Annotated in this window: 40 protein-coding genes and 2 pseudogenes; 8 read left to right on the top strand and 34 right to left on the bottom strand. The window is 50.3% G+C overall.

All coding sequences use genetic code 11. The annotated features are described in order from the left end of the window. Positions 1-191: pseudogene (locus HMPREF9412_RS28105) on the bottom strand (AraC family transcriptional regulator); the annotation flags it as partial. Between the two features lie 135 nt (positions 192-326). On the opposite strand from HMPREF9412_RS28105, the gene HMPREF9412_RS28110 reads away from it, so the two are divergent. Then, positions 327-2,312, top strand: coding sequence for an alpha-amylase family protein (locus tag HMPREF9412_RS28110; RefSeq protein WP_009595274.1), 1,986 nt, complete (start codon positions 327-329; stop codon positions 2,310-2,312). A gap of 120 nt (positions 2,313-2,432) precedes the next feature. On the opposite strand, the gene HMPREF9412_RS28115 is transcribed toward HMPREF9412_RS28110, so the two are convergent. The 5 genes from HMPREF9412_RS28115 to HMPREF9412_RS28135 all read right to left on the bottom strand — a co-directional run bounded on the left by HMPREF9412_RS28115 (position 2,433) and on the right by HMPREF9412_RS28135 (position 6,472). Continuing rightward, the gene (locus HMPREF9412_RS28115; protein ID WP_009595305.1) at positions 2,433-2,900 is read right to left on the bottom strand and encodes an SMI1/KNR4 family protein; all 468 of its coding nucleotides are present in this window, start codon (positions 2,898-2,900) and stop codon (positions 2,433-2,435) included. Between the two features lie 86 nt (positions 2,901-2,986). Next, positions 2,987-3,403 (bottom strand): SMI1/KNR4 family protein, encoded by a 417-nt coding sequence (locus HMPREF9412_RS28120; protein ID WP_036673855.1) that lies wholly within the window; start codon positions 3,401-3,403, stop codon positions 2,987-2,989. A gap of 301 nt (positions 3,404-3,704) precedes the next feature. Then, positions 3,705-4,727 carry a serine hydrolase domain-containing protein gene (locus HMPREF9412_RS28125; protein WP_009595304.1) on the bottom strand — a complete coding sequence of 341 codons (1,023 nt, stop codon included), beginning with the start codon at positions 4,725-4,727 and terminating at the stop codon, positions 3,705-3,707. After that, a complete protein-coding gene (locus HMPREF9412_RS28130) occupies positions 4,727-5,575 on the bottom strand; it encodes a MerR family transcriptional regulator (protein WP_009595298.1) in 849 nt (282 codons plus the stop codon). Before HMPREF9412_RS28130 ends, HMPREF9412_RS28125 begins: the two co-directional genes overlap by 1 nt. A gap of 117 nt (positions 5,576-5,692) precedes the next feature. Next, a complete protein-coding gene (locus tag HMPREF9412_RS28135) occupies positions 5,693-6,472 on the bottom strand; it encodes an alpha/beta fold hydrolase (RefSeq protein WP_009595301.1) in 780 nt (259 codons plus the stop codon). A gap of 279 nt (positions 6,473-6,751) precedes the next feature. Between HMPREF9412_RS28135 and HMPREF9412_RS28140 the strand changes: the two genes are divergently transcribed. After that, the gene (locus HMPREF9412_RS28140) at positions 6,752-8,797 is read left to right on the top strand and encodes a serine hydrolase (RefSeq protein ID WP_009595293.1); all 2,046 of its coding nucleotides are present in this window, start codon (positions 6,752-6,754) and stop codon (positions 8,795-8,797) included. 130 nt (positions 8,798-8,927) lie between these two features. On the opposite strand, the gene HMPREF9412_RS28145 is transcribed toward HMPREF9412_RS28140, so the two are convergent. The 4 genes from HMPREF9412_RS28145 to HMPREF9412_RS28155 all read right to left on the bottom strand — a co-directional run bounded on the left by HMPREF9412_RS28145 (position 8,928) and on the right by HMPREF9412_RS28155 (position 11,972). Beyond that, positions 8,928-9,476 carry a phosphotransferase family protein gene (locus HMPREF9412_RS28145; protein WP_009595283.1) on the bottom strand — a complete coding sequence of 183 codons (549 nt, stop codon included), beginning with the start codon at positions 9,474-9,476 and terminating at the stop codon, positions 8,928-8,930. After that, positions 9,466-9,720, bottom strand: coding sequence for a hypothetical protein (locus tag HMPREF9412_RS33495; RefSeq protein ID WP_009595309.1), 255 nt, complete (start codon positions 9,718-9,720; stop codon positions 9,466-9,468). Before HMPREF9412_RS33495 ends, HMPREF9412_RS28145 begins: the two co-directional genes overlap by 11 nt. A 175-nt stretch (positions 9,721-9,895) precedes the next feature. Then, positions 9,896-10,861, bottom strand: a complete 966-nt coding sequence (locus tag HMPREF9412_RS28150; protein WP_009595271.1) for a DUF4097 family beta strand repeat-containing protein — start codon at positions 10,859-10,861, stop codon at positions 9,896-9,898. A gap of 295 nt (positions 10,862-11,156) precedes the next feature. Continuing rightward, the gene (locus HMPREF9412_RS28155; protein WP_009595288.1) at positions 11,157-11,972 is read right to left on the bottom strand and encodes a ZIP family metal transporter; all 816 of its coding nucleotides are present in this window, start codon (positions 11,970-11,972) and stop codon (positions 11,157-11,159) included. A gap of 331 nt (positions 11,973-12,303) precedes the next feature. On the opposite strand from HMPREF9412_RS28155, the gene HMPREF9412_RS28160 reads away from it, so the two are divergent. Next, on the top strand, positions 12,304-12,867 hold the full coding sequence (locus HMPREF9412_RS28160; protein WP_009595281.1) for an NAD(P)H-dependent oxidoreductase: 564 nt from the start codon (positions 12,304-12,306) through the stop codon (positions 12,865-12,867). Positions 12,868-12,943: 76 nt separating this feature from the next. Here the strand turns inward: HMPREF9412_RS28160 and HMPREF9412_RS28165 are convergent, their stop codons facing one another. The 4 genes from HMPREF9412_RS28165 to HMPREF9412_RS28180 all read right to left on the bottom strand — a co-directional run bounded on the left by HMPREF9412_RS28165 (position 12,944) and on the right by HMPREF9412_RS28180 (position 18,200). Beyond that, positions 12,944-13,315, bottom strand: coding sequence for a winged helix-turn-helix transcriptional regulator (locus HMPREF9412_RS28165; RefSeq protein ID WP_009595294.1), 372 nt, complete (start codon positions 13,313-13,315; stop codon positions 12,944-12,946). Between the two features lie 104 nt (positions 13,316-13,419). Then, positions 13,420-16,605, bottom strand: a complete 3,186-nt coding sequence (locus HMPREF9412_RS28170) for a bifunctional cytochrome P450/NADPH--P450 reductase (protein ID WP_009595290.1) — start codon at positions 16,603-16,605, stop codon at positions 13,420-13,422. Positions 16,606-16,995: 390 nt separating this feature from the next. Next, positions 16,996-17,589, bottom strand: coding sequence for a GNAT family N-acetyltransferase (locus HMPREF9412_RS28175; protein WP_009595280.1), 594 nt, complete (start codon positions 17,587-17,589; stop codon positions 16,996-16,998). A gap of 2 nt (positions 17,590-17,591) precedes the next feature. Further along, the gene (locus HMPREF9412_RS28180; RefSeq protein WP_009595273.1) at positions 17,592-18,200 is read right to left on the bottom strand and encodes a TetR/AcrR family transcriptional regulator; all 609 of its coding nucleotides are present in this window, start codon (positions 18,198-18,200) and stop codon (positions 17,592-17,594) included. Positions 18,201-18,486: 286 nt separating this feature from the next. On the opposite strand from HMPREF9412_RS28180, the gene HMPREF9412_RS28185 reads away from it, so the two are divergent. Then, the gene (locus HMPREF9412_RS28185) at positions 18,487-18,978 is read left to right on the top strand and encodes a hypothetical protein (protein ID WP_036673873.1); all 492 of its coding nucleotides are present in this window, start codon (positions 18,487-18,489) and stop codon (positions 18,976-18,978) included. Between the two features lie 127 nt (positions 18,979-19,105). Here HMPREF9412_RS28185 and HMPREF9412_RS28190 read toward each other — a convergent pair whose 3' ends face one another. From HMPREF9412_RS28190 to HMPREF9412_RS28200, 3 genes are all read right to left on the bottom strand, one after another. After that, positions 19,106-20,239, bottom strand: a complete 1,134-nt coding sequence (locus tag HMPREF9412_RS28190) for an NAD(P)/FAD-dependent oxidoreductase (RefSeq protein WP_036673862.1) — start codon at positions 20,237-20,239, stop codon at positions 19,106-19,108. Between the two features lie 197 nt (positions 20,240-20,436). Continuing rightward, the gene (locus HMPREF9412_RS28195; protein ID WP_009595297.1) at positions 20,437-20,811 is read right to left on the bottom strand and encodes a VOC family protein; all 375 of its coding nucleotides are present in this window, start codon (positions 20,809-20,811) and stop codon (positions 20,437-20,439) included. A 240-nt stretch (positions 20,812-21,051) separates the two neighbouring features. Then, the gene (locus HMPREF9412_RS28200; protein WP_009595267.1) at positions 21,052-22,548 is read right to left on the bottom strand and encodes an Lsa family ABC-F type ribosomal protection protein; all 1,497 of its coding nucleotides are present in this window, start codon (positions 22,546-22,548) and stop codon (positions 21,052-21,054) included. A gap of 490 nt (positions 22,549-23,038) precedes the next feature. Between HMPREF9412_RS28200 and mscL the strand changes: the two genes are divergently transcribed. Both mscL and HMPREF9412_RS28210 read left to right on the top strand, forming a co-directional pair. Continuing rightward, a complete protein-coding gene (gene mscL, locus HMPREF9412_RS28205) occupies positions 23,039-23,437 on the top strand; it encodes a large conductance mechanosensitive channel protein MscL (protein WP_009595292.1) in 399 nt (132 codons plus the stop codon). 210 nt (positions 23,438-23,647) lie between these two features. After that, positions 23,648-24,094, top strand: coding sequence for an OsmC family protein (locus tag HMPREF9412_RS28210; protein ID WP_009595285.1), 447 nt, complete (start codon positions 23,648-23,650; stop codon positions 24,092-24,094). A gap of 105 nt (positions 24,095-24,199) precedes the next feature. On the opposite strand, the gene HMPREF9412_RS28215 is transcribed toward HMPREF9412_RS28210, so the two are convergent. From HMPREF9412_RS28215 to HMPREF9412_RS28275, 13 genes are all read right to left on the bottom strand, one after another. Beyond that, a complete protein-coding gene (locus tag HMPREF9412_RS28215; protein WP_009595308.1) occupies positions 24,200-24,997 on the bottom strand; it encodes a polysaccharide deacetylase family protein in 798 nt (265 codons plus the stop codon). An 85-nt stretch (positions 24,998-25,082) separates the two neighbouring features. Next, positions 25,083-25,628, bottom strand: a complete 546-nt coding sequence (locus HMPREF9412_RS28220) for a DinB family protein (RefSeq protein ID WP_009595302.1) — start codon at positions 25,626-25,628, stop codon at positions 25,083-25,085. A 142-nt stretch (positions 25,629-25,770) separates the two neighbouring features. Further along, on the bottom strand, positions 25,771-26,922 hold the full coding sequence (locus HMPREF9412_RS28225) for an NAD(P)/FAD-dependent oxidoreductase (RefSeq protein WP_009595299.1): 1,152 nt from the start codon (positions 26,920-26,922) through the stop codon (positions 25,771-25,773). A 69-nt stretch (positions 26,923-26,991) separates the two neighbouring features. Further along, complete coding sequence (locus tag HMPREF9412_RS28230) at positions 26,992-27,705, bottom strand: methyltransferase domain-containing protein (protein ID WP_009595291.1); 714 nt, start codon at positions 27,703-27,705, stop codon at positions 26,992-26,994. Next, a complete protein-coding gene (locus HMPREF9412_RS28235) occupies positions 27,692-28,849 on the bottom strand; it encodes a type III polyketide synthase (RefSeq protein ID WP_009595310.1) in 1,158 nt (385 codons plus the stop codon). The genes HMPREF9412_RS28230 and HMPREF9412_RS28235 overlap by 14 nt, the downstream gene beginning before the upstream one ends. 257 nt (positions 28,850-29,106) lie before the next feature. Further along, complete coding sequence (locus HMPREF9412_RS28240; RefSeq protein ID WP_009595270.1) at positions 29,107-29,646, bottom strand: hypothetical protein; 540 nt, start codon at positions 29,644-29,646, stop codon at positions 29,107-29,109. Positions 29,647-29,925: 279 nt separating this feature from the next. Then, positions 29,926-31,212 (bottom strand): Gfo/Idh/MocA family protein, encoded by a 1,287-nt coding sequence (locus HMPREF9412_RS28245; RefSeq protein ID WP_009595286.1) that lies wholly within the window; start codon positions 31,210-31,212, stop codon positions 29,926-29,928. A gap of 24 nt (positions 31,213-31,236) precedes the next feature. Further along, positions 31,237-32,124 (bottom strand): carbohydrate ABC transporter permease, encoded by an 888-nt coding sequence (locus HMPREF9412_RS28250; RefSeq protein WP_009595272.1) that lies wholly within the window; start codon positions 32,122-32,124, stop codon positions 31,237-31,239. A 20-nt stretch (positions 32,125-32,144) separates the two neighbouring features. Then, complete coding sequence (locus tag HMPREF9412_RS28255; protein ID WP_009595306.1) at positions 32,145-33,035, bottom strand: ABC transporter permease; 891 nt, start codon at positions 33,033-33,035, stop codon at positions 32,145-32,147. Positions 33,036-33,119: 84 nt separating this feature from the next. After that, entirely contained in the window at positions 33,120-34,841 is a 1,722-nt protein-coding gene (locus HMPREF9412_RS28260) for an extracellular solute-binding protein (protein ID WP_009595284.1), read from the bottom strand. Positions 34,842-34,963: 122 nt separating this feature from the next. Continuing rightward, positions 34,964-36,307: a response regulator gene (locus HMPREF9412_RS28265; protein ID WP_009595278.1), complete on the bottom strand. Its 1,344-nt coding sequence runs from the start codon at positions 36,305-36,307 to the stop codon at positions 34,964-34,966. Next, entirely contained in the window at positions 36,307-38,055 is a 1,749-nt protein-coding gene (locus HMPREF9412_RS28270) for a histidine kinase (protein ID WP_009595287.1), read from the bottom strand. Before HMPREF9412_RS28270 ends, HMPREF9412_RS28265 begins: the two co-directional genes overlap by 1 nt. A 191-nt stretch (positions 38,056-38,246) precedes the next feature. Then, positions 38,247-39,029 (bottom strand): phytanoyl-CoA dioxygenase family protein, encoded by a 783-nt coding sequence (locus tag HMPREF9412_RS28275; protein ID WP_015735002.1) that lies wholly within the window; start codon positions 39,027-39,029, stop codon positions 38,247-38,249. A gap of 124 nt (positions 39,030-39,153) precedes the next feature. Here HMPREF9412_RS28275 and HMPREF9412_RS28280 point away from each other — a divergent pair, with 124 nt between their 5' ends. Then, positions 39,154-40,035 carry an AraC family transcriptional regulator gene (locus HMPREF9412_RS28280; RefSeq protein ID WP_009595300.1) on the top strand — a complete coding sequence of 294 codons (882 nt, stop codon included), beginning with the start codon at positions 39,154-39,156 and terminating at the stop codon, positions 40,033-40,035. Between the two features lie 31 nt (positions 40,036-40,066). Here HMPREF9412_RS28280 and HMPREF9412_RS28285 read toward each other — a convergent pair whose 3' ends face one another. Both HMPREF9412_RS28285 and HMPREF9412_RS33500 read right to left on the bottom strand, forming a co-directional pair. Beyond that, on the bottom strand, positions 40,067-40,822 hold the full coding sequence (locus tag HMPREF9412_RS28285; protein WP_009595266.1) for a hypothetical protein: 756 nt from the start codon (positions 40,820-40,822) through the stop codon (positions 40,067-40,069). Positions 40,823-41,039: 217 nt separating this feature from the next. Next, the gene (locus HMPREF9412_RS33500; protein WP_009595277.1) at positions 41,040-41,321 is read right to left on the bottom strand and encodes a hypothetical protein; all 282 of its coding nucleotides are present in this window, start codon (positions 41,319-41,321) and stop codon (positions 41,040-41,042) included. A gap of 194 nt (positions 41,322-41,515) precedes the next feature. On the opposite strand from HMPREF9412_RS33500, the gene HMPREF9412_RS28295 reads away from it, so the two are divergent. Beyond that, on the top strand, positions 41,516-42,166 hold the full coding sequence (locus tag HMPREF9412_RS28295; RefSeq protein ID WP_009595275.1) for a hypothetical protein: 651 nt from the start codon (positions 41,516-41,518) through the stop codon (positions 42,164-42,166). Positions 42,167-42,263: 97 nt separating this feature from the next. On the opposite strand, the gene HMPREF9412_RS28300 is transcribed toward HMPREF9412_RS28295, so the two are convergent. Both HMPREF9412_RS28300 and HMPREF9412_RS28305 read right to left on the bottom strand, forming a co-directional pair. Next, positions 42,264-44,381, bottom strand: a complete 2,118-nt coding sequence (locus tag HMPREF9412_RS28300; protein ID WP_009595295.1) for a galactose-binding domain-containing protein — start codon at positions 44,379-44,381, stop codon at positions 42,264-42,266. A gap of 143 nt (positions 44,382-44,524) precedes the next feature. Beyond that, a pseudogene (locus tag HMPREF9412_RS28305) lies at positions 44,525-46,033 on the bottom strand (hypothetical protein); the annotation flags it as partial.

The following is a 46,033-nucleotide window of genomic DNA, read 5'->3' on the forward strand; positions in this document are numbered from 1 at the left end:
ACCAGCAGCTTTCCCGCGCCGACCTCATACTCCGTCTGTTCTTCGGTCATATAGAACGTTCCTTTCGTAACCAGAAGCAGGTCATAAACGCCGAAGGTGCGGGCGAAATGCCTGTCTCCCGGCTTCCATACGGCATGTCCGGCCGTAACGAATTGCGGCAGCGGCGGTATGGCGAATTCTAAGCACAGCACGGCCGTCCCCTCCTTTTCGCAAGTTCATTTTGTGCTAATCAAAGTCTATATTATCACTGGTTGCCCGCATGAAAAAGAGGTACATTTGATCACGAGAAACCGCTCTCATATAGCGACTAAGGAGGTTGTTTACGCATGCGTTTTCGTCAGGTTCATCTCGATTTCCATACATCCGAGGCCATTCCCGGCATCGGAAGCCGGTTTTCAAAACTCCAGTTTCAGAACATGCTGCGCGCGGGGCATGTCGATTCCATCACCGTGTTTTCAAAATGCCATCACGGCTGGGCTTACCATCCGAGCGAAGCCAATGAAACGCACCCGCATCTCTCATTCGATCTGCTGGGCGAGATGATCTCGGCTGCCCATGAAATCGGCGTCAAGACGCCGGTGTACTTATCCGCGGGGCTGGACGAAAAGCTGGCGCGGCGCCATCCCGAATGGCTGATCCGCGACGCGGAAGACCGTACGCGCTGGGCGAGAGATTTCATGACGCCCGGTTACCATGAATTTTGCTTCAACACGCCATACCTGGACATCTTGCTGGCGCAAATCCGCGAAGTAGTTTCCAGGTATGATGCGGACGGCATTTTCCTTGACATCGTCGGAATCCGTCAATGCCGGTGCCAGCATTGCGTAGCCGCGCTGCGATCAGCCGGTCATGACCCTCGCGATGAAGCTGCCGTTGCCGCGTTAGGCGAATCCACCTACCTTAACTATGCCCGCCGCGTACGAGAAACGATCGATGAGATCAAACCCGGTCTGCCGGTATTCCATAACAGCGGCCATCAACGTCGCGGCCGCCGCGACCTTGCTCAAGTCAACAGCCATTTGGAACTCGAATCGCTTCCTACCGGAGGTTGGGGTTACGATCACTTTCCGCTGTCCGCACGCTATGCACAGACGCTAGGCATGGACTATCTCGGCATGACGGGCAAATTCCATACCTCCTGGGGCGAATTCGGCGGATACAAGCATCCGAACGCGCTGCGCTTCGAAACGGCGCTCAGTCTCGCCCATGGCGCCAAGTGCTCGATCGGCGACCAGCTTCATCCATCGGGTCTCATGGATGAAGCAACCTACGCCTTGATCGGCACAGCCTATGCGGAGGTGGAAGCGAAGGAGCCTTGGTGCAGCGCAACCTCTTCCGTCGCGGACATCGCCGTCCTGTCGCTGGAGGCTGCTTGGGAGGCTTGTCCGGAAGCACGGAAGTCGGATGACCGAAACAACCTGGCGGATGCCGGTGCGGTACGCATCCTGACCGAAGGGCACTACCTTTACGACATCGTGGATGCAAGTGCTCATTTTGGCCTCTACAAAGTGCTGATACTGCCGGACGAGGTGCCAATATGGCCCGAATTGGAAGAGGACATCCGTGCATTCACCGCGGGTGGAGGAAAAGTTCTTGCCTCGGGTCGTTCGGGTTTGAATGCTGCGGGAGACGCGTTTACGCTGGATCTCGGATTGAACTGGCAAGGCCAGAGCCCATACCGTCCATCTTATTTCCGCCCGGACTTTGTTCCCGGTCCTCTCATGCCAGCATCATTCGTGATGTACGCTGAAGGACAGCTGGTTGAATTGAACGGCGGCCGAACGCTGGGCAGCCGGGAGAATCCGTACTTCAACCGCGATGTGTTCACGTTCTGCTCACATCAGCACACGCCAAGCGCCGGAGAAGACGGCGGCCCGGGCATGATCGAGAGCACAAACGGCATCTACATCGCTTGGAATGTGTTCGGCGACTATGCGGACAACGGCCATCTCATTCTGAAGGAGATGGTATTGCATGCGATCGACCGGCTCCTGCCGCAGCCTACTCTGCGCTGCGATTTGCCGGCACGGGGCATCGCGACGCTGCAGTATCAGCAGGATGAGAATCGTTATATTAATCACCTTCTCTTTGCCTCTCCTGTCCTGAAGGGGCGCGTTGAAGTCATTGAAGACATCGTGCCGCTGCGGAACGTTTCCGTCCGCTTGCGCCTGCCTTCAGCGCCTTCGATCCAGCGGGTCTATCTGGCCCCCTCGATGGATGAGCTTCCATACACGATTGGGAGTCAGGGGGAGATCAACTACTCGGTTCCTAGTCTGGATAATCATCAAATGGTTGTGCTGGAACTGGCGTAAACAGCATGCTTGTCTTCATGATAAGGAACAACTCTTCCATATGATACAAGCAGCCGCAGTCTGGAGACTGCGGCTGTTCACATCATATCGGTTCATTTTGCAGGTTTTCATGTTACGTGCTCAATATACCGCACTGCGTTTGTCAATCAATTGTTCTAAAAATCCTGCAAATGACGGAGCATACTCCTCGATCAAATCATTCATAAGATCATAACGCATGACAGGGAACTCCCCCCGCTCATCTTTGGCGGACGTATCGAAAAAATACAGCTCGTCCTCGTCCGGCACGAACAGATCCAGCCTTTGCGGGTATTGCTCTCGCCACTCCTCATCTTCCTGATTCAGGCGATGTATGTATAGAATATCCGTATCGACATATTCCCTCACATCCGGAGGAGCTAACATGAGAATTCCCGTCCCGCTCAGCGTGGCACTGCCGTAGTTCTTGAGCCACCAGCGATAGGAAGGCGGCAGGCTGAATCCAAGCTCCGTTTCTGCCTCGGCGATCCATTCCTCTTTCGCGCCGCGTCCGGGAAACCATTTCACGGCTGTCGTGCTTTCCAGTTTCTCAGCCAATCGTTCATACATTACACGAGAACTCCCTCCATCTTCATTTTCAACCAACTTCAGTGACTGTTCTCATCTCCACTTGATAGATTTCGGTTATGAACCACCTACCATTCATAGAAATTCTCCTCGATCAGCGCCTCAAAGGAATCTGCCAATCGTATGACCTCTCCCGAATCGTGATGGCAGATGAACACCTTCCCTGATTGGTCGATGATTATCGGATAGCCGGATCCGTCGATCGAGATGACATAACTGGTTTGTATTACGTCTCCAATAGGAAGCTCCTTATACTGCTCGCGGAAATCCAGCGTCAAATCTGCGACGGTTTCATTTCCAATGCTGGAGCCGTTAGAGAATGCATGTACCGCAAGGCCCGCATAAGCTCCTCCGAACCTTCTTATAAAACGTACATAGTCCTCATGAAACCTTACATTCAGCTGCTGCTCCGCATGTGCGATTTCCTCTTGGGTTGCCGGACTTCCTACAAGTGAGGCCCGATCCTCCCGGAAGAGGAATGGAATCCTTCCCTCCTAGCCATGAATCTAAAACCTCTCGCGTTGAAGATCATACTGACAATTGAATGTTATATCCCATGATGTAAGCTCCGTACCACATCGGTTGTGTGCCCATATAAGACAACATACGTTCCGTTCGCCCCTTCTTTCATCGAGGGCAAACGGTTGTCTGCTATTCAGGAGCTAGGAGCTGGGTGTATTCGCTGCGTAATCGGATTACACATATTCTAGCAGAATGGAATTGCAATGAGAACCAGGTACGTAACAAGGAAAGAAGATAGTGCGAATGGCGTTTACGTTCTTCGATTCATTCTATGACAGCGGATAGCGCGCCTTCCTTTATCAAGGTCCATCGATCCCGCGGATTGGCGATAAAGGACGATGCAATCGCTACAACCATATCTTTTTCCGAAATGCAGCAGATGACATTGCCTCCATCGCCTACGGCCGAATATGTATACATTCCGTCCTCATCCCGCAGCCACCACAAATAACCGTAATGGTTAGCGTTCATCGCCGTTGATTGGTCTATCCAATTTCCCGCTATGATCGGTTGTCCGTCCCATATGCCGCGGTTCAGGTACAGAAAACCGAAACGCGCCATATCGCGCGGGCTTAACGTAAGGCCCCAACCACCCGTGGTGTTACCACCGGGGTCTTTCACCCATCCCCTGACGTCTTTACCGAATAAATGATCAAATCCGAATGATCCCATGTCATGATCCGGGATTTCGGTCATGCCAATCGGTTTAAACAAGTGTTCGTTCGCAAAGGCGCGTGCGCTTTTTCCGGTGGTGCGGGTGATAATGGCTGACAGCAGATGCACTCCTGCGGTGGAATATTTGAACGCTCCCAGGGTTCCTCCTTCCCCCAGCATATCAAGCGTATATGCTACCCAATCAGGCTGCATGCACATTTTGTCCAATGGCTCGCGCCAGTCCTCAAATGGATAAGGGGCCGTCATCGTAAGAAGATGGCGAAGCGTAATGTCTTGTATTTGCCGATCAGCGAACTTGTGTTCATATTCGGGGAAGAAATCCAGCACCTTTTGATCCGAATTGTCAATATAGCCGGCACCGATGGCAATGCCTATGAGGGCGGATAGAATGCTCTTAGTGACCGATGCCACATGGTGGGTATCCTCCGGGCCGTAACCATGATCGTATTTCTCATATGCGATATATCCGTTTCTCACCACGACTATACCGTTGATGTTGCCGTATTCGGATGGGATCAAAGCATCAAGGGCCGAAAGCTTGCCGGCATCCAATCTCAAGGCTTCAGGGGCAGCGGCTTGCCATGCCATCGTTGGCCAATACTCTCTCTTCATTAGAGATACCTCGCATTTTTCATTTGTTTTTTCGACACGGGAAAATAGACCTCGGTAACCAAATGCTCGGCCGCCGTGGCTTGATTCGGATCGGTTACATAGATTTCATACGGGGATTGGCTCAATGCATATCCCTCTTCTTCTATCCATTCCCTGAGCCTGGCATATACCGATGTCAAACCCAAATAGGAACCCTTCCAAACAGACTTGGCACATAGTCCTCCCCCCAGTTTCCTCGTTCCAATAGCTCTCTCCTTGACCGGGAGGGCAAACTCGGTGTCATTGCCTGCGGGATTGTATTCCGAACTGTGATAAATCGTCATGGGCGTACCAACCAATGTAAGCTTCTCCTTGGCAATCTGTTCGTATAATCCGCTAAAATACCTGCCATAACCCAGAGCATAATCATCCCTGCTCATCATCTGGCGCATGAAAAGAAGATTCATTGGTGCACGATCCACAAGCTGCACTTCAATTCGGTTCAGGTACGACATCACGTCGATGCCCTTTTCCAGGCTCAGGATATCCTGGTCCATCTGGTTCAGGGCATGATGATACATGTCTAATTTGTGCTGGACTTCCCGACGCTTGCGGTGAAGGGCCGTGTAAAGCTTCTCATCCGAGTGACCCGGTTCCCCCGCTAAGATTTCTTTGATTTCGTCCAGTGAAAAATGGTAAGACTTCAACCGGTTAATATAGAGCATTCTCTTTAGCTGACCGATGGAATAATACCTATACCCGTTTTCCGGATTGATCTGATCCGGATGAATTAATCCGATTTCATCGTAATACCGAAGCGTCTTCGTTGATACTTCGCATAGTTTGGAGAATTCCCCGATCGGCAGCAAGGATTCACCTCTTTCCGTATATAGACTCTTGATTCAAGATCACTTTACACCTTGCCCTTAGGGCAAAGTCCACTGCTAATTTGTAAAATGGAATCCCTGATCTTCCTCGCCTCCGTACTACACCTGAGAAAGATCTTCCGGTAGTTCCCCGGTGTTCAGCCACTTCCCCGTTACGCGGTTGAATAATGCCGGATCGGCAAGCGGTATGCCGTGCCCGATACCGGGAAACACGATCCCCTCCGCACGGTTGGATAGCTGCACGAGGTCCCTGGCTGATTTTTTAACACTGGCTCTTTCCTTCTCCCCGACCGTAACCAATACCTTCGTCGAAGATTCTTTGATGCTTGGAGAGATTGAATAGGACATGTTTTCCTTGAGGACCGAAACCAGCAGCTCCGAAGGCATATGCAGGGATTCCGTATAATACTGTTCAAAATCATCCCGATTCACGTACAGCGTGCTTGCCTGCCATCTGGAGAACCATCGGTATTTGGTCAGCGGAAAGGTCATTCGTATAGAAGGTTCGATCAGCTTCAGGGCAGCCGGCATCGGTCTAAGCAAAGCGCTGTTTACGATTGCGTAATCGATGAGTTGAGGTCGTTGGCACATCATTTCCACGAGAATCTGCGCCCCCAAGGAAAAACCGAATACAACAATTTCCCTTCCGTCCGCCATACTCGAGATGACCTCATTGATCTGCGCTGCAGTGCGTTTTATGGAAAAGGGCCCGTTGGCGGAGCTGCCACCGTGTCCGGGTAAATCGGGAACCAGGCAGTAATCATCCTTAAAAGAGGGAAGCTGCTTGTTCCACATCCAGCCGCTTACCCCGCCCCCATGCAAAAATACGATCATCCTTGACGCATGAATGTTTCCGCTCTCCTTCATGAATAAGTTCATCGTGATCATCCCCAATATATGACATTTACTATTAATACAATTATAGTATATTAATTTGAAGATTTAACGGATTATTCAGAAAATTTATTATACTTTTTAATGGTTTATGGTATAAATCATGCGTTGCTCGGATGCCAACACATTTCCCTGGACCAAAGTCGAGTCTGGTTTCCTGCCGCGGATCCAGTTCAAACTCCTTCTTGGGACTGTTCTTCCTCCTCCCTGCATGGTCTACCATTAAGTGGAAATCCAAAGCAAATGAGATAAGGAGAGGAACTCATGAAGCCGAAGAAACAAAGCAAGTCAAGAACCATTCGTGTATTGGCTGCCTCCATGCTGTCCGCCAGTCTGCTGGCTTTCCCCGTCGATATTCATTCGGCAGCGGCCAAATCCGCAGAAGTCCCAGTCGAATCCCGGCATGCGGGGGCACCGGTACTAAGCTCCAACGAAGTCAAGGCATTCGCTGACGCTTATTTTGCCGATCCCCAGGTTTCGGACATGCTGGCAGGCGCACTAGTAGTGGTCGTGCAAGACGACAAGGTGCTGTTGAATACGGGCTACGGTTACGCCGATCTTGAATCCAAGAAGAAGATTGATCCCGATCGCACCTTGTTCCGCATGGCGTCGATATCAAAATCGGTTACCGCAACGGCGGTGATGCAGCTGGTCGAGAACGGACAAATCGACCTGAAGCAAAACATAACCGAATACATGCCGGATGTGAAGATCCCTAACCAAACCGGCGCCCCCGTCACCGTTGAGCATTTGCTGACGCATACGACAGGCTTCGATTTTACGGACAGCTACTCGGTTCCGCCTCACATCATTCAGAAGGGCGAGATTCCGCTCGCCGACTTCATCCGGGTGAATGCTCCGGCTGTGGTTCGTACGCCTGGTGAAGCTTACCGGTATGACAATCTGGCATCCTCCATGCAGGGATATATTGTCCAAAGCGTATCCGGAGAGCCATTTGAGGACTATGTCAAAAAGGAAATATTCGCCCCGCTGAACATGAAGCATGCCGCATTTCGAATGAACGACGATATCATCGCGAATCTTGCCACAGGATACAATGTCGATCAACATCCGATAAAGCCTTACGAGAACGTGCCCACCATCGCACCTGAAGGCGGCATGTTCGCCAGCGGTACCGATATGGCCAATTTCATTACTGCCCATCTGAAAGAGGGCCAGTTCGGATCCGCCCGCATCCTGAAGGAGGAGACGACGCGATTAATGCACAAGACGCATTATGATGCCGCTGGCATTCCGTTGACGTCTTACGGCTTCGAGTCGTTCATGCACAACAGCCATAACGGCCAAACGGTGATTGGCAAAGGCGGCGATTTGGAGGGCTACCATTCCTGGCTTTGGCTGCTTCCCGACCAGAATGTCGGTGGTCTGATCGTTGTTAACAGCGACAAGAGCGCTTCGATCCGCAGCGATTTTTTCGTCGCGTTCATGGATCATTTTTATCCGAAAAAGCAAGGCTCAGAGAGCCCGTTCCCACTCCATCAGGAGCAGCTGCAGAAATTTGAGGGCCTATACAGAAGCCTGAGGACTCCGATTATCGCTACGGAGGTGACTGTCGGACAAGGCGAGCTGCTGGTTAAAGATGCCATGGGCGAGCATAAACTCAAACCGGTCGGACCGCTGCGGTTTGTGGATGAGAACGGTGTACCCGCTGCGTTTAAGGAAGATGCTAACGGTGATGTTGCGTATATGTATTACACGGCCATGGACAGCATGTCCGAGAAACTCCCGAAGCCTGCTCCTTACCACGACGTCCCTGAAGAAAATCCTTATGCCAAGGACATCTACTTCGCTCGGTCTCTCCAGGCTTTTGGGGATACAGGACAATCCAGCTTCCGGCCGGATGAACCGATCACCCGCGCGGAGTTTGTCAGCGTCATCAGCAGGCTGGCCGGCATGAAGCCTAGCGAAAGTGTAAGCATATTCAAAGATATGCAAGGGCACCCGCTCGCTGGTTATGTGCAGAATGCTGCGGATATGGGCGCTGTGAAAGGCAAGACGAACCAGAATTTCGAACCCGATCAGCCGATCACGCGCCAAGAGGCTGCAGCTATCATATGGCGGACTGCACATCACGCGCTTGGCGCGAAGGCCGTCCCGGCCAAACTCCGTACGAAACCGGCCGCGTGGGCAGATGAAGCGGTGCAGTTTATGGTCGGAACCGGCATGCATGGTCCCGAAGTGACCAAGGATGCAAACGGTGCGGCCGATTACCGGCCAACGGACAATCTTCTGCGGAAGGAAGCGGCGGCCATCTACTCGAAACTGATTCAGCAGGCTTTTGGTTTTTAATTTGGTCCGCTGCTTACTAGTGGAAGCTTGGCACTTATAGCTTAATATGAATAAAGAACAGCTGACGGTTTCGTATCGTCAGCTGTTATAGTACGAATCATAATCAGGTGATTAGTCCGACCGATCCTATCTAGAAAAATGCATATAATCCTTCTTCAAAGTACTTGTACTCCGACTCGCTAATCCTTCCTCTTCCATATCCTTCAAAGAAAACGTCGATTTCCGATTCGGTTTCAATCGCGTTCGGTTTAGGACGTATCGCTAAAGACACATCATACCTTGGATCACCAAGAGCTCCGCCGCTCCAATCAATGATGCCCGTAATGTTTCCGTTGCGAACCAAAACATTATCAATCGTGAAATCACCATGAATTAAGGTGTTGGTTATAGTCTGGGGTTTGTTCCTATTCAACGAATCCCATAATTCAGCGGTTCCATCAACATTGTAATGTCTTAGGTTATATTCCGCACGGAGCAGCATGTCATCCAGCCAAGGGGATTCTCCCCTCATTTCTTCAGGGCAGGGCGTAGCGTGAATCGCGGACAAAATCGCACCGAAATTGAATATCATCTCATGCTTTTTTTCCGAATTCTTCTCGCGGACCAGTGCCTGCCTTAATGTTTCACCCTCGAAAAACTTCAACAGCGCCCACGATTGATTGTTTTCTTTATCTTCCACAAACCTGTAAAACCGAAGGGACAAGCAACGATGTCTTTTGCAGGGAATGCAGAACGCGGATTTCTTGTGCCAGCCACGAGCTGTAATGCTCTCCCTTCGTTCGCTTTAGGATAAAGCGCCCCTGTTCGTTATCCAGAATTCCTACATCCGATGTATGGCCCTGTCTTGGAAAATCCAGTTTGGATACCGTACCTACTTCATCTATGATCGATTGGGGTATTTCATGCAATTGAATCGGAAGCATTTCATATCTCCTCACCCTAGAAATTGGAAGCAAATATTCTTCCTCATTATACACATTGCATTCGCCTTCAATCGATAGATCTTCACCTTGGCTTCTGCACCTTAATGCCTTCGTACGCAACAAAGAAGACATCCCCGTTAGGATGTCTTCCCGTCCCATTAGTGACTATCAGGATTTATTCCAGCCTGAAGTTCCCGGAGCCCGTGCGAACCTTCAGCAGCACCTCGCCGCTGCCGAGCGTTCCCTTCAGTCTTCCCTTGTCCTCGTCCTTAACCTCATAACGCATTCCGTCCCACTCTATTTTCCCCTCGCCGGAGCTTCCCTGGAAATCGACTTCCAGCGATGAAGGCTCTTCATCCAGGTCAATGCTGACGTTCCCGCTGCCGGCTCGCAGATCCGCATTATGGATCAACCGATCCGCATCCACGCGGATATTGCCGGATCCCGTCTTGCCTTGCAAAGCCGCTTCTCCATCACTCAGCTCAACGTTGCCGCTGCCGTTTTGAAAGCTCAGCTGTTCGGCATGATAGCCGTCTGCCGAGATTTCGCCGGACCCCGATTGCAGCGCCACCGATTTGGCTTCAACCTCCTCAACTTCGATATTGCCGCTGCCGGTATGCACCGTTAGCTCGCCGGCGTTCACCTGCTGGACATTGACATTGCCGCTGCCTGCCTTGACTGTGACCGTATCGCCCAGCATGTTTTCCACCTCGATTTCGCCGCTCCCGCTTTCAATCTGAGCCGCTGCCCATTGCTTTTCCGGTAACTCCACCGTTAACTGAAGATCCATAATGCTTATGCCCAGATTGATGCCATGATCTTCTTCGACGCCAAGCGTCAGCGAATCGCCGTTCGGCTCAACCTGCAGTTTCACCTGGTCGGCATATTTCGAACTTACCTTTCCATTCAGACGGGCTGTGATCTGATCCGTTGCTCCTGGGACGACATGTATGTTGATGCTTCCGGTCTTTACCGTCAAATCTCGGTAATCATTCGCATCAAGCGTTTGCTCTTCATTTATCTTCTTGGTGTCAAAGGAAAAGCCGAATTGAATATCCGAAAAAATGTTCCTCGGGTTCATCGTAAAGATCAACAGCAGCACACCGACTGCCACGATCAAATATCCTGTTCTCTTCTTCATACCGTGTTCCTCATTCCTTCCGTATCATCCCTTTATGAGTTCTCTGGTTTGTTTTTCCAATATCTGAAGTCCTGTTCAGTATACCATCCCTTCGGGAAATGAGCATTGGCCCCGCGAATGAGATTGGAACCCCGACTTAAGTCTAGTAATGCTGAGATACCTCACAACCTATGGAAGAACAAATCGTTACAACTTCAATCCTGGAAAGGGAAGCCAGCTCGCCGGAAATAAACCTCAGACTATGCTTGAAAACAAAAAAAGCCGCCAATTCCGCGACTTTTTCTTTAATAAGGTACTATCCCAGTGCTACATCCAAAATCATCATTAACACGAAACCAAACATCAAACTCATCGAAGCCAAATCCTTGTTGCCTTTTTCCTGCGAGCTTGGAATCACCTCTTCGGCTACGACAAAGATCATGGCTCCGGCCGCAAAACTCAAGGCATACGGCAGCATGGGTTCAATGAAAGCTACGGCGACCGCGCCTATTACCGCGGCAATAGGTTCGACCATTCCCGAGAACTGTCCATAGAAAAAGCTTTTTCTCCGCGACATTCCGTCACCGCGCAGCGGCATCGAGACAGCTACACCCTCCGGGAAATTCTGAATGCCGATGCCCAGTGCCAGTGTCAAGGCTCCCACCAGAGATGCCTCCGTTCCCCCGTTCGCAAGAGCCCCAAATGCGATCCCCACCGCTAATCCTTCCGGAATGTTGTGCAGCGTGATGGCCAGAACCAGCAAGGTGCTTCTTTTTCTCACTCTCGGATTATACCCCTCCGCTCCTCCCATCGGAGAATTGGGGTGAAGATGGGGTAGAATCTTATCGATTCCCCATATGAATACTCCGCCTAATAAAAATCCGAACGCAGCCGGAAACCAGTTCCCGATCGGATTGCCTTCCGACAGTTCGATGGCCGGTGCCAATAATGACCAGTAGCTGGCCGCAATCATGACGCCACCGGCAAACCCCAACATACTATCCAGCAAGCGCTGGTTCAATGTCCTTGTAACAAAAACAAGAGCCGCACCTAACGCCGTCATCCCCCAGGTAAACAAGGTGGCCAGCAATGCTTGGATAATGGGATTGAAATTCATAAAAAAGTCTACCATGCAACAAAGAACCCCTTCGATGAAATTAATATGATACTGATACTATTTCCTAATGCGAGCCCTACATGCATTTTGTCGGTGATCCGATACATCGATCTAGAGAATATGTACCCGTACGCGCCCATTCCGATGCATTTCAATGCAAATAATTATATATCATAAATTTCATAAAGTTGATAGATTGTTTTTCCGTGGCACCGGATCGGACCAGCCGTTTCCCCCAGAACGCTCACCTTTTGGTAAGTACCTGTAAGAAAAGTGCATACTTACATCAATCCGGCGAGCCCTTTATACTCTAGAACATACATCAACCCCAAGGAGGAATCATCTTTTGAAAACACTCGTTATCGTAACGCATCCGAACATAGAAGCATCGCTCATCAATAAGCGCTGGATAGAAGAACTCCGGCAATACCCGGATAAGTATACCGTTCACGAATTACACAAGGCGTATCCGAACAGAATCATTGACGTGGAAAAAGAGCAGCAGCTCATAGAATCGCATCAAAATTTAGTTTTGCAATTCCCCGTTTATTGGTTTAGCTGCCCGCCGCTCCTAAAACAATGGCTGGATGATGTTTTGACTTATGGTTGGGCTTATGGTTCGAAAGGAGGCGATAAACTAAAGAAACGCAAAGTCGCATTAGCCGTATCCGCCGGCATTAAAGAGGAAGATTATCGGGAAGTCGGAAGGTATCGCCACACCTTGGAGCAGCTGCTGGCTCCGTTTGAGACGACGTTCTTATATTGCGATGCCGACTATCGCTCGTTCTATGCTTTCTACGGGCAGGAGAAGGAACCTGGCGGAAACGCGCCGGACATGGAGCCGTGGCCGCCCCAAAGCACATTGGATATAAGCGCCCGGCAGTATTTGAAGTTCTTAGACAACCTATGATGAGTTGATGAACAAATAAGTAAAAAAGAAGTATTTCCTTCTGAAGGAAATACTTCTTTAGTTACATCGGCCGTCGTCAAGCTTCACGCTGTACACCTTCCGGAGCGCTCAAACTGTTCTTCTCTCCCCATTCGCACATCATTTGTAACACAGGTATGAGAGAAAGTCCGCGTTCGGATAAAGTGTATTCCACTTTCGGGGGAACCTGGGGATATTCCGTCCGAACGATAAGATCATCCGTTTCCAGCTCCTTTAACATGATGCTAAGCGTTTTAAAGGATATGGAGCCGATGCTTCGCTTCAGCTCATTATGCCGCATGACCTTTTTTTCCGACAGCCAGTACAGGATGATCATTTTATACTTGCCGCCGATTAAGGACAATGTATATCCAAAGCCGGTGTCTTGGGGTTTCACGCCGGTCGGTACACAGGTTTCGCTTTCCCGCACAAGCCACACTCTCCTTCCGATCTGTTTCCAAAGCTCGGTATTAGGATCATTTTATCACAAATAAGATCCTGGAAACTCAGGAGATTTCCCTTCCGGCATGACAATCAACCAGCCCAGACGTCTTTTACATATTGTCCTGACGACTCCAAACCCGACAGCCAGGCAGCAGCATCTTCAGCATTCACGCCATGACGCTCCTGATAGGAACGAATCAGCGTTTGTTCCACCTCCGGAGCCATCCGGGAGCCGTCGCCGCAAATGTACATTTGCGCTCCGCCCTCAAGCAGCGACAGCAATAACATTCCGTCTTGTTTCATCAAATGCTGAACATAGCATTTCTCCGCTCCGCTTACCCTCGAGAAAGCCGTATGCAAAGTGACCAGCCCCTCCTGCTCTGCCCGCTCAAACTCCTCGCGGTACAGGAAGTCCTGCTCCGGATTCCGGCAGCCGAAGTACAGATGCGCGGCACCCAGCTCTTGACCTGCCTCCCGAAGCGCTTGTCTCGCTTGGATAAATCCCCTGAACGGTGCAACGCCCGTGCCTGGTCCGATCATGATCATGGGCGTGGCCGGATCCTTCGGCAGCGCAAAACCCGACTCGGGAGAGCGTATAAACATCAAGACCTCCGCGCCCGTTTCCAATTCGGCCAAATAGTTCGAAGCAATGCCCCGATATTCTCCCTTGCCGCTCCATGCCCGGTCCCGAACGACGCTAACCGTGATGCTTGCCGTATTCCGGCTAACCTTCGGTGAGCTGGATATCGAATAATATCTCGGCTTCAATGGCGGCAGAAGCTCAAGAAACCGTTCAAACGGCAGCTCGCAGGCTTCATACCGCTCCAGCAGGTCGAGCATGGTGATCCGTTTGGCCCGAACTTCGGCCTGATAGCTCGCTTCCTCTATCAGTTCTTGGAGCTCTTTGGCATGCGGCGGACATACCGTGCTAGCGGCCATTTCCCGTATCTGCGCCCTTGTAGCCGGTTCCTGCAGTTCGACGCTGCGGGACAGCAGATCGTCGAGTCGGACGGGGATACCGGTCGGCAAATGCGCGCCGCTTCTTCCTTCTGCAGACAACATGAGATGGGAGCCCGAGTTCAGTTTGAATCTTCGAAGTACTCGCTGAACCAGTGTCTTTGGATTGACCGGAAGCACTCCCAGATGATCGCCTTCGAGGTATTCCGTTTCCGGCGGGAGCGAGATTTCGATATGCTGCGTGATCCTTCCGCTGCCCTCATGCTGCAGATTGCGGCTAAGCACGATACGCCCCGTCACGGCGCGGTAGGTTTCCGCCAATGGAACGGCGGCCGCCCCCTGGACGAACCGAACGGACAAGGCGCTGCGTTTCAGTCCATGAACCGCCGTAACCGGCAATCCGAGTGCTTGCATCAAATCCGGCCATAAATGCTCCGTCCATTCATCGACTTCCCGCTCAAAATCGCCGCTTGCATCACTTTCGCCGCGCTGGATCAAACGCTGCGCCCCTTTAAGTGCAAGCTGCTCGTCGATGAAGCGGGGAATACGCTGATACGTGCTTGCCCAGTTATGGTCTCCGCACCCGAATACCGCGTAACGAACGCCCTCAATTTCGGATTCGTTCGCGTTCTCCAGCCATTCCATGAAAGTCTTGGCATTGGAAGGCGGTTGTCCGTTGTACGAAGCAGTAACGATGACTACGACGCCTTCCTTCGGAAGCTTTCCTGCATATTCGTCCAGTGTGCCCACCTGGCTGTCGAACCCTTGGTGCTTCGCAGCATCCGCCACCTCTCTGGCAATTCCCTCAGCCGTGCCCAGATTGGAACCGTACAATGCGAGCAGCGGCGTATGATGGGCAAATGCCGCCGAAGGATCTGACTTGACATCATCCCGTTTCTTCGATTCGAGTGAAGCAACTTGACCGCCACCCGGTACCAGGAGAGCCGTCCCGCCTTGACGGCTTCGAACCTGAATCCGGAACCCTTCCGGCTTCAGAGTGAGTGTTTCCTTCACTTTCAGCTCATAAGGCTGGTTATCGATCAGTTCGAAATATTTGAGAACCAAACCAAGCACCAGGGTTGCTTCCTGCAGCGCAAACTGCTGCCCGATGCAGGCTCGTTGGCCGTTACCAAACGGTTTGTAGGCGTCATGCGGCACCTGGCTCGGATCCTCGAAGCGTTCGGGTCTGAACGTTTCCGCATCGTCCCCCCACACCCGCGAGTCCCGATGGAGCCCTGGGATTAGGACGGTCACGCTGTCCCCTTTCTTAATGGGATAGGTTCCCCCGATCGCCGTATCTTCCTTTGCATACAAGGAGAAAGCAGGCGCCGTTGGCCATAAGCGCAGCGACTCGTTGAGTACCATGCGGACATATTTGAGTTCCCTCACCTGGTTATAGGTCGGAACGGGATCTTTCAGTACGCGGTCCACTTCGCTGACCGCCTTAAACAAGGCTTCCGGATTTTTCATCAAATAATAAATGGCAAAGGACAGCAACCCGCTTGTCGTCTCATGTCCGGCGATCAGAAAGGTGATGATCTGGTAACGGATGTTCTCATGATCAAGAGACTCGCCTGTATCGGGATCGACGCCTTCCAGCATATGCGCCAGCAAATCCCCTTCTTCTCCGCCGTGCTTTCTGCGATCTTGGATGAGCTCATCCACAAGGGAGAACATGAACTGGATGTCCTCCTGAAACTGCCGTTTCTTTTTAATCATAAACATGTCCTGGATGCCCAGACGATGAAGCTGGTTCATGCCCTCATCCAGCGCCCGCACCATGCTGTCGATAAATGGATGGTTGTCTTCGCGGTAAAAGCTGTTAAACCGGTAATTAAATCCGCAGAGGCCGATCGTATCCAGCGTCAAGCGCGTCATGTCTGCAGGAACGTCCACGGTTTCGTCCGGATTGAGCCTAGCCCATTTCTGGATCAGCTGCATGGCGATATCGACCATTTTGGTGTGGTAGCCTTGCATCGCGCGCTGGCTGAAGCTGGAGAGCAAAATGTTATGGGCTTTTTTCCAGTTGGGCTCCTGCGTGGCGCTCGTAAACAATCCATCCCCTGCGAATGGGCGGACATTCTGCAGCGGTGCCCAGATTCGTTTATCAAACCGCTTCTCGTCACAAGCATCCTTGACATATTCATGTCCCGAAACGTACAGTTCCTTTCGTCCGCCCGGATATTGAAATTGAAAGATCGGTCCGAGCTCGGAGGCAACCTTCACAAGCGATTGGACCGGAGCGGCGGAATCCAGCAGCGGCAGATTGCCGAGCGGACCGTAGGTTTTAGGCTGAGGCACTTCCTTGGTTTGTGTCATGCGATCTCCCTCCATCATCCCTGTTCATCTCTTTGTATTTGCCCATATTCGGACAGAATAATTCCCGTTTCAGAACCAATTGACCAATTTCGTAATGTGGTCATTTTCATGTAAAAAAGGAGGATTCGACGCGGCATCGTTTGTTTTCACTTACAATGGCTGCCTGATCCTGCCTTTACCCTATCATGATATGGATATCCGCACATCTGCCGGAGGTCCGTAATATCGTATAGGTCCGCTGTTATTCGTTTATTACTTTTCAACCAGGAAGTGACCCGTTATTACAACTTTTGGACTATGAATCCACAATATCGTTTGAACCGATATGGCCATCCCCTTACATGTAAGCTGACATTCACGGATCTATGCTAGTGGATCCAGCCGTGATTCTCATTTTACTTGCTTTAGAGATACGATATGATTAATGCCTATTTTTCCTGCTCTCTTTGGGGGAATCGTGGTCCGTTTGTATTCCTTAAAACCCATCTTTTCGTAGAGTTTCATCGCTGGTATATTCGTATCGGCTACCTCTTCTATTAAAAACTCACGGTATGGGGCAGCTTCAAGAATATGGCCTATGATCAGCGAGCCTACCCCTTGTCCTCGATATTCCGCGGCCGTCCCCACAAACTCAATCGAACACTTGATCGGAGACGGATTCGCAAGTGGCGTTTCAAATTCCTTTTTCAAAAACATGTGCGCAAGGCTGCCTTTATATAATCCCAAATGCTCTCGCAGCTCTTTTTTGTTGAGTTTCACGGATAAAGAGGTGCCGTCCGAACATGCAGCCATTCCAGCCACTTTGTCGCCGGCAACGGCAACATAAAATTGGTCCAGGTTAAACATGTGGGCAAAGGCTCTGGCGATTTGCTCCTTATCTTTAGAGAAATATCCAAGCCATTGCGAGAACCCATCTGCAAAAATACGGGACATTTGAATTCTTACATCCATTTCTAATTGATCGGCTTTCCTAACTGTAAACATAATCACTCTCCCTCCTTGAACAGGAATAATGTGAGTACGCTCGGTGATGGCATAACGAAGTTGTTTTTCAATATCACTTTCATATCAGCCAGGCCCTGCAATGCCGAATAAAACAACACGGCCATTTCCTGGGGATCTCCGGAACGGAAATCGCCTGACTCCTGTCCCTTCTTAATAAGTGCGGCCGTAGAACGCAACAGCCGACCATTTACCTCTAAAACCTCAGCTTGTTTCCGATTGGCTCCATCACCGGAGAAGAACAGCTGATTCATGAGAATCAGCAAATTGGCAAGCTCTTCCCCATCCTGCATATCGTGATAAATTTCATCAACAAACTGCGTCATGAGTTTTTTCGGCGAATCAGCGTCTTCGAAGGTTTGGATGATTTGGGTCAAGCCGTTAAGCGCAAATTCAACAAGTTCATTAAACAAGCTTTCTTTTGTTTTGTAATGCCGGTATAAAAGCCCGATGCTGATACCGGCTGCATCCGCTATGTCCTGCACATTCGTGGAGCCGAACCCTTTTTGAACAAAAAGCCGCATTCCGGCGGATTGTATTTTTTGTCTGGTTGCGTTACGCATTTCTTCGTATTGTTCCTTTGTACGTGGCAAGCTGCTCCTCCTTTTTATTGAGTGAGTTTTTACTCATTATAAAATGCTGATCTTGGATAATCAAGCCATAAACGATGGAATTAGCAAATTGGCCCCCAAGAGCAGTAAATCTAACCGCATGATTTCACGATGATAACCGAAACAAACGGTTGCAGATTCGCAATATATTAAGTCACAGAATTTCGTTGCATCAGAAACTTTTCTGTAAATGTTCACAGAATTTTCACTTACGAGGAGCTTTTCCCCATCCCTATAATTACAAAGGTAACTAGAAAGGATGATGAAAGTGCCAACTACAAAGAAAGAAAATTTCTATTTTGGTATGATGATGTGTGTGGGAATGGTCATCATGATGACCACCTACAATCTGATCACGAACGGATTGATCGGAAACATATCGCTTGCAGCCGTACTCCTGCAGTTTGTTCTGGGCTTTATGATTGCCTTCCTGCTGGAGCTGTTTGTTGTCGGCCCTGCAGCCAAAAAAATCGTATTTTCCATTACGCGCAACAAATCCAGCAAAATGATCATGATCGTGGCAATGGCCTTTTTTATGGTGATTGGGATGGTGACTTTTATGTCCATGTACGGTCTGGCGTCCTCTTACTATGCCGACGGCCTGCCTGGTGAATCGCTGCTTGGAAGCTACTTCTCCATTTTTATTAAAAATTTTGTGTTTGCGCTGCCGCTTCAACTCCTCATTGTAGGCCCGATCGTGCGGTTCCTGTTTGGCAAGCTGAAAGCTAACCGCATGAACGAATCCCTAACGACCGTCTAGAATATCGGAGTCTTCGCCATACTCATCAATAAAAGCCGCGATATGATCGCGGCTTTTTAGATATCCAGTATTCTTCTGCATGGAGGATATATCTGTGATCCATTCCTTGCTCTGATTAGCCGAAGCTTCAAATTTGGGCTTCTTCCATGGCTTTACGAACATCATAATCACGGATATCGATATCCAGCGGCATGCGGAGCGCCAGCTTTGCCAGCTGATACCCTAGAAATGGCCCCATCGTTAGTCCAGACGCTCCCAGCCCGTTTGCCGTAATCAGCCCTTCCCACTCGGGAACTGGGCCGATGACGGGAAGAAAGCCGGGCGTAAACGGACGAAAACCGACTCGCACCTCCTGAAACGTGCTGTCCGCTAAATCAGGCGCCAATGCCAATCCTTTATTCAGGATTTCCTGCATGCCGCCAGGGGTCACCCTCGTATCGTAGTCCTTGATATCATTTTCGTGAGTCGCCCCGATCACGATCCTTCGGTTATCGAAAGCGAGCAAATATTGATCCGAAGGCGGCATGATCACCGGCCAGTCTCCTGTATCACGATGATCGGACACCTCTACATGCATGATTTGCGCTTTCTGATAGTGAACCTGAAAATGAATGCCTAAAGGCTGCAGCAGTTGTTTTGCCCAGGCGCCGGCACAGACGATGACTTCATCAGCCGAGTAGCGCTTGGATCCGACTACGGCTCCAGTTACGCGGCTCGCCTGATACTGCAGCTCGGCATTCCCGTTTATTAGCTCGGCTCCGTGCCTTTGCGCTGATCGGATCAACGCATCTCGCAGCGCCCGACCATCGACACGGGCAGCGCCGCTGATATGAACGGAATGATAGCCTTCCTGGAGCAAAGGAAACCGTTCACGGGTCTCTTCCTCATTCAGCGGTGTGATCTCGCCGATTTCCGGAGCTTCCGCTTTTCGAGCATGGGCCCGCTCCTCCATCTTACTGATTTTGTTCACATCTTCATGAATGCTAAGGGCGCCGACTTGAGCGTAGCCCGTGTCTGTCTCGCCCTCGCTGATAAGCTCGTTTATGAACTCAGGATAAAAGCGTGCGCCGGCTTTGGCCAATCGGTACCATGCCTGATTCCGCCTTTGCGACAGCCAGGGACATATAATTCCTGCTGCGGCATCCGTAGCCTGCCCTTGATCTTTGCGGTCTATAACGAGGACTTCCGCTCCCATTTTGGCTAACTGATAGGCGGCCGATGCCCCCAGAATTCCAGACCCTATGACGATGACTTTCTTCATGTATGACATTCCCTTCCTCAAAGCACTGTATCCATTATAGCGAATACAGAAAAAAAGTATAACGCCCGCCATCTAGCTGTTAGGAACGGCCGGCTAATGCATATTTCAGCAGGGATATTTCTTTCATACAAAAAAGCCGCCAAATAGGCGACTTTACATCCATATGATCTAGGGTTGATCTGATGAAATGGTTAATCTTATTTTTCCATGACAGCAAAATAGTTCTCTTCGTCATCCGCAAAATTGAAGACTCTGCCGGAAGGCAAATGTACCACTTCGCCGACCGTGATATTGTGGCTGGTTAAATGACGATGCAGCGCATCGAAATTTTCCGTGAACAACATTAAGGACGGTGTGCCCAAATGTAATTCTGGCGACATTTTGGCTACGAGTTCCTTATCATGCAGAATGATGCTTGTTTCTGCTTCCTTCGTTGGAGCGATTTCAATCCATCTCATTTCACCGTTGTTCTCTTCAGCGATAACTTCAAATCCTAGCATCTCAGTCCAAAACTTCACGGCTTTTTCCTGATTGTATACATACACCATAATTTGACCAACTTTGCTAATCATCGATTCTACACTCCCTCATATAAGTAAATGAAATGTTATACCAGCCTGCTTTTATGACTTCCTTTCTGTTTTTATCCTAACATGCCAAAAACATTCAAATTTCTTTTCAATTGCGAATTAATGTAAAAAAAGCTGCCGCTAATGTGCGGACAGCTTTTTTTGAAATTTACCATTTAAAGAACCATGGGCTAGCTAATCCGAACTCCCTCTTCTTCCCGGGATAACCGCCTTGTTTCTTTCTTATGCTTCTTGATTGCCTTCAAGCTCAACGATTTTCGTTGCGACATTTTCGCAAAATGCACGATCATGCTCCACAAACAGAATGGTTGGTGCATACTCCAGCAATAGCTCTTCAATTTGCATACGGGAAATAACGTCAATAAAATTAAGCGGTTCATCCCAAATATGCAAATGAGCCTGCTCACTAAGACTTTTGGCGATCAGGACCTTCTTCTTCTGTCCCCCGCTATATGTCGAAATATCCTTTTCGAACTGGAGCCTCGAGAAATCGAGCTTCCGCAAAATGGATTTAAACAGACTCTCGTCAATTCCGCTGCTCGTGGCATAATCCGACAAGCTGCCCCGAAGATGGGACGTGTCCTGGGATACATAGGATATTTTCAGCTGACGATCCCTGCTGAGATGTCCCGTGTACTGCAGATCTTCTCCGCATATTAATTTCAGGATGCTGGATTTTCCTGATCCGTTTTTACCTGAAAGGGCAATTCGCTCCCCTTGTTCGATCGTGAAACTTACGTTCTCACACACCGTCTTGGAGCCATACGAAATGGATACATTCTCCAGCTCGACCAGCTGCTTTTTGTGATACTCGAGCTGGGAAATCGCAAGACTCTCGGAGCTCTCGATGTTTTTAAGGAGCTTCGATTTTTCCTCAATAGCGGATTGTTGCCGCTGCTCCAGGTTTTTGGAGCGTTTCATCATTTTGGCTGCCTTGTGGCCAATATACCCTTTATCGACTTTGGAGCCGGAATTTCTGGTGCCGTTTTTCGTTTTTTCTACTTCATGCGACCAATTTCCCGTTCTTTTGGCAGAATCGGTTAATCGTTTAATGTCTTTCCTGAGTTTCTCGTCACTGGCAAGCTCAAATTGATCCTGTCGCTTTTTATTTTCCCACCACGCGGAGAAATTGCCCTTTTGAATCTCGATATTGGTTTTATTGATGGACAGGATGTGATCGACACAGTCATCCAGGAATGCTCGATCGTGAGATACCAAAATGTACCCGCTTTTTTTGTTGAGATAGTCGCTGACCGATTTTCTCGCATGCATGTCAAGATGATTGGTCGGCTCGTCGATCAACAGGAAGCGGTTCTCTTTGGTAAAGAGCGCCGCCAACATCACTTTGGTTTGTTCTCCGTTCGACAATGATGCATAAGGCCGATACAGAACATCTTCCGATACCTTCAGCAAGTTAAGCTCGCGCACGATTTGCCAATGAACATACTCCGGATAAATCTCTTCGATTACATCCTGGGTAAGATATTCCTTGTGCTCGACATGGTAAGGAAAATAGTCGAAGCTCACGGCGGACGAAATATTCCCGCTGTATTCATACTTGCCCTGCAGCAGGTTCAAGAACGTGGTTTTCCCTCTGCCGTTTCTTCCGGTAAATCCTAACTTCCAATCGGTATCGATTTGAAAGCTCACATTCTCGAATATAGGATCATAACTGCTTTCATAAGCAAAGGTTAGGTTCGTTACATTAATTAATGACATTTTACTCATTCCTCTATGGCGATATTTCAGAACGAAAAAAGCGCAAATAACACCTGATCCCGGTGCTATCCACGCTAACGTTAACCTAACTATACCATAAAGAAACCAAGCGATTGATCAAGTCATCGCTAAGCATGCCTGTATATGAATATAGAAGGATAAAGTTCCGGTATCTGATTGGTTATGATGTGAACCTTGTCTAGTGTTCCCCGTTTCGACAGGTTCACATAAACATCTACAACCTCTAATTCAGTCATCGCTTTATCCCTCCTCTGCATGATCACTCATTATAGTTCGAATATAAAAAAACTTAACATGAAAACCTCCCATTGGTCAACCGGCTCGGGAGTCTCACCATTTCAATATTCTGAACAAAGGCCAAGGATCATATCCGACTTTCCGATCTTGCGCAAATAGCGGGTTGCTGTTAGGATAATTCGAGTGGCAGCTAGCTGCCTAATCATATGGATCGAAAAGCAGGTGACCGATTATGAATTTGTTAAAAGAATTTAAAACCTTCGCACTCAAGGGTAATGTGCTGGATTTGGCCATCGGGGTGATCATAGGGGCGGCCTTCGGCAAGATTGTATCCTCGCTCGTGAGCGATATCATTATGCCGGTGATTGGCTTGCTTCTTGGCGGAGTGGATTTATCAGGGCTGAAGGCTACCATCGGGGACGCAACGCTGACTTACGGGGTCTTCCTTCAAACCGTCGTGGACTTCCTGATTGTCTCCTTCTCGATATTCATGTTCATCCGAACGCTCAACCGCTTCAAACGCAAAGAAGAGATCAAAGCCGAAGAACCGCCGGCTCCGTCGAAGGAAGAAGTTTTGTTGGCTGAGATTCGCGATTTGCTGAAACAGCAAAACCAGGCCTCCGAAAAATAATAGTTCCATTAGAACGTGTTTTCAATATGAAAACACGTTCTTTTTTTGACCCACTACGGCTCGCATGGCGATCCCTGCCCACCTTATATAATATTGACAGATCCGAATCATTAGAATTATAATTCATACTATCCCCACTAAAATAGTATGTATTAAAAATCGGCAAATAACCGTCCAACCTTGGGCTGCCCGGAAAAGGAGAGATTCCACATGCCAAATGTTCAAACGTTTAAAGCTACCGCCCAATTGAAAGAAGGGGTAAAAGTCATAACGAAAGCAAGACAATTCGAGCTTGTCATTGATGAGCCTCAAAGTCTCGGCGGTACCGATACCGGAATGAATCCCGTCGAAGCCTTGCTTGCTTCCTTGGGTGCATGCCAATCGATCGTAGCCCGCGTTTATGCGCCGAAATTCGATGTGGTGCTTGAGGATTTCAGGGTAGACGTCGAAGGCGACTTGGATCTGGACGGATTTTTTAACCGCTCCGAGGTACGCCCCGGATACTCCGACATTCGATATACGTTTTACATCAAGACACCATCGCCCGCCGATAAGGTGGAGTCGTTCGTGGCATTCCTGGAGAGTAAATGCCCTGTGGGCGATACGATTGCTGCGCCGGTGAATCTTAAGCTGAGTCGCATCGTCATCGAAAACTGAACTCATGTACATAGAGGGAGGCAAGACATGCACACAGCAGTCCTGCATCCCTCTTTTATCTTATGCTTAAAAACTTGAGTCTACGCTGGGCTCCACCATCCAAATCTACAATCGCGCCATCTGACCACCTTTGATCTCTAAAGGCTCGCCATCTGCGCTAATCCATACGTTTAAGGCACTGGGGTTATGGATCATCCGGCTATCTGCCGAGAAACGAAGTTGGTCCAACGCACTGCAGTATGCATAGATCTCGGCATTCGTGGCATACCAGATATCATTCCGGCCGCCGATCATGTCCCCGAACCGATCGACGAGATCCCAGTTGCGGTCGTTCTCGAACTCATAACTGTGGCCCCACACGTACAGGATGGTCATTCTAGAGAAAATCTGCTGCATATCCACGAACTTCTCCGCGTATTCCACCATTTCTTTATGGTGACAAGTCGGATGCCAACGAAGCCAATCATCGGGCTTATGAAACGAGCCATGGCTGTTTACCGTGCGAGCGTATTCCATGCCGACATATCTTAAAAGGCCGATTACTTGTTCACTGTAAGTGCCGAACGGATAACTCATTCCCTTAATGGGGTAATGAACCAGAGCTTCTAACGCTTTCCGGTCCTCTACAACCTGCTCCACCACTTGTTCGGTAGGTATTTGCTCAAGGAAGGGATGATCCACGGTATGCGCGGATACCTCATGCCCCCGGTACAAGGATGCGACCTCCGAAGGGTCGATGTATCCGTCTTTGCCAAGCGTTCCGCTGTTCAAATGAAACGTGCCCCGTATTCCGTACTCATTCAGCTTCTTGACCAATTTCCGATCATATTCGCGGCCATCATCAAAGCTAAGCGTCACTGCCTTCTTGGCGCCATTCGGAAAACGGTCATATTGTATGCGCATTCAATTCCCTCCCATTTAAGATATTGACTCGCATCATAGCCAATTAAGTTTCATTATACGATGATTGACACCGGGGATTCATCTATTATTTCCTGTTTACAGCATATAGGAATCGACCATAGCCGATCTCAGCCGCATTTTTCATCAGCTCGACATTAAGCCAGGCCGCCAGCTTATGAAAGGGTTGATCCGTGAAAGGCCACATGGTTCGTTCCGTCGAAAGAAACGCATCGTCCGTCAACGCCGCCGCTTCACGTTCCCATCGCAGTCTCAAATCGTTAATCCGCTCTCTGGCCTCTTGAATGCTCCCAGCAGAATAGATATCGTTGCGGTTCATCGACCCGTTTCCGAACGAATGGTTCAGCACCATCGTCCACCAGTAGGTGATATGCCATGTCAACCAGGATATGCTGGGCGGGCCGATATCGTATTCCTCGGATTCCGGCCATTCCGCGCGCCAGATTCCGTATTCTCGATAAACATGAAGCCCCTTCGAGGCAGGCCGCCAAAAAAACTCCTCGTCCTGAAGGCCCGTGAGATGCAAATCTAGCATCTGCCAAGCGATTTGGAACTGGAAATCAAGGGTGTTTCGAAGGATACAAGGCGGTTTAGCCGTATTTTTGTCCTGCATAGTACAACCCTCCGTATTTCGTTTATAATATAGATGTTATTAACTTTCGTCTATTAATACAAGGATATAATAAGCGATTGTTTATCACCGGTCAATCCATGGATCTGAACATCAGCAAACAAAAAAGCCGCAAGGATGCGGCCTATCTGGTGCCCATGCCCGATTCGGATAAACGGGTGGCTTTGACGATATAGGAAGCCAGTCCGGGGATCATCCGTACGATACCGGGATAGAAGCGATTGCTTTTGGCAAAAGCCAGATTCTGAATTCTTCTCGCCCTTCGAAGCAGCTGCGCAAAGGTGCGATTGGCTTCGTGCGTGTACTGATTTTGCCATTGAGCGAAGTTGATTTCTCCGTTTAAATATTTGTCGGTCCAGCCGGAGCACAGCAGAGATGAACGCAGGGCAACCGACATTCCGTCTCCGCAAAGCGGCGGAAGCATCAGCATGGCATCGCCGATGTGCGGATATTGCGACCACGGTTCCGGTCTGTCGGATAAACGAAGCGGGGCGATCGATACCTGGGTGCCCTCAACCGGCTCTCCTTCAGCCAACCGTTCAGTTAACCTGTTGTTCGAGCGTGATGCGGCTTTGAGAATTTCGGGTACCGATTTGCCGCTTCCTTGTACCGAATTCAAGGTCAGCAATGCAGCCACGTTGACCTTCCCATTCTCGACCGGCGATATCCCGACATAACCGCCCTCGCAAAAATACAACTCTACCCTGGAAGGCACTGTGATGCCGGCAAAATGCGACTTTACGCCGACATACACGGTATCATCGCGATATGTTTCGGCTGAAGCAACACCGCGCGGTTTCTTAGTTCCGTAGGCTCCAATGACGGCTCTTGCCTCATACCGAACCTGTTCGTTCCCTTGCCTCGTTTCGACTTCATAACGTTGATCGCCCCGCTTCCGGATCTCGGTCACGGTAGACCCCGTTACAATCTCCGCACCCGCGCTCAAGGCATTCTCATGCAATAGGCGATCCAGCTCGTAACGGCTGATGCCGGTGGCATTACCCGGTAACGGTGCGGTGATGACGCCGCCATGAGGCATCACGATTGAGGCATGATCCATCGCAGCGGGGTTCACCTCCTGGACTTGAAGATGGACACCCAGATATTCCAGCATCTCTCGGGTCTCTGGGGACATGAATTCGCCGCAGGTTTTGTGGCGCGGAAAGGATTGGCGATCCAGCAGGATCGTACGATGCCCCTGCTTGGCAAGCTGCAGGGCACAGCTCGTACCGGCAACTCCCGCGCCGATGACCAACACATCGGCTTGCTTTGACATATGTGAACACCCGCCTTTTAGCTTGCATGAAGAATTTAATCATCGGTTTTGGCAGCCGATTATGGCTTCCTATCGTTTTGGGATAACAACGGAATAGCGGAACAATGGCTTCCATCGATAGGTCAAAGTGGCGTGATTAAGCTGCTCTTTCAGTTCTCTCCAATCTCTCCCTTTAAACCCCTTGGCAACCGATAACGGCCCATCGTGACGAATATAACGATTGCGTGAGATGAGACGCGTTGTGATCCAGACGGCCGCGTAAGGCACAGGATGCCGATGGATATCGTTAATGACGACGCCATGAACGGAGGTTCGCAGCATATGCGACACGATCTCCATGAGCTGCTGTCCCTGAAAATGGTGGATGAACTGGGATCCGGTCACGATATCAGCCGACGCATCAGGCAGTTCCTTAACGTCCGCGCGACGTACATGAACCCTCGGTTCATGACGAAACAGCCGTCTCGCCTCTTCGCAGGCTTCTTCCGTCACATCGACTAAGGTAATGCTCAGCTCCACGCCCATTTGATCCGACCATTGGAGCAGCTTCCGGTTCACATCGCCGGAACCCGCGCCAACATCTATGATGCTAAGGGTATACGGACAGCCGATCGTTTTCCAGAGCTTCACCACGCCGTCCAAGGTCGGGCCCGGTGCCGCGAATATGCGATTCAACCGCCTTAAATGCCGGAGCGCTTCGCTCAGCTCTTCTCCGCCCATGGAGAAGTCATCCATAAGCTCATCTTCTTGTGCCCGGATGGACAGCGTTCTAAAGAAGGACATGGTCCTGCTCCTTAACCGTTGGCGCATAAGCCTTTACATAGGTAAAACGCATAAGCTCCGCCGTTAAGCCAGGTCCGAAAGCCATGGCTACTCCTTCCGTCGAAGCTTCATTCCGTTCTTTCATCTTCTGGCGCATCGCGTTCAGCACGAACATAATCGTCACGGAGGAAAGATTGCCTGCCGTTCTTAGAATCTCCCGGCTGTATTGGGTTTGCTCGTCGGTCAAGCGCATTACTTCCTGCACTGAATCTACGATGCCCCGGCCGCCCGGATGGATCGCCCATAATTCCGGAAGCTTGTCGCCTCCCAGCAGAACACGAAGCTCATCCTCCAGATGAGTACCAAGCAATTTGGGAATACGCGGCGACAGGAAAAGATCAAAGCCCGTATTGCCTACCTCCCACGTCATATCCTCCGTTGAATCCGGGAGCAGGACGGAATATCCCGTGCCGAGCTCCACATAATGCTGATGCTCTGCTTCCGGCTGACCGATGACACAGGACGAGGCACCATCGCCGAAGAATGAGGCCGCAAACAATGCTTCCCTCTCCCGAACCGGCTGGAAGTGAAGCGTGCAAAGCTCGACGCACACGACCAGCGCGTGCGAACCCGGCGCTCCACTCACAACATCCCGCGCCATTTGGATTGCTTTAAGACCAGCGGCACAGCCTTGGAAGATTAATGGCAAGCGATTGACCCGCGGTGAAAGCCCCAGCTTCCGAATCAACAGAACATCCATCCCCGGCTGGTATTGACCCGTGCAGCTGACCGTAATGAGATGCGTAATTCGATCTGGAGACATGCCGGCATCTTTCAATGCCTTCTCGGCAGCCTCCACGCCAAGCGGGAGGGCCTCTCTCTTATATGTATCCATACGCTCTTCGGTTGTCGGAATGACGGACGCGTCATGGGAATGCAAATATCGGCACTTCTCCAAGGGATCCAGATAGTTGGATTCGCAAGTATAACGAGTTTCGACTCCGCAGGATCGAAATACTCTTCGGGCAAAGCGGGCCAGATCGGGTCTGTCCTGCAGCGTGGATGCGATTAATTCTGCGATATCCGACTGAGCTACGGAATGCACCGGCAATGCCGTGCCCATCCCGAGAATCGCGACATCGGATCTACCGTTTGTTTGCTTCATGCTCAAACCTCCTGCAGTCTTGGAATTATACATGATTACCCACCCCGGGGCTTTTTGAACTTGTTTAACTTCTATTTGAGGTTAGGATAACCCGAACATAGCAAATCATATCCAATTCAAACCAAATCACTTGTAAAATCGCATCCGCAAACAAAAAAACCACGATTCACGTGGTTTTTCAGACTTACCGGTCCTTGTCATCAAAGGAACAAGCAATGGCTGTTGATTCTGAACGGATGAACGTAATTGAGCTTCGGTTATATTACTTGACCGGATTCAGCTTCGTCATCCTGACTTCCCAGAACTTCTGCATGGGCAAGAAGAACCCATTGATTGGATTGGTCGTAACCGGATACCTCGGCAACCACACGATATCGAGGGTACATCCATTCGGGACGGGTACCGGCTTCCAGAGCGGAGGTGTCCGTCAAACCGACCGCATGCGGCTCTAGCAAATGAATCAAAGTGCCTTGCGGAAAAAAGGCCTCGATCCTGCCTTCTACTCGTGCGCCGATAGGAAACATGCGCTGGATCCGCTGCCAGTCCTCCATCCCGGCAAGAAGCTGCTTCTGCCAGAGCTCTTCGAATGCAGCTTGACTGATTTCTTCATAATAGGGTTCTTTCGGATCAAGTGGATGCTCCGCCAGCAAGAAATGACGGGACTCATGCTTTCGGTTCGACGTGATCCAGCTGCCGTCCTCTTCATGAACCATCTGCCTGTAAGCCGTTCCATCGAGATCCACTTCAAAATACCAGGTCCCCATTCCCGGTTCCTGGACATCTTTCAGATATTTCAAAAGTCGTCCTCCTATCATCTGAGCAACCGTTCAAGAAATTCGGCCAAGTTCCGGTAGCGGCTCTCGCTATAACTTAAATAAACCCACACTCGGGCTCCGGCTCTATGGTTTGGTCCGATTCGGGCCAAACCAAATATGCAGATTTACGAACCGTATGATTGTTTTTTGCTATCGCGCCCGGTTTATTTTACCATATCCAGGTGCTTGGGCGCGGCGTCTTTTCTTTACTATATCAAACAAGCCTGACTGCGACTGCAATCAGGCTTAAAGATCTACACATTAATTTCCGGACATCGTTCTGATCGGCTCGCTGAACTGCTGCGCAAACTCATTTAGATTGATGATCCTTCCATCCACTCTCGACTGCTCAGCCGCGAATGCCATAAGGTGGCTTTGAACGGAACGGCTTGCCGATGTTAGTCCTTGGTTGCTTCCTCCCGTTTGCACCAATCTCAGAAAATCCTTGATCAGACCCATATCTCCGCCGCCGTGGCCGACATGGCCGCCCCGGTCCGCAAAAGAAATTCGCTCGACCTTCCCGCTGCCAAAGTGAATGATCTCTATTTCGTTCTTCTCCATGGCTCCGCGGATTTCTCCGCGGGTTCCCATCAGCTTAATCGTGCGGCTGACATCTCGCGTAAACGCGCTCATCGTGAAGGCGACCGTCACGCTGTTGGCAAACTCCATATTGACGACCTGATGATCCACCACGTCATTGTCGCAATGGTATACGCATCTGCCGTACGGCCCCTCCAGCAGCGCTTGATATCGGGCATCATAACTCATATCGTCACTGATCGCCGAGGTCGGCCAATTCGTGTCCTCGGTCAAATAATGATCAGGTGCATAATAGAGGCACTCATCCGAGACCGGACATCCGTCCAAACAGCGCTTCGGTGCGCCTTCCGGTGCCTGTGCAGCCGTAAAATGGCTCAAGGAGCCGAAGGAGGACACCCGGACGCAATCCGAATCGGCAAGCCAGAGCAGCATATCAAGATCATGGCAGGACTTGGCCAGTATCATTGGGCTGGAATCTTCCGTCCGCCGCCAATTCCCCCGCACAAAGCTGTGCGCCTGATGCCAATAACCCACGTTCTCGTTATGCTGAATCGACATCAATCGGCCGATAGCCTCTCGCTCCAGCAGCTCCTTGATGGTGGAAAAAAACGGCGCGTACCGAAGCACATGACAGATCGAAAATACCAAACCGGCCTGCGAAGCCATCTCACCCATCCGGATGCATTCTTCGGGATCCGGAGACATCGGTTTTTCCAAAAGCACATGGTAGCCGGCCTCAAGCGCCCGCATTGTCGGCTCGAAATGCTGCTTATCCTGGGTACATATGAACACGGCGTCCGCGACCTTGGGTGCTGTAAAAAAATCATTCCAGTTCTCGAAGCATGCCGCGTCTTCAAGTCCATGCCTCGCTTGAAACTGTTCCCTCCGCTGCCGATTCGGTTCTGCGACCGCAACCACCTCCAACTCGTGGGGATGCTGCAGGGCATATTCCAAATAATTGATGCCCCGCAGCCCGGCACCGATCAAGGCGACCTTTACTTTATTCATCCGTTTTCTCTCCCTCCGTAGGTCTTATTCTTTCACGCTTCCGACCGTCATCCCTTTGACAAAATACTTCTGCAGGAACGGATACACGACCATGATCGGCAGTGCGCCCATGAAGATTTGGGCCGTTCGAAGCGTTTTTTCGCTCAAATTCTCCATCGCCTTGATCTGTTCGATCGAAATCGAGGTCATTTGGGAATTGATCGACATAATGAGGGTGGACAAATAGGTTTGCAGCGGGTATTTTTCCGGCGAATTCAAGTACAGAATACCGTCAAACCAAGCATTCCAGTGCCCCACGATGGTGAACAGACCGATCGTCGCAATGGACGGCAGCGAAACCGGCAGGTAAATTCGCCATAATATTCTCCAGTGTCCCGCACCGTCAATCGTTGCCGCCTCTTCCAGCTCCTTCGGGATGGTCCTGAAGAAGTTCAGCATCAGAACCATGTTCCATACGTTAAGCGCTCCGGGCAGAATCAAAGCCCACACGGAGTCGATGAGTCCGGTGTTCTTCACGACCATGTACGTGGGAATCAATCCCCCGCCGAAAAACATCGTTATGGCAAAAAACCACACGTACGGCGTACGGAACTTAAATTGATGATTCGATTTCGATAATGGGTACGCTGTAATGAATACCAGAAGCATATTCACTGCCGTCCCCAACACGACCCGGGTTAGCGAGACGCGGAACGAACGGAAAAACTCTACCTTTTCGCCCAAGTACCGGTAAGCGTCCAGGTTAAAGCCCACGGGCCAGAGTCTCACTTCTCCCGCCATTGCGGCCGTATTCGAGCTTAACGAAATCGAGAGCAAATGAATGAACGGAATGATACCGAGCAAGGTGATGAGGGACAGCACCAGCGTATTCGTGATTACAAACAGCCTTCTGCTGATCGTTGGTTTATGCATCTTCCTACCTCCACTCCGGCCTAAAAGATCCGATAATTGTTATATTTGTAAGCCGCATAGTACGTCACGGCCACGAGCGCCAGAGAGATGACGGATTTAAAGAAACCGACGGCGGCGGCAGGACCGAACTGCTGGCTGAACATGCCCAGTCGATAAACGAAGGTATCAATGATATCCGCCCCTTCATAAACCGTCGGGTTGTACATGATCAAGATCTGCTCGAAACCTGCGTTAAGAATGCCGCCAAGGCTCAACACGCCAAGCAAAATGAGAATCGGCGCCATGCCCGGCAGCGTGATGTGAATCATCTGCTTCCATCTTCCGGCTCCGTCTACTTCTGCTGCCTCATACAGCGTCGCATGGATTCCGGTGATGGCTGCAAGCATGACGATCATGTTGTAACCCATCCCTTTCCATACATCCGATCCGATGACGATCCCGCGGAACCAGTTATTATCCAGCATGAACATGATCGGTTCCATATGGAGCGCGCCCAGAAGGCCGTTCACCGGACCATTCAAGGAGAACAATTCGATGATGACGCCGCCGAGCACGGTCCAGGACAGAAAGAACGGCAGGAAGATGGCGGATTGGATAAAGCGCGAAAACCATCTTCGCGTGACTTCGTTGAGGAGCAGTGCCAATATCAGGGGCACCAGTAGAAACAAAACCATTTTGAATACGGAAATCACGATGGTATTCCACAGAACCTGCTTGAAATCGGGCAGTTCGAAGACATAGCGGAAATTATCGAAACCGACGAAATCCGAGCGGAAGAACCCAGCCAGCGGCTCGAATTGCTGAAAGGCCATCACAAGGCCGGCCATGGGCCCGTATGCGTAAATCAACGTGACAATGACTCCCGGCAGCAGCATCAAATGCAGTAAATATTCTTTTTTCAGCGTTCTCACAGATGAAACCTCCCCGTCCATTTCAAACGGGAGGAGTCTGCCGGCTTCCTCAAGGGCTTCTCCTCCCGCTTTATCAATCCAAGATTACTTGGCGCCCTGCTGGCCGTACCAATCATTGACTTCCTGGGTGATCTGATCCCCGCCCAGCGATTTCCAGCTCTGAACGAATTTATCGAATTCGTCCAGCGAGGCCCCCATGACGATCTTGGTGAAGGTTTCCTGCATCAGCTTATCAAGCTGGGAGCCCTTCTCGACTTGAGTTGCCGTTGGCAGTCCGTAGAACTCGTTATTTACGTAAGCTTGATTCTCTTTGATTTGCCGCGTCATGCCCCAGCCGCCGTCTTTCGCCGCCCGGCTGAAATATTGGCCCCAGTTTACGCCTTTCGAGGCATTCGCGGTATTGCCTGCAAGATAATCCTTTGCCGCCTTGAAGACGTCCGCCACATTTTTGTAGTTTTCGTCATCCAGCGTGATTTCCGTTTGGTTTGCGTCGAGAGCCTTGTTTACTTCCGTGTAGATCGTTTCGATTTGAGCCGGATTATAGATCCGTGGGTTGAACCAATTATAGACGTATCCTTTTTCCGCTTTATTCTGGTCCATGTATTTCTTGTTGCCCATCTCGATGTAGAAGTTGATCATTTTGATGGCGGCTTCCGGATTCTTCATTTTTTTGTTCACGACCACGAGTTTGTTGCTGCGGATTTTGGGAACCATGGACTTGCCCGGCCCGTCGAGTCCGGGAATCTGAAGGGCAATCCAGTCTGCCTTGGGATCCTTGTCAACATTCAGATTCAACGGCCAGTTCGGATACCACCATTCCCCGTAAGAAATGCCCACCTTGCCTGCCGTAATATCTTCAACGGACTTGTTCTCGTCCTTCAAGGCGAATTCTTTGTCCAGAATTCCCTCCTTGTACCAGGACTGCAGCTTGCCCAGCGCGGTCTTGACTTCCGGTTGTATGAGCCCGGGGATCAGCTTGCCGCTGTCGTCCTTGATCCAGGCCGATTGATTGTCCCCGATGGAAGGATACGCGCCAAATCCATTGAAGAAGCCCCTCAGGTCAAAGCCCCAAAAGAACAGATTCTTTTGCATGGCGATACCGTAGGTGTCGTTTTTGCCGTTTTGATCGGGATCCTGCTGCACAAAGGCTCTAGCAACCTGCTCCAGCTCATCCATCGTTTTCGGCGGCTGCAGCTTCAGGTTATCGAGCCAGTCCTTGCGGATCCAGAGCAGCTGAGTGGACAGGAACGGATCCTCGAAACCGGGAATCGCGAGCAGCTTACCGTCTGAGGTAAACGTCTTCATCGCAAAGCCGCCGTCGGATTCCATGTATTTTTTCAGTGCCGGCGAAGCGAAGTCGTTATAAGCTTGGGTGAGATCGGCAAGCATGTCCTGCTTCTTCAGCTTCTCGAAGTTCTTCTGATCCAGCTCCATAATGTCCGGCAGGTCGGCCGAAGCCATGGCTAATGAAAACTTTTGCTCAAACTGGCTGGAAGGCACCGTCCATTTGTACTGGACTTCAATATTCAGCATGTCTTTGAGGTCTTTGAAGTAAGCATTCTGTTCGGGCGTAATCCCTTGCGGCGTCCGCGGGTCCTCGGGCGGATTGTAGCCAAGCACTTGCGTGACCGTTACCGTTTCAGGATATTTGCCGAGAGGATCCGGCGGCGTATTGGAGTTCGCCTCCTCGGCAGATGTTTTGTTCGGTGTCCCCTCCGATTCGTTCCCCTGATTCGAGCATGCCGCCATTACCGAAAGCGTCATCGTGCTAATCAACATCATTTTCGCTAGTTTGGTCCATTTCATGATGGCTATATCCCCCTTGATCTGGCATATTCTTGATATCCGTACTGCTTAGATATCATTATAGATTCCTCACGAAAGCGCTATCAATTTTAAGTTTTTTACATCGCTTTCACTTTTTTTACTTATTGGGTATTTCGGTATTCCTGTGGGGTTACGCCCATCTTTTTCTTGAAAAACGTCGTAAAATACGACGGGGATTCAAACCCGAGCCGCACGGCAATCTCTTGTAATTTCATGTTCGTATGCTGCATCAGATGAAGCGCCCCTTCCAGCTTTTTCGCCTGAATATACTCCAGCAGATTTTGACCCGTCAGCTGCTTGTAGTAGCGCGAAAGATAGGATGGGTTAAAATGCACTTCCTCGGCTATGGCGGTCAACGAGACGTCCCCGGATAAATGCTCCAATATGTACCTGTGAATCCGGTCGATCACATCGAATTTCATGTCATCCTGCCTCAGCTGGCTGTTTCCATGTATCATCGCTTCGTGTTCCTTTGCCTTTTCGATATCGGCAACGACCATCTCTTGTCCCAGCGCCGCCCTGCTGAGCAGCATGATCCGCAAAGCATGAAGCTGCTCTCCCACCGTGTTCCATTGGTGCAGAAGATTGCCCGATATCCCGAAAGAAACCTGAACGCCAAGCAGCTCTTCGCACTCATTTTGCACCTGCTCCAGGATGCCCCTCATATACGACATCATGCCCTGCCAATGAAGCACATCTTCCGGCTCAAACCTCCGATAACGGTCCAGAAGCTCCTCGCCCGGCTGCAGCAGCCATACCAGCAAGTCTTCATCCAGTACGACATGCTCGCAGGCAAACGAGCTGGGCAGGTCGTTGATAAACATCATCTGAACGGCTTGCACCGCATTCTTCGCCTTGGCCTCCGGGGCCATTCCGATCCTTCCAGCGAGAAGGAATGCCGGCCGATCTGCGTCGATACCGAACTCCACCTCTTCATAACGGGGCTGAGACAACAGGGAACTCAGGGCTTCCCCTTTCAATGCCTTTTGTATGAGTTCGCGCTTGAGCAGAGGCTCGGCCATTTGAAAATGCATCTTTGCCTTTTCTGCCTGGATTCTGCGTCGGTTCTCTTCATCCAGCCTGGTGGAAGCCTCTTGGACAGCATGAAAGATCGGATCGATCCCTTCGGTTTTCAGGATGTAGTTATCCACGTTCTTGCGCAGGGCTTCATGCACATATTCAAACTCGCTGTAACCGGTCAGAAAAATGATCCGGCAGTGCGGCCAATAGTACGTAATTTCGTCAATCAGCTGTAGCCCGTTCTTATGGGGCATTCGTATATCGCTGACCAGGATGTCCAGCTTCACTCTCATGGCGATCTCCACCGCTTCCTTGGCGGAATAGGCTTTCCATACATCCAGGTCGAATTGCGTTTGCTCCTGAAAAAGCTGAACCAAGCCGTTCACGATGACGGGCTCGTCGTCCACGATCAACAGTCTGTACATCACGATGCCTCCTCTGATTCATGAATCATAATGATCAAATCCACCTTCAAACCGCCATGGACGCTTCGCGAGACGGATAATCCGCTGCCGGGCCCATACTTGAGCTGAAGCCGGTTGTTCACGTTGACCAATCCGGTTTGCTCCACATGCTTCGAATCCATGGCAAGCTTGCCGCGCAGACGCTGCAGCATCTCATTCGTAAGCAAATTCCCGTTGTCCTCCACCGTGATACGCAGTCTGCCCTCCCGATAATCAGCGCTGATGTACAGCATGCCTTCCTCCATGCCATCCTCGAATGCATGCTCGAACGCATTCTCCACGATAGGCTGAACAATAAGTCTCGGTACGGTGATACCTTGGGGAATGTCCGCAAATTCCCTATGCTCATACGAAATCCGGTTCGAGAAGCGAATGCCCTGTATGTCGCAGTAATCCAGAGCATGCTTGTATTCCGTATAAAAAGGCACCTCGTCGGAGCCGCTTCTCGTGATGTATTGATAATAGCTGCCGAGCTTTTGCGAGAGCTCCGCCGCACTATCCGAATCTCCGACCTTGCACATCATATACACATTGAAAAAGCTGTTATATAAAAAATGCGGATTAATCTGGGATTGCAGCTGCTTCAGTTGCGAGTGCTGCAGTGCTATTTTTTGCTCATAGTTTTCTTCGATCGACTGTTTAAGCTTCAAGGCCATCCTGTTGAAACCGTTAAACACGTAATGAAACTCATCCTTGGTTCTGGACTCGATCAGGATATTCAAATTATCGGTTTCGATCATATGAAAGGCTTTTACGAGCTTGGACAAAGGCCTGTGGATCATCAGATTGACCGAGAACGAATAGAGCACCATCACAATCACGGCAAGGATAAACAGCGTATAGAACCAGGTAATGAATTGGCTTATGGGGCGGGTGATTTCATTCTGATTCACGTACATGACCAAGGACAGGTCCAGCGAGCCGACTTCATTCTGAATGATAAAATAGTCTACGCCTCCCAATTCCCCCGTCTCCGGCGCATTTCGATCCGTATCCGGCTTGTCCAGGACATGATTCAAGATCTCTGTTGACTCATCGGCCGCAGGCGCCGTCGTCAAGATGGTGCTGCCTTCCCTGCTCCCCAGAAGGACTTCGGATTCCGGATACAGCTTGGCGATTTCGCTTAAAGCCCCGAGCAGCTTGGGCCGGGAAATCTCGATGTATGACCAGACAGCCCCGTTGTTTTCGGTTTCGATCAGAAAGATCCGGTCGCCGCTCCTATAGAATGAAGGTTTGGGCATGACCGCCATCATGGACGATATCCGTTCCATTTCCTTGTTCGGGGTATTGGTCACTCCCGTCGTGGTCGAGATCGTTTTCCCGACATCCTTCACGTACACGCCGGCACTCACAACATATTCGCTGGAAACCATCAAGGTTGCCAGCCGATCCCTGACCTGGTCGATGAGCTCCACCTCTTCGTAATCCTCAAGCATGCTGCCTCGGAAACTAAGCTTCTGCAGATCCTTGTCATTTAACAGCTGCAGCTGCAGATTCCGGATAAAATACATTTCTTTATCGAGCTGCTTGGAATAGAAGGAGGCCCCCGCGGCCGCGGAGTTCAAGATAGACTCCTTGGTGACGGACATCCCCTTATAATTCAACCAAATATTCATCGAGATGAGAGGAAGTAACAATACGATAAATACGATGACGATTTTTTGATAAACAAACCATTTCGATGCTTTGCCCGCAGCCTGAAGTTTCATGCTTTTCCCCCAATTCGTTATCACTCGATCCATTATCATCTAGTATAGGGGGGCCGGCTGACATTACAACGAATTATTTTTACTATTAGGTGCAAACATGACAGTCATGAGTTCCAGGCATAAAAAAAAGCCCCGTAAGGGGCTTTTAAGCTGGTTTATCATGCAGCACAGGGATCGGTGCTGTTATATGGTCATTTCGCACTGATGATTTCATACTTCGGCTTCACATTGTTAAAATCCGGGTTGGTTCCGCTGACCATTAAGCCCATGCCCCAATCGAAGTGAACATCCGCGGTCGGCACATCCGAAGCATCGCGATATTGGAACAGGATGTTTCGGCGCGTACGCTCGCTCCGGTTCACGTCCGACCCATGGATGGTCAGGTAATTGAAGAACAATACATCGCCTGCCTTGGCCGGACATGGAGTCCCCGAAGATAAAGGATGCTCTTTATGGTTCAAATAGTAAGCGCCGACATGCGGCAATACGCCCTGCTTATGAGAGCCGGGAACGACGCAGAGGCAGCCGTTCTCCATATCGGCGTCGTCGAGATGAACGCTGGCAGCAAGCATCGTGTGATCCCGATGAGGGAAATACGGATAATCCTGATGCATGGGGAATGCGGCCCCGTTAGATGGGGGCTTAACCAGCATTTTGGAGTGATGCAGCTGTACGTTCGGTCCGATGATCCCGTTCAGCACTTCGGTCATTCGAGGATGGATCGCGGCACGCATGAAAGCGGCATCATGATATTGCACGTCGTGAAATCCTTTCAGAACCAGCTTCTTAAGCTGTTCAGGCGGCAGGAAATCGCCCTGCCATGCATGGTTTTGATCCGATTTGGCGCGTGCCGCCCTTTGGATGATCCCTTCAACGGCCGTTCGCATATCTTCGACTTCCTGTTGATTATAAACGCCCCGGACCAGCAAATACCCATTCTCTTTGTAAAATTGCACATCCTTCTCGTCAATCATCGCCATGCACCCTCTCGATATTTTATGGAATATCTAGTTTAATTATAGTGAGGGCAAGCGGGATCGTATTTGCACCGGAAAGACGACGTTTTGCAAAATTACGCCAGAAGGGAGCTGTACTGCCTTGTACCATTGGAGCAAAAGCGAGGAACGGCTTAATCGTTATGCAGGTCGGTTAGAAGGCGAGAGCCTCTCGTTCCTTGTCCATTACTGGGGAACCGTTCGTCATTTGACGGCCAATTCCTTGCATCGGCATTCTTTCGTTGAAATTTGTTATGTACACGGCGGATCCGGCGTGTATCTCGAAGGCGACAGGACATACCCCTTATATCCTGGGGTCGCTTTCTGTACCCATCCAGGTCAGCTGCATCAGATCAAGGACGTTCACGATCTGAATCTGTTGTTCGTGGCATATGACGCGATGGAGAAACCATCAGCCACCGATGTTACGGCGGCATATTTGGAAGCGCTTCGTCGATGCGCCGTTTGGACCGAGTTTGCCAGTGAATCGCCGGCCATCCAATTATGGAAATCCATGCTGATGCGTTCGGAAGCCGAAGACTCGCTGCCTGCTTCGCTTCTGCCCAAACTCGCGCATGCGCTGCTCGAATCCTTCCCTGCCCTGTTCGGGGCTGCCCGCAACCTCGATGCGGCTCCGAGCTACTCAACCACGGTGCAGCTTGTCCAAAGAGCAAAACTGTACATTCGAGACAATCTAAGCGGACCATTATCCTTGCCGGAAGTGGCGACATACCTCAACGTGTCGGAGCGGCAGTTGTCCCGCTTGCTTGCGGGCAGCATCCATGAATCTTTTTCTTCCATGGTTCGCACCGAGCGGATCCGGGCAGCCGAGCTTCTGCTGCAGCAAACCCATGATCCCATCAAGCTGATTGCGGAACGAACCGGATTCTCTTCCGTTCATTACTTCACAAGGCTGTTCACCCAATTCAAAGGCATCTCTCCGGCGGCTTATCGTGCCAAATGGTTCTTAGGGGCGGATCATTGATCTTAACCTGGATATTCGACATTGTCGCATCTCAAGTATATTCCAAGCAAACGACGGCCTTGCCCAGCTCCCTCGAGTAGAACAAGTACAGCGCGTCTGCCCCGTACGCCTGAAAGTAATAACCCGTCAACCGGCCGACATAGGTAAAAATCTCTCCTTCCGGCGTACGCGGCACATGCAGCAGATTGGTCTGCTCGAAACGCAGCCAGTCCTCAAGAGTTTCCCCCTCTTCCTGCAAATCCTGTTGTGCCTCTTCCGACATAAAGCCAATATCATCCAGCAGTCCATGGATCTCCGGGAAGCTTAATCCCCACCCCTTCTCCTGCTTTTCCTTGTATTCATGAATCAGCGCGTCCGCCGATTCGGCAGCACGACCAAAAGACGAGTAAGGGAAGATATGCCCCTTCTCTTCATAGAACCGCTTGCGGGCCATAAAGTCCCGCTCATTGTCGGCGTACGCTTCTGCCAGCGTCTCATGCTCCGGTTCCTGCTCGAGCAAAAAGTAGTTCCAATCCGCTTCGAAGCGGTATTTTCCGTTCACTACATCAAAACCAAGCATATCCTCCTTGGTATACGGCCGGTGTTCGGACACGGTTTCTTCGCCGACGCTGCCGTCGTATATTTCTTTGACGGACACAAAGTGCAGCCACTGATCCTCGCCCGGAAACAGGCACTTCAGATTCAAGGAAAGAATCGGAAGAAAATGCTTCCGGTACCGCTCCATGTCGCCTTCGAATACATCCTCGTAAGCCGGAAAAGGACGAATATGAGATTCCGATATATTCATAGCTTGCTCACTCCTTCAAATTAGGGGAATCCGCGTAATTGACGTATCGCTTCATTCTCTGTTCGAATACCGTATGATACCGGAAGGACCGTGGATATCGATCTTCGCGAAGCTTCTCGGACAATACCGATTGACCTTCCTGATAACGGACCGCGAATTCACATTCATCATAGAATTTGCGGGATAGCCGGCGAAGCTCGTGATCTTCGCCTTGGCTTCACCATCCCATCTGGATCATATCCAGCTGGTCCAACGGATCGCGATACGTGTCCAGGACGATGCAGGAAGCCGGGCCCTCCGTCTCCTGGAATACCAGAACATGGCCGGAGTTCACCGGGCTATCAAAATACCGCTCATAGATCTCCTCTACGGGAACCGCTATGCCAAGCCGATCCATCACGGCTTTAAAGTTAGGGTGTACCCTATACTCGTCAGACAGCTCATCCGGATACCATACGAGCTCGGAGATCGAAGCCGTTATATTGAATTCATATTTCATCCCTTGCCGCCTCCTTCCCTGCTGCAGAATCAACGTCCTATTCGTATTCGTGATACCATCTTCAGTTCGTTTAATAGATTCTCTACATACGGGATATTCTACCATATATCAAATCAGATATAGAATTTCCCGCGCTTAACCGCGATGACTCGGCGTGTTATAATTCGGTTAACATGCTGGAAGGGATGAAATGAATGCTGAAACTGGAAGCGGCTTTAACTAGATTCATAGAACAACAGGACTTGTATAATCGGGGTTTCGGGCTCTTCACCGATCATGAAATACGGCAGCGGTCCGAGGTCCGGCTGCCGCCCGTGGATGACCGTATCACGCTGTCCCCTGAGCTGACCTATCTATATAGCCATTATGAGATGATTGACGCTATGGCCGAAGGAACCCATAAAATGAAAAACGCGGCGGTTGAGATCGGTGAATCGGCTGTCATTTACTTTGTTTCTCCCGAGCATCTGGTCCGGCAGCAAATGGGCTATCGCTGGATTAGCGATAGGGGGGAAACCATAGAATCGAGCAATTGGCCACCTCATCACGTTGTCATTGCCAATGTGAACGATGATCCGCTGATTGTAGATGTCCAAGCCAGTGGTTCACCCGTATATGCCGCTTTCGAAGGTGGCGAGCCTAAACTGATCGCGAATTCGCTTGCGGATTGCTTTCACGCGCTGTCCATCCTCATTGAAGGCGCTCTGCTTTTTCAAGGTGAAACCAGCGACGAAGAAACTTATGAGACGAAGCCTGATTTTCTCGCCCATGTGATGCCGCCACTGTCGGATCTTTTGGGAAGCGAGCAAATGGATGCCCTGCTGGAATATTTATCGCTTCGATAAACGAAGAGGGCTGCCTGCCAACATAAGCAAAGGACACACCTCATTAAGAGAATGTGTCCTTTGCTTATTAATCAACTGCCCACCGTCCCCGTAGTCTTCACTCTTCAGGCCCATATACCTCAATTTCCCAAATGGAGTATCCGTATATTGTAGCCCGGACTGTTCCGTACATCCGTACATACCGCGCGTCCGCTTCGTCAAAAGTTATCGTCTCAAAACCGCCCTTGCCTGTCGTGGTGCTGTATACATCTCTCCAATTCGCCTCATCGCTTGGATCGTCGGCTACCTGTATCCGGTAGCTCTTCCCATAAGCGGCCTCCCAATAGAGCCTGACTTCGTTTATCGTTCGCGTCTCTCCGAGATCCACATAGATCCAGCCGGGGTCCACGCCCCTCTTCGAACCGAAGCGCGTTGTTAAACTTCCGTCGTTAACGTACGGCGCGGTGTCCTCCAATCCGTCATTGGACGAAGCCATGGCTGGACGGTGCAGCGCCAAATTGGTTTTTGGCAGAGGTTCCTCATTCTGAACGGGTCTGATCGTGACATCGCCGTAATGCTCTTTGCTCAAGAAGTTCATCTCGTGCAGTGTAGTTGCCGGCAAGCTTGCTCCGGGCATATAAACATTCTCAAACATCAGATCCGTAATCGCGGCACCTTCCATACCCTTGATCTTGGCAAAACTTTCACCTGCGTCGCGCACCGTAATATCCTTCACTTTAACGTCTCTGACGGGTCCCACGCCGTTATTGCTTCCATTTACCGTGAACATGGTCATCCATGCGCTATTGTCCTCGTTCTTGCCGCTGATATCTTCGACGTCCATCGATTCGAATGTTACGTCACTCACCGCACCGGTGCCGTATTTATGATGAATGGCGAATCCCACAGCCGCTTTATAAACGACTCCGTTTCGGAATACGATATTGGATTGATCCTGCATGACGCCTTGTCCGATCTTATAACCGTAGCATAAGGTCCAAGCGATCGTATCCTCGAATAACACATTGCGAACGGGCTCCGGATTGCCCGGCCATGGCACTTTGCCCGAGGCGATATCGGTATCCTCTTTCCAGGCTTTCGTGGAGAACGGGTCATCCAGCGAAATGCCGATCGCATTTTGTACGACGACGTCTTGGGATTCGCAAATATCGATCCCGTCATTTTCCCCCATCCCCAAACTGTTGAACAGCTTCAGATTTCTGAAGGCAAGATCGTTAGAACGTACCGTAACCACCGCCCAGCCCGATGATTCTCTAATCACGATCCCTTCCATGACAAAATGGGAGGTAGCTATCGGAACAACGAGGTTATTGATCATTCCCTTGCCATTGGTTCCTTTGTCGTCGTGCAGCGCTTGCCCGTTGCCATCGATCGTGCCCCGTCCATAGATCCGGATATTCTCGGATTGAAATGCGGTTGAGATCCACCAGGTAGCCGGTCGTCCCATGGAATCCTTAAACCAGTGCTCGGTGTAATCGCTGGTTCGTCCTGTACCGACCAAGGTGGCTCCCGGCTCCATGTAGAGGGCCGTATTACTTTTTAATACCAAATTCCCGATTTCATAGGTTCCCGCCGGAATGTAGACAATACCCTGCGCACCGTCTCCTCGAGCGGTACCGTAATGACTGGCATCGTCAATCGCCTGCTGAATGGCCCCCGTTCTTACCGAAACTTCGGCCGCTGAAGAACCTGAGGATACAACATGATAAGGAGCGGATGTAATATTGAAAATGCCCTCGCCGGTTGAGGCGGGTGCATCCGTTTCGAGCGGATCCGCCGCGATGACCATACGCGTCTTGCGGTTATTCATCATCACAATCAAATACTCGTCCGATTGGGTCGTGAAAGTGATGGTTCGTCCTTCAATCTTATCGGCTTGGATGCCCAGCTTCTTGGGACTTATGGAGTATTCGTGAACCTTGTCCGTATTCAGGATCGTTAACTCGTAAGTGACAGGACCGTCGGACATGGAAAAATGCGCATAGTCATAATCGCTGAACCCCTTCACCACCGGGATGGGTACTCCGTTCGCTTTGAGCGTATAATTGACGGAGCTTTCATACCTTTCCGATGGCTCGTAGGCTACGATTGTAGCTGGAGTAAATGCAGCCCCTCCCTCCGATGCTTCCGCTTGTAGATTCACGGCTGGTGCCAGCAAGGCAGCAGCAAGCGTAAATCCAAGTGCCGCACGAAACCATGTTTTGACGAATGACATTACATAATTCCTCCTTTTCGTTCGTTTTTCGAAAACCCTTTCATACCTGTCTGCTTCCATATGGCGCCTCTTCATTATAGACTTCATGGATAGGACGATTAATGAGGGTAATTCCACAAAAAGGGCAGATCCTATATGCTAATTCATTCGGGACGTACCCTCTCCGGTTTCATATTCTGGGAAACCAAGCTTGGAACATGTGACAAACCGTAACGAACGAAAGCATAGCGGTTTTGATAGATCGGGCTGTCCGGATCAAGGTCCTTATCCGTCCATCCGGGTTTATTCTTAAAGCTGTCCGGGCCGACCTTAAGGGGTTCCCCTTTCACATGATGGTGCGGACCTAGCAAGTTTCTGCAGCTTCCGATTAACTCTAGTTCAATCAGGTTCTCTCCTGAAATGAGATATTCAGAGATATCGACTTCGCACGGCTCCCATAAGAAAGTGTGGATTTCTTGTCCGTTAATGGTTAATCGCGTGACGATTGCATTCGGCCTAGCGTCAAACCGCCACAGCCATTTAGCACGGTTATCCAGACAGATGGAAACCGTCTGCGCCAGGCGGAGGCTTCCTGCGAAGAACGGCAAGCCCTGACTGACCAAATCTTCTGCCAGCGAACATTCGTGCGGACGTTCGGAAAGAATGAACGGGCCGTCCGAAAAAAGGACACCACCCCCTCCATCAACAAACGGCGATTCCGAGGTTACCGCAAAATCTCCTATGATATACACGCTCTCGAGCTCCGAATCAAACGTAAGCTTATTCGCCTCAGATTCAAATTGATTGGCACGCTTTATAGCCGCATACGTTTCGGGCGAGTTCCAAAAATTGAGCGCAAGCCTGATGGTATTTCGTCCGTGCTGAAGGCAGCCTGTAATATCTACTTTTTTGAAAGCAACGTCTCTCCACCAGCCACAACTATGGGATGCTACTTCGTTTCCGTTCACCTGGATTTTCGTTTTCTCCGGATTCTCTAAGACAAGATACAATTCCCGTTTCATCAAGGGATCAAATGCAACGGCAACCTCGAATTCCAATTCGATTTGCACCGGTGCTCCGATCTTCAGCAGCTCTTCCTGGATAAAAATAAGGGGCCGTGGTTTTGACCACTCGCCTTGTTCCACCCGATACCTGCACGTATCCAGCGTTAAACTGTTCTTATCGATATAATCGATTCTCCACCGCTCATCCAATTGTTGAATCTGCCTTCCGGCATGCTGAAGCTCGAGTTCTGTTGCCGTAACGGAATCGTTTAGCTCCTCATGATTCGGGACAACCCGAATCATATAGGATTGCGCTGGATGCAGCGTCAAGTTCAACCGAATGCCGACGGGCATTGCTTTATGGTTCAGCGGCTCGATCGCGCCGCTCTCCAAATGAATAAGAAAAGGCGAACCCTTTCGATGAATAGTCACAACCGTATCCGGATAGCGCTCTTCTCCGGAATTCACCAGGTAATAAAGATAAGAGCCGTCCAGCTCAAGCGTCTGAACGTTAACCATGTCCGAGATAATGGGATTCCCCATTCCGTCAGTTACAGAAATGGGAGGTGAAACCGTATCCGTAAGCATCTTCACCAAAGATAATCGACTCATATCAGGTTTCATTGCAGCGTCTACGACACGCATGATGTCTTCGCAACGTTCCCCATT

This window comes from Paenibacillus sp. HGF5 (genome assembly GCF_000204455.1).
Lineage (GTDB): Bacteria > Bacillota > Bacilli > Paenibacillales > Paenibacillaceae > Paenibacillus_AQ > Paenibacillus_AQ lautus_A.

Excerpts from the sequence above, each read along its gene's own strand:
- HMPREF9412_RS28110 (WP_009595274.1), top strand. The coding sequence starts at position 327 with ATGCGTTTTCGTCAGGTTCATCTCGATTTCCATACATCCGAGGCCATT.
- HMPREF9412_RS28115 (WP_009595305.1), bottom strand. The coding sequence starts at position 2,900 with ATGTATGAACGATTGGCTGAGAAACTGGAAAGCACGACAGCCGTGAAA.
- HMPREF9412_RS28125 (WP_009595304.1), bottom strand. The coding sequence starts at position 4,727 with ATGAAGAGAGAGTATTGGCCAACGATGGCATGGCAAGCCGCTGCCCCT.
- HMPREF9412_RS28135 (WP_009595301.1), bottom strand. The coding sequence starts at position 6,472 with ATGAACTTATTCATGAAGGAGAGCGGAAACATTCATGCGTCAAGGATG.
- HMPREF9412_RS28140 (WP_009595293.1), top strand. The coding sequence starts at position 6,752 with ATGAAGCCGAAGAAACAAAGCAAGTCAAGAACCATTCGTGTATTGGCT.
- HMPREF9412_RS33495 (WP_009595309.1), bottom strand. The coding sequence starts at position 9,720 with ATGCTTCCGATTCAATTGCATGAAATACCCCAATCGATCATAGATGAA.
- HMPREF9412_RS28150 (WP_009595271.1), bottom strand. The coding sequence starts at position 10,861 with ATGAAGAAGAGAACAGGATATTTGATCGTGGCAGTCGGTGTGCTGCTG.
- HMPREF9412_RS28155 (WP_009595288.1), bottom strand. The coding sequence starts at position 11,972 with ATGGTAGACTTTTTTATGAATTTCAATCCCATTATCCAAGCATTGCTG.
- HMPREF9412_RS28170 (WP_009595290.1), bottom strand. The coding sequence starts at position 16,605 with ATGACACAAACCAAGGAAGTGCCTCAGCCTAAAACCTACGGTCCGCTC.
- HMPREF9412_RS28175 (WP_009595280.1), bottom strand. The coding sequence starts at position 17,589 with ATGTTTACAGTTAGGAAAGCCGATCAATTAGAAATGGATGTAAGAATT.
- HMPREF9412_RS28190 (WP_036673862.1), bottom strand. The coding sequence starts at position 20,239 with ATGAAGAAAGTCATCGTCATAGGGTCTGGAATTCTGGGGGCATCGGCC.
- HMPREF9412_RS28195 (WP_009595297.1), bottom strand. The coding sequence starts at position 20,811 with ATGATTAGCAAAGTTGGTCAAATTATGGTGTATGTATACAATCAGGAA.
- HMPREF9412_RS28200 (WP_009595267.1), bottom strand. The coding sequence starts at position 22,548 with ATGTCATTAATTAATGTAACGAACCTAACCTTTGCTTATGAAAGCAGT.
- mscL (WP_009595292.1), top strand. The coding sequence starts at position 23,039 with ATGAATTTGTTAAAAGAATTTAAAACCTTCGCACTCAAGGGTAATGTG.
- HMPREF9412_RS28210 (WP_009595285.1), top strand. The coding sequence starts at position 23,648 with ATGCCAAATGTTCAAACGTTTAAAGCTACCGCCCAATTGAAAGAAGGG.
- HMPREF9412_RS28215 (WP_009595308.1), bottom strand. The coding sequence starts at position 24,997 with ATGCGCATACAATATGACCGTTTTCCGAATGGCGCCAAGAAGGCAGTG.
- HMPREF9412_RS28220 (WP_009595302.1), bottom strand. The coding sequence starts at position 25,628 with ATGCAGGACAAAAATACGGCTAAACCGCCTTGTATCCTTCGAAACACC.
- HMPREF9412_RS28225 (WP_009595299.1), bottom strand. The coding sequence starts at position 26,922 with ATGTCAAAGCAAGCCGATGTGTTGGTCATCGGCGCGGGAGTTGCCGGT.
- HMPREF9412_RS28230 (WP_009595291.1), bottom strand. The coding sequence starts at position 27,705 with ATGTCCTTCTTTAGAACGCTGTCCATCCGGGCACAAGAAGATGAGCTT.
- HMPREF9412_RS28235 (WP_009595310.1), bottom strand. The coding sequence starts at position 28,849 with ATGAAGCAAACAAACGGTAGATCCGATGTCGCGATTCTCGGGATGGGC.
- HMPREF9412_RS28245 (WP_009595286.1), bottom strand. The coding sequence starts at position 31,212 with ATGAATAAAGTAAAGGTCGCCTTGATCGGTGCCGGGCTGCGGGGCATC.
- HMPREF9412_RS28250 (WP_009595272.1), bottom strand. The coding sequence starts at position 32,124 with ATGCATAAACCAACGATCAGCAGAAGGCTGTTTGTAATCACGAATACG.
- HMPREF9412_RS28260 (WP_009595284.1), bottom strand. The coding sequence starts at position 34,841 with ATGAAATGGACCAAACTAGCGAAAATGATGTTGATTAGCACGATGACG.
- HMPREF9412_RS28265 (WP_009595278.1), bottom strand. The coding sequence starts at position 36,307 with ATGTACAGACTGTTGATCGTGGACGACGAGCCCGTCATCGTGAACGGC.
- HMPREF9412_RS28270 (WP_009595287.1), bottom strand. The coding sequence starts at position 38,055 with ATGAAACTTCAGGCTGCGGGCAAAGCATCGAAATGGTTTGTTTATCAA.
- HMPREF9412_RS28275 (WP_015735002.1), bottom strand. The coding sequence starts at position 39,029 with ATGATTGACGAGAAGGATGTGCAATTTTACAAAGAGAATGGGTATTTG.
- HMPREF9412_RS28285 (WP_009595266.1), bottom strand. The coding sequence starts at position 40,822 with ATGAATATATCGGAATCTCATATTCGTCCTTTTCCGGCTTACGAGGAT.
- HMPREF9412_RS33500 (WP_009595277.1), bottom strand. The coding sequence starts at position 41,321 with ATGAAATATGAATTCAATATAACGGCTTCGATCTCCGAGCTCGTATGG.
- HMPREF9412_RS28295 (WP_009595275.1), top strand. The coding sequence starts at position 41,516 with ATGCTGAAACTGGAAGCGGCTTTAACTAGATTCATAGAACAACAGGAC.
- HMPREF9412_RS28300 (WP_009595295.1), bottom strand. The coding sequence starts at position 44,381 with ATGTCATTCGTCAAAACATGGTTTCGTGCGGCACTTGGATTTACGCTT.